Raw genomic sequence first — 57,671 nt, forward strand, 5'->3', positions numbered from 1 at the left:
CCGTAACGCCAAACACGGCATCGGCCGCGGTTGAGGCCGCGGCCGATGATCTCTTCTAGAACGCTTCTTGAGTGGCATATTTCCACACGGCGATCACGTATATGGGGCGTTAAGCCGCTTCATGGAAATACTCCACAGCTGAGCCGATGCGCGTAACAGCCTCCTTGAGGACTTCGGTAGGCTCGTTCAGCGCGAGGCGAATGAACTGGTCGAAGCCGTCACCAAAGGATGATCCTTCAGAGATGAGGACGCCCGCCGCCGCCGCACACTCTTTCAGTATCTTCGTGGAGCCGACCGCAGACGGGACACGGGCCCACACGAACATCCCGCTTTGATTCTCCGTCTCCGTGTCGACTTCGAACCCCAAGTGCCGGAGACCAGGGACGACGGCAACGCGCCGAGCGATGATGTCGGCACGAAAGCCGTCGACGCCCGGCATATCGGACCAAGCACATTCTGCCACCCGCTGGTTTGCGTAAGGCACGCCATTCATCGCAGCGTACCGCGCTTTCAAGGTCGCAACCCAGCTTTTTTCGCCAATCACCGCGCCAGCGCGATATCCGCAGGCCTTGAATGGCTTCGAGATGCTGATGATCTCGATCGCGTTCGGGTCTATCCGGGACGAGTTACCAGAGTCTCGGCTTTCGCAAATGACGTTCCTGCCATGCTCGCAGCGAGGTGATTGAGAAGGACTGCTCGGACAACGATCTGTTGTCGTTTTTGCGCTCGTTAGATCCCGAAACGACATTGAACATATTCCCTCAGCAGAACCCCGATCAAATGTGCTTCCGTGTCGTATTCGCCGAGACCGGTCTCATTTTGGAGGCTGGTTGGGGACAGGCCATGTATGTCTTCGAATCCGAACGTGGCCATCATCCGATCGTCTCGTGCCGCGGCAGTTCGGCGGATGAACTCCGGGTTCCTGAGATAGCTGCTACCGAACGATTGTCGTCTGCTGTCGAAATTTTCGTAAGTAGCCAGCGTCGTCATTTGCAAGGGATCTACGAGACTCTGCCCGCGCTGCTCGGTGCCAAGCATCTGGCGATCGAGGGCTACTTCGATCCCGCGACCAGCAAACTCGTTATTGTCGACATGGATATACCGTTGGATTTGGCGTGGAACAGAGGATCTGCAAATTGACCTTACCCCGCCATTTCGCTTGATATGTGGGTCATCGCGTGACCCGCTTCGATGAGTAACCAAATTGACTTAGCTAACTTCTTGCCGATCCAACAGGTGTAACCCACGGCTCCGCTACCGACCGAAGAGCAATCGTCATCCTGGCGCGCATAGTCGGTTGGCCAAGTCAGGCGCCGCCCCAAGTGCCTCGATATCCGCCGGCTCTATGTCCTGAAATTTTGGCGACTTTCCTCGAAGCACTCTGATTGCGTCTGGCGAGGCTTTCAACAGGGATCGAACGTCAGCAAGATACTGCTTGCGAACGAAATCAAGTCTATCCTCTTCCCCCGCCGGGGCGTGGTCTAAACCAAAAAGCGTAGCCACCCCCTCTTCCAGACGAGTGATCTTGAAATTGTGCGCCAAGCAGTGAACCGCCTCGTGGGCGAGTTGATACTGAAGCGTGGGTTCATCGGTCAAGAGCGCCTCGCCGACCGCGACCATCAAAATAACAGCTCCGTGCTCTTGTTTTGAGAAGAGCGTAATCGGATTGCCGACTCGAGCAAACCCAACGGCAGTTAGCGCAACGGGCTGTCGCGGTCCGAACTTCGCTTCGGCCTGAGCAATTAGGCTTTCAAGTCTTGCGAGCGGGTCCGTAATCGACATGAGCCTTCTCCAGGAAAGTGGCCGTGGTCGGCTTCCTTCTTCGTTGCTCAAAAGATAACCACATAATTTTATTTCCTAGCAAACCAAACTAACGGGAGACGCCTGAGAGTGGCAACCATGAACAGCGCGAACCGGCTCGTCCTATATCCGAAACAGCGATAATGCCGAGTTGACAGCTAGTGCGCGTTCGATTGGGTACCTAATGCTTGTTTGAGCGTCAGTTCACCGCGTGGGGAACGTCAGGACGTTAGGTGCGCATTCGGTCACCCCATCCGGTGCCACACCGAGGCCCTTCTGTGCGACCACGACCACGCCGCGTAATAAGACTTTGCGTTGCGTGTCGTCCTTCAGTTCGGCCGATGCTTCCACGAGCGTGAGAATGTGCTGCAGTGCTTCACTAGGTGTCACTGTTGCGACCTCCTATTGATTGTCCGGCAAACGATACGCCAGCCCTGCCGGATGCGCGAGGTTCTCTTTGGGGCACCTCGGAGATGGTTCGGAAGTCGCACTCTTCCGACATGCTAGAGCAGATGTGGCTGTCGGGTAGTCAAAACGACGCGAATGACCCACTTCGGAAGTCGGGGGTCCAAGTTTGCTGAGACGCACGCACGACAGGCCTGCTCTCAACGTGATAGGACTGCCTCTGGGAGTGCGGCGGTCTGGCCGCTCGTGGTGAAAGCGTGGACGAAATGAGAGCGATTATCTGTTCTACATTGATGATTCTGATAATCACGACGGCAGGCGCGCAAGCACAAGGATGCACGCCAAATCATGAGTTGTATCGGATCGTCCCAGAATATCGGGCAATTATGTTGGACGGCGGCGAGATCAAACGTGTGATGTTCGTCGATTCGAAAGATGAGAGGTTAAAGCTGTGGAAGCCGGGTCATAACATTACGTATTGCCCCGACGAGAACAAGACGATCAATACAACGATCAATTCCGTTGCAACGCTGCTTTCTGAGTTCGCGGCTACATCATGCAAACCGCTCCCGATCAGCGATGCGATTGACCGCTGGCTACAGAAAGCTTGGGATTACACTAACGCCCCCAACGGCGATCCGAGCGCGTTCGTTAATGAAGCAAAATCCAACCTTGGATGGTACTATTTAGTTTGCACCGACCACGCGGGGGACAACTGGTTCGAGAACAAGGGGTTCAAGGATTTTCTGTATGTCGCGGCATCCCTGACAAGGATCAACATGGCGATTGACGACCCTGCCAACGCAAGCACCTATAAGGCACGGGCAGTCCAATACGAGAAATGGCGGGACACTCTGTATGCGGCCGAGGGCGAGAAGAGTTTCGCTCGGCGAATCTGGGAGCGCTTAACCGCATCCCATTGACCGCGCGCTCGCCGCCGTTGCGTGCTGCCGACGCACAAGGAGTTTCTGCTGCAAGTGCTCGCGGCCGGTTTTGGGCCGTTTCGGACTTGGCGTGATACCCGATTGACGTCCGCAAAGGGGTCCAGAGCGGATATCAAGAGCCGGTGCCCGCGAGCACCTTGGGACCACATAGGCCACCCGCTGGAAAGCGAACACCCCTACTGTTGCCTCGGGGGCTGACGCCTACCGCGCAGGGGACGTCGTGACTTTAGGTGCGCTTTCGACGGAGCCATTGGTTCGACCCATTGCCCTCAGAGTTAAGGAGAAATCGTGCGAGGCTCTGGCGGCTCATCGTGATTGTGATCCCAAGTGCGATAGAGCCAAGGCATAACTTTTTCCAACTCGGTGAACCGCGAATCGGGATGCAGTTCTGCAGCGACGGGCCGTAACGCCGTCATCACCTCGTCGGGGGCAAAAAGCCACGGACGAACTGGCCAATCTGATGGCAATGAAGCGTCTTCTCGCAGAGTCTGTAAGATCACCGGCCAGTGTTCGCGCCACGATCTAAGCCTCGCGATTAGAGCAGGAGCTTTCTTTGCGTATGTCACCTCACAGAGAAATACCTGTTTGAGACGCATGTGAACCGCCAGTACGTCTACGTACCAATGAGGCTTCTGGTATTGCTTGGACTTATCTAAGTTCCCCCGCAGCCAGAACTCCGGGTTAATGAAAACGGATCGGTCAGCCCGTAGATACTCTGCCACCACACCTTGAAAATAATCCATCAACTCCTCTCTAGCCTCTACACGGGTACTACTCGCGCATTATCACTCCGGGTTGTAGCACATTCCTTGCTGAGGATATCAAGGGTCACTGCTAAAATACGAACACCCCCGCCGTGACCTCGGTGGCGGCCGCGACGGCCTGACGGTCCGCATCGAATGAACGATACGCCAGCCCTGCCGGATGCGCGAGGTTCTCTTTGGGGCACCTCGGAGATGGTTCGGAAGTCGCACTTTTCCCGACATACCGGGCCGGTCGCTCTGAACGGACGGACGCGGTTCTAATGCGCGCTAGACTGTGATAATGTTTGTCCATGTGTCGTCAGCGGGTGCACCAATGGGCGCCAATCTGGACCCCTTCGATGTTGAAGCGCTGGAGAAGTCACTCAACGACTCGGCTACGCGCGTCTCATCCATCTGGGTTAGCTTTCTGGTCTTCGGGCTCTATCTGGTCATAACGGCGGGTACGGTGACGCACCGCCAGCTCTTGCTGGAAGATCCGCTCAAGCTCCCTGTACTCAATATCGATCTGCCGTTGGTCGGCTTCTTCTTTCTCGCGCCAATCCTGTTAGTGGTCTTTCATGGCTATGTGCTGATCCAGGTGCTGCTGCTCGCGCGCACCGCGGCCTCCTATAGCGAAGCCCTCAAGTACAACATCAAGATAGCTGCCGATAACGCGCGAGTTCGCCAACGCCTTGCCAATACGCTATTCGCACAGATCTTCGCTGGCTCCCCACGCGAGCGCGATGGATGGCTGGGCTGGTTATTGAAGGTGATGGCCTGGCTCACGCTCGCCGTCGCCCCGACGCTCATACTCCTGCTCTTTCAGTTCAACTTTCTGCCCTACCACAGCCATCTCGTTACTTGGACGCTTCGCTTGTTGACGTTGGTCGAGCTAACGACGGTCTTCCTGTTGTGGCCGCTTGCGCTCGACCCGGAGCGCGACATCGAATGGCGTCGCGTCGTCACAAATCCAATTGCATTGGCCGCCGTCGCATTGTTCGGCTTCATTTCGCTTTCGCTATTCACTTTCCCCGGTGAGCCACACATCAATCGGTTCGCGGGGCAGCCTCTCGATACGGTGGAATGTAAACGTTGGTTCTATGCAGAGGATCGGGGCCAGTTCCTTGCCCAATACTGGGCAAGATGGAATTCGTTTGATCGCCTAGTACTGCCGCTCGACGTCGTTGACGATGAGAAGCTGGCCAAAATTGAGAAAGCAACGGCCGATAGGAAACTACAACCTTATGAAGGCGAACGAACACGGATTTTCCGGGACCGCGACCTCAATTGCAGCGACCTCGCTGATTCCGACCTTCGCCGCGTCGACCTCACGGCAGCGCAGCTTGTTGGTGCGAATTTGAACAGAGCGGACCTTCGAGGAGCATCAATCGATTTCGCCAATCTTCGCCGCGCATCCCTACATAGGGCTGACCTTCGCAACGCGTCCCTCAAGCACGCCAGGCTACATAGCGCCTCACTCATGGGCGCACAGCTCCAGGGCGCGTTCCTCGAAGCAGCTATGGCTTATGGTGCAAACCTCAGCGCTGCCAATCTTGACGGAGCATACCTCCGTCTTGCGATGCTTAGCGGTGCAATCCTCAGTGGGACTCTCAGGGGCGCCAACCTCCAAAGCGCCAAGCTTCAGGGGGCAAATCTGAGCTCCGCCTGGCTTGAGGGCGCTTTACTCGACTACGCGGAGCTTCAAGGCGCATCGCTCTTTGAAGCCCGGCTTGGGGGCGCCTCACTCGTTCGAGCTCAACTTCAGGGCGCCGACCTGCGGAGCATCAGGCTAACAGATGCCAAAATTGGTGCCGCTGTGTGGCGTGCTCAGCTCCCACTCGGTTTCCTTTTTCGCCCAGAGTGTGGAGGCGCTCACGTACAAGAGATTGATTCGGCCTCGATCATTCAGTTTTATTACGACGAAAAACTAATTGATTTGAACGGCGAAGAAGTTCGACCAATTCAGGCAACGCCGGAGGCAATATCCTCTTTTATCGAAGAGTCTGTCTCTTATATTTTGGACTCCGAGGTGAAAGAAACAGTGAAGAACCGGATGCGCTACCGGCTTATCGTTGATCCAATCGACGATGACGTGCTCGCGAAGGAATGGGCGGAGTGCAAGAAAGCCTCGACCCAAATCCCTCAAGTAGAGTTCGACAAGAGGCACGCCGACTTTCTGCGCGACCTTGCTTGCGACGCCAACGTAAGTCGAAACGCGATTGCCAAGGGAATTATATCCAACTGGATCTCGGTTGAGAAGGATCGTCGCGACTTCTCCGCCCAGCTTGCTCGTGGGCTGCTTGGCGAGGGCGGCAAGCATTGCTTCGCAGCCAAGGACTTCGACGAAGATGACAAAGAGAAACTACGTGAGGCGATCACCCTCATAGAGGCGCAGAAGGCTTCTTCTCTCGCTGTGCCTGCGCCGTCTCCTGTGGTGCCTCCACCTGTCGTTACGCTTGAGCCTGATCCAGTTCGCTCGCCTGCCCAGAGATCTGCGGCCCCGAAATGAACCTTTGACGCTATCTCACAGAATTTGCCCGCTGGAAAAATATTGGTCGTAATTGTGCCGCCGAATTATCGTTCGCCCGCCGCTGCAAATCGCATTGAAGGGCCGCAGGCACTATTCTTTGGGACCATCGCCGACGTTTGCAACAGAATTGGTTTCAGAGCGGACATCAAGAGCCTATCCCCGGCGAGAATCTTGGGACCACATAGGTGTCCGTCGTCAGATAATTTGAGACTAATCAGGCTTTTCGAGAAGGGAGGCTCTGGCTCATCTGTTGTTGGAGTTTAAGCGGCCTGCAGTTGGTGCTGCAAGCGGCGGTTTGCGATGGTCTCACGCTTGATGCGCTGTCGTTCGGTTAGGATGGTCTCGGCTCTGCCGAAGTAGACGTCAGCCGGGGTCAGGTTTTTGATGCTCTCATGATAGCGGACGTGGTTGTAATGCTCGACGAAGGCGCCGATCTGCCGTTCGAGGTGGTGAGGTAGATAATAGTTCTCGAGCAGAATGCGGTTCTTCAGGGTCTGATGCCAGCGCTCGATCTTTCCCTGGGTTTGGGGATGATACGGAGCGCCGCGCACGTGCTGCATGCCCTTGTGTTCGAGCCACCTGGCCAGATCGTCCGCGACGTAACTCGAACCATTGTCGCTGAGAAGCCTCGGCCGGTGCGCGACGGTGATGTGGTCAAGGCCGGAGGCCGCGAGTGCCTGGTCGAGTGTGGCCGTGACGTCGGAGGCACACATCGTGGGACCAAGCCTCCAGGCGACGATGTAACGCGAGAAGTCATCGAGCACGGTCGACAGGTAGTACCAGCCCCAGCCGGTGATCTTGAGGTAGGTAAAGTCGGTCTGCCAGAGCTGGTTGATGGCGGTGGTCTTGTCCTTGAACTCGTTCGCCGCCTTGATCACCACATAGGCGGGGCTGGTGATGAGGTCATGCGCCTTCAGCAGCCGATAGACCGATGCCTCGGAGACAAAATACTTCCGTTCGTCGGTGAACCGCACGGCCAGCTCGCGCGGCGACAGCTCGGGCAGCTCCAGCGCCAGGTCGATGATCTGGCCCCGCACATCGTCGGGGATGCGATTCCATATCCGGTCAGGTCGAGACCGGTGGTCAGCCAGCGCCTCGACGCCGCCATCACGATAGCGATCATACCATCTATAAAACGTGGCGCGTGGGATCCCGAGCTTGTCCAGCGTGCGCTTGGCCGGCAGGTGCGACTGCTCGACCAACTGGATGATCTCGGCCTTCTCGGACGCAGGATATCTCATGCCTCGTCCTCCCCATCCCCGTTCATGCTTTTTTTGAGTAGGCGGTTCTCAAGGGTGAGGTCGGCCACGACTTCCTTCAATGCGGCCGTCTCACGACGGAGATCCGTCACCTCGCCGGAGGTCGCCGCACGCGCCGTATCGCCCGCCAGGCGGCGCTTACCGGCTTCGAGGAACTCCTTCGACCAGCCGTAATACATTGAGGCGGCAATGCCCTCACGCCGGCAGAGCTCGGAGATGTTCTCCTCGCCCCGCAGTCCTTCCAGCACGATGCGGATCTTCTCTTCCGCCGAATACTGCCGGCGGGTCTGGCGCCGAATGTCCCTTAGTACCTGTTCTGCCGGCGCTTTGCCCGGTCCGGATTTCTGCTTCATCTTCGCTCCTGGTGGCTACGATGAACCAGAAATCCTCCCTCCGCAAAATCCTTCAATTTGTCTCACACGCCCTGACGGCAAACAAGCCAGGGTTTCGGCCGTCAAACCGACATCACGCTCCAGCCTCTGCATCTGACGAGATAGCCGGTCCAGGCGACGGGTAAAGGCTGCTTCCCGCCTGTCCCCTCCATCCGGTGACAGAAACGAAGCTACTGCCGCTTCCACAATCGCGGACCGGGAAAGCTTCTTGCGATCGGCCAGTTCCGAGATCTGCTTCAGGAGTTCCGGCGGGAAATACACGTTCATCCGGTCGCGCATAATGCCCTAAAGCTCCATACCGTCATTCGGGTCCATAGCGATCTGACGCGCGACGCCACGCATCTGCTGGCGCATGAGTCGAGACTGGCGGACCGCATCCTCGTCGTCGTCAACAACGGCAAATTCCTCTGCCGGCGTCGGTTCGGTCGTCTCCTTGACAATCGCGACGTGATCGGGGAGTTCGGGTTCGCGGCGGAGCCCGCTGTTCGCCTTGTCTTCTTCTCCTTGCCCGCTGTCGGTTGGAAGCGGCGCCGCCTTCAGCGTTCCAAGCGTTGACCATCCGTCCGTGCGCGATGACCGACCGGATGCCGCTGGATCGGGCGGCGGCAACACCCGCTCGGTGAATCGCCGGTCCTCGTAGTAGCGCACCTTCTTCGCCCGGATTGGCGGCGCGCCTGCCACCATGACGATCTCGTCCATCGGCGGAAGCTGCATGACTTCGCCCGGGGTCAGCAGGGGCCTTGCCGTCTCCTGGCGCGAAACCATCAGGTGCCCCAGCCAAGGGTTCAACCTGTGCCCGGCATAGTTCTTCATGGCCCGCATCTCGGTCGCCGTACCCAATGCGTCGGAAACCCGCTTGGCCGTCCGCTCGTCGTTGGTCGCGAAACTCACGCGGACGTGGCAATTGTCGAGAATGGCGTTGTTAGGCCCATAGGCCTTCTCGATCTGATTGAGCGATTGCGCGATCAAGAAACTCTTGATGCCGTACCCCGCCATGAAGGCGAGCGCGGACTCGAAGAAATCAAGCCGGCCCAGCGCCGGGAACTCGTCGAGCATCATCAGGATGCGATGCCGGCGGTCACGGGCGTGCAGTCCTCGGTCAAGCGGCGGCCAATTTGGTTCAGCACCAGGCGTATCAATGGCTTGGTCCGCGAGATATCGGAAGGCGGCACTACCAGGTAAAGCGTCGTCGGACGGCTATCTGCGATCAGATCCGCGATGCGCCAGTCGCAGCGGCAGGTCACCTGGGCCACGACAGGATCGCGGTAAAGACCGAGGAACGACATCGCCGTGGACAGGACGCCTGAACGCTCATTCTCGGATTTATTGAGGAGTTCGCGCGCGGTCGAGGCGACCACGGGATGGGCGCCCTGCTCGCCAAGGTGCGGCGTGGTCATCATCGCCTTTAACGTCGCTTCGATCGGCCGCTTGGGGTCGGACAGGAAGGCGGCCACGCCGGCCAACGTCTTGTCCGCCTCGGCGTAGAGGACATGCAGGATGGCACCGACCAGGAGCGAATGGCTGGTCTTCTCCCAATGGTTCCGCTTGTCGAGCGAGCCTTCGGGGTCGACAAGGACGTCGGCGACATTCTGGACGTCGCGAACCTCCCATTCCCCGCGCCGGACCTCGAGGAGCGGATTGTAGGCTGAGGACTTGGGGTTGGTCGGGTCGAACAACAGGACGCCGCCATGCCGCGAGCGAAAGCCAGCGGTCAGTTGCCAGTTCTCACCCTTGATGTCGTGAACGATGGCCGAGCCGGGCCAAGCCAACAACGAGGGAACGACGAGGCCAACACCTTTGCCCGACCGGGTGGGTGCAAAACACAACACATGTTCCGGCCCATCATGGCGGAGGTAGTCGCGGTCGAGCTTGCCGAGCACCACCCCGTCCGGACCGAGAAGTCCAGCCGCCCTCACCTCCTCCAGACCAGCCCAACGCGCCGAGCCATAGGTCTCGACATTCTTGGCCTCGCGCGCCCGCCAGACCGACATGCCGATTGCCACCGCGATCGAAACGAACGTGCCTGACGCCGCGATGAAGGCTCCCTCGACAAAGACCTGAGGTGCATAGGCATCGTAGACGAACCACCACCAGAAGAAGACCGGTGGGTAATAGACCTTCAAGCCCAACAATTCGAACCAGGGGCGTCCGAGTTCGGGTTGGTAAGAGAGCCGCCAGGCCGTCCACTGGGTTGCTCCCCAAATGGCGAGCAAAACGATCAGGCCGACAACGATCACCTGTCCCCAGAGGATTTTGGTTCCGGACATCCCGAACGCCCTTCCGCGATGGAATTGGAGGGATTGCTAGAGGCCGAGGTCGCGCTTCCGACCAAAGCCCCATTCAATTCCACCGCCGTCCTTTATGACGCCGGTGACGTGTTGGCCGAGCCTCTTTTCGAGTTCGCGCGACCAGGGCACGAACTGGAAGCCGAGCCCGTCATCGATCATGGCGAAACGACCCGAGGCGAGCGTCAGGCGTTGGCGATAGGTGCCCGCCACATGTTCCCGGGAGGCGGCCTTCAGGTGAGGCAGGCCAGTGTCGGCCGAAATCCTTGATCCCACCTCGTCCAGTTCACGTCGGCGCAGCGTGTTCAGGAGGTCGCGCTGCAGGACAGTGCGTTGACCCTGCCGCTTTGCCAGGCCATCCTGAATCAGATGCTCGGTACGGGCTTCCATGGCATCGCGGGTCTCGCGGCCGAATCCGCCCATGGCGAGCGGCATTGGATCGCGTTCGACCAGCCTGTGGTCGAGCCAGGTCGCCCCTTTTGCTGTGACCTGTTCACCAAGATCAAGGTCGGAACGGATCGCGAGTACCAAGGTCGGGCGATGATCGCCCGCTTGACCAAGCCGTCGCACTTCGACAATACCGCCGATCGGCGGTGCATGTTCGAAGGCCTCGACCCCGCGGAAGCGCACGTGGTGCGCGCGTCCGTCTGTTCCGTCGATCAGGGCGTAGGCCTCGCCCGTCAGTTCATCATGCAATCCCCGATCGACCAACCGTCCGACAATCTGGGACGTTGGTTGTCCACCTTCGATGACGAAGTCGGCAACCCCGCGCGCTTCCCCACGCTCGGTAAAGGCGCGGTGCATGGTTTTGATGATGTCCCCGCGCATGCCGAGGTCGCGTAAGCTACGCTCGGCCTCGAGCCCGACCATCCATTCCCCCGGCGCGGCGGATGCAGCAACGCCCATCTTCTCCAGATGCTGAAGACGACCGACCATCAGGCGGCGGATCTCGGGATCTGACTTGGCGGAATGCTCTGGGCGAAGATCGATATATCCGGTCTCATCGGCCACCAACCGGACCTCCCGATCGAGCCGCGTCCATCGCTCTGCCGTGACTTCCCTCTCCAGCGAACTACGGATCTCGTGCTCCGGCCTTGGCCCCAGTTCGATGGCGACCAGATCCTCGGCGCGGGAGCGCAGGCCCTGGCTGATGTAGTCACGGGAGATCACCAGATCGGCTCCCTCCGCATCGACTCCCCGAACGAGAAGATGGAAGTGGGGGTTGTCGGTGTTCCAGTGATCGACGGCCACCCAGTCGAGCCGCGTGCCGAGATCGGTTTCCATCTGCCTGGCGAGATCTCGGGTGAAGGCCTTGAGGTCCGTCATGTCGCCGGCGTCCTCTGGCGAGACGATGAACCTGAAATGATGCCGGTCGTTCTGACACCGTTCAGCGAAAGCCGCGCTATCAGCTTGGTCGCTGCCGGCATCGAACATCTCGGCCCGCTCACCACTCCGAGTCACTCCGTCGCGTTTGAGGTACGAAAGATGAGCTGTCAGGGGTGCTGAGCGGAAGGCACGTCCTTTATGGCGAACAACGCGCGCCTTCACCACCACACGCCGCGTCGGGCTGAACAATCTGGCGCGGCTGAAGGACAGCCGGCCGCGGCCAAACGTCGAGCGTCCATAGGCCGCAGAACGCCTGCCAGCCGCAGCCTGACCGGAAGAGTGTCCGGACTTCTTCGCGGCACGCAGCACCTGGTTGATAAAGCTCTTCTGCTTGGGCGCGCGGGTACTGCCGATGCGTCCGGGCCGAACACGCAGATCGCTGTCGCTTGCGGTCATGGCCGGCTCTCCCAACGCTCAAAAGCGCATACGGTGCCGAGAAGGCCTTTGATTGCATTCGCCAAAATGCAAGGCGCGGCACGCGCCCCGACCGACCGGCACGCCAGAACCCAAGCCATGCCAGTGGCTTGCGGTTCGACCGGCGAGCCCCTTTTATCTCGCCGTCCTGCTGTCGTGTTTCCCCACCGCTCTCCCCATTCCACCCATTCTTCTCCAGAACACGCCAACGCATGCGAGCTTGCGCGTTCCATCATTGCGCGCCTCCCGCATCAGATCTCGCGACGAACAACCCTGTTGCCTGTGGCACAATGGCCGAGATGTCGTGAACGGATGCAGCCGTCGGAGCCCGGTTCGGTGGACGCCCAGGCTGCAGCCGGGCAACGCTCGTTGGGCCTTTAGGCCGCACAACAAGGAGAACTCCCGCGGATGACCGCAGACGAGCGACTGCACTGGAAGTGGTAAGGTCGCTGCCGATGACTGGCGCAAGCTTCTGCAAGTAGGCTTGGGTCTCTGCTGGCAATGGACGGCCGGCAAGACGCTCGTCGTAACGAGCAGGCCCCGCGTTGTAGGCCGCAAGAGAGCCCGGCGCACCGTAGCGGTCACGCAGTTCGCTCAGGTATGCCGTACCTGCAAGAATGTTGTCATGGGGATCGTAGGGATCGTTGCCGAGGTCGTATCGCAGACGTAGCTCCGCCCAGGTTTCTGGCATGATCTGCATCAACCCCATTGCGCCCTTGGGTGACTTGGCGCGCACGTCTCCGGCGCTCTCGACGTCTATGACTGCGAGTATCCAGCGCGCCGGGATGCCGAAGCGACGCGAGGCCGCCTCAACGACCTCCGCAAATGAATTGCCAGTTCGATAACTCGCTGTTGGCTCTGCCGGTCGCGGCTCGGCGATAGCAGCAGCGTTAATCACAGCCAGCGCAGCAAACAACTGTACGACAGCGCCCAGGCTCCTCTCGAAAAAACGCGAGCGTGCCGCTGTGCTCGCGTCTGTCCAGGGTAAAGTCACTTCGCGCCGGCCTTTCGGCCGCCCTGGACCGCCGCTGCGCGCGCCGGCCGTGCTATCGTTTGTCGGGACGGAGGAATGGCCCCGCATTCGATCGAACAGAGGAATGGCTAGTCGAACACATGGAAGACGCACGGTCACTCCTCCGATGTCCACACGGGAAGCGCGCGGCCGATCACGGCCGACGCCGGAAGGAATCCAAAATATCGGCCGTCAAGCGAGTCGTCCGACTGCCAGTTCATGAGAAAGAGTTCACCGTCGCGGACCACGCGACAGCCCTGCCATTTCGGCAGCGGCAGGCCGCGCCCGTCGCGATCTCGCGCCTCGCCCATTTCAATGCCGTCAACCGAAATCGTGAGGTCCATTCTGCAGACCGTCTGCCCGGGCAGGGCCAAGACCCGCTTGAGCATGGGGACGCCGACCGGCAGATAGCCGTTCAGGTCAAGAAAGGTCGCGAGCGGCTCCGGCGGCTCAACCACGACCAGTTCGGTGACATGGAAGCGCTTCGCCGATCGTAAGCTATAGAGACCGATTGGCACGCTCGCCGATGCGTTCCAAATGTAGAGTGGAAGCGGCTCCAGGGCGATTGTGGAGACGAGCGCAGCAGCAACCGCGAACGTCGTTATCAGCATCATCAGGCGGCGTGTCATCGCATCACCCTTTGACGATGGAGCCAGGCCTGATGGCGCGCCTTCGTGTAGGGGCGCGGGCTTTCGTTGACGGACAGACGGTTATGAACGTGATGCCAATGATCAGGAGCGGCATCGGCGGGGTCGATGCCAAGCGCCTCGATGGCATCGATCATCTGCAGCACCCGCTCGACCTTCGGCCAACCGGAGAGACGCAGCAAAATCTCTCCTCCGGGCTTCACCTAAGGGACGGTCGAGTAGCGCTGTCCCGGTGCGACTGCGCGCAAGATGTCGATCCGAGAAATGATCGTCCCAAAGTCGTTGGAGGTCCAACGGACGAAAGCAAAGATGCCGCCTGGCGCGAATGACAGGACACGTCGGTGGCGATCGATCTTCCGTTCCTCGACGATGCGGCCGAACCGAATGCGGTTTTCGATACGCTTCTCGAGCCACAACACTTCCACTTCAGTGAGATCGCTCATGCCGCCGCCCCCGAAGACGGGAATTGGGAGCCGTAAGCGTTGGCGGCGGTGAAGCACCTGTACGGCTTCTGCCGACAAGGAGGATTGACAGCCCGCGGTTGCCAGTCGCCTGCGATGCGGTTTCCGGCTTGGTCCGTTAGAAGAAATCCGAAGGATTTCTGGTTAGTAAAGTTAGAGCGGCGAGAAAGCGCAGGGAAACAAGCTCTTAAGCTCGATTTCAGTCCCCGATAGCACGAGGATTGGGTCCTCGATAGCACGAGGGTTGCGGTCCCCGATAGCACGAGCTGATTCACAGGTTGTCCTCCGAATTTGGAATGAGACCGCGGCGGCGCAGGCGTGCCGCTAAGGGATCAACAGGCGTAGGTGCGAAGTTCAGCCGCTCAGTGCCGTTCGGATCGCGTGTGAGCACGAGCTGATAGCCGGGCAGTGTCTGGCGCTGAACGATCTGCCGTACGTCATAAGCAAAATGCTTGAGCGGCGAGAGGATGCCGGACTTGGCATGGAGGTGCACAAGATCAAAGCTCCAGCCGCCGTCCTGACGACCGCCGTGCTTGCGGACGAGACGGTAGAGCCACCGCTCAAGCCCGCCCGTCAGATCGAAATACGCGCGATCAATTGTCAGCACGAGCGCGTCATCGATGACGCCCGCATAGAACCAATCAGGCAGGATCATCTCGAGTCCAAATGGACGGCCATTTGCGTCGGCCGTCTCCTTCCACTCGTTGATCCAGGAGAAACGATGCCGTCGCCGCTCTTCCGGCTGGCGGATCGAGGTCAGCACTGTCGTTGACTGCAACCTGTCGAGACCCGCTTTCAGCCGGTCATAGTCGCGTGCGCTGGTGCCGCGGCCGACGAACGTCAGAATCTCATAGGGCGTTGCAGCCATCAGGCGCGACGTCTTCAGGCCGGCGTCGCGTGCTTCGACGATCTGGGACGCAGCCCAGATCAGAACGTCTGCATCCCAGATGGTTGCCATGCCGTGTTCCGGCACGGCTTCAACACGAATTGCGATCGCACCTGCACGGAAATCGATCGGCACGATCCGCTTCGTTTTTGCGAGCGAAAAGAACGGATAGGCCATCAGATCCTGTGCGTCGCGTGCCGCAAGATCGCCCGGCAGCGCCCGAAAGAGTTCAAGCTGGTCACGCTCGGAATGGTGTTTGCGCCGCATGGTCACTGCTCTCACGCGGCGATCAGCGACGTTCCTGGCCCGCATACGGGCGCAGCACCGGGTGCTTCTTGGCCGGCAGCACAGTGCCTTTGCCGGGATCCGAGGTTGACGTCTTGGCGCCGAGATCAGCCCATGCTTTCAGGTCATCCAGAGCGTAGACGACGCGCCCGCCGATCTTCCGATAGGTGGGCCCGGTGCCGTACGTGCGGTGCTTCTCGAGCGTGCGACCGGAAAGACCAAGATACCGCGCGGCCTCCGGTGTACGCAGGAAGCGCGGGGGTAGACCGGCGATCGAATCGGGCATTTGAGAACTCCAAGGAGACAGCGCACCGCGCACGGCGGAGCCGGCGCGTATTCGGTCATCATGGAGAAGCGCGATGTCGGAGGGGGATGCCGAATATCAAGGGGTCGATTTTCGGCACCCCCGGGAGGGCGGCGCTACTCGTCCCTGCGCTCGGGCCGCAGAAGTTTGCGATAGCCTCCGCGCACAAACGCGAGGCCGCTCCGTACGAGACGGATGGTTCGGCTGCGCAAATCGTGCGTTTTCCAGGCGCGATCCGGTATGCGCTTTTCGTCGAAAAGTGCCTCTGCGATGCTGCGATAGGTCGCGCCGTCAAAATACGCAGCGACCGCGCGAAGGGCTGCGCATAATCGTTCGCGCCGTTGTTTAGACAAGCGATGAAAGTCAGGTCCCGGCGCGCGTCCATTTAACGCGCGCCACAGCCGCGTGGCAGCGTGCGCGCGCGCTTCGAAATCGCGGTCAAACGGCAACTCGGCTGCATAGCGAGCGCACGCGCTCAGCGGCTGTTTCGACCAGATGCGATGCTCCACCGAGCCAATGTGCAGCACCGCGTGCCAACCGTCGGCGGCGCGGCACACCTGTCCAACTGTAAAGTCGAGCAGCGGCTGAGACGCTGACTCGTGAGAAGCGGCCGGGGCGATTGCCACCGGAACAACGGATGCTAGAACTTCAGGTGTCCAAAAGATCGCCTGTTCTTTGGCGGGCTTTTGTGGATCATGGGCGAAAGCAGATGCCCCATCTCCTCCTGAATTCCTCGGTCACTTGGCCATCTGGACCGTTCACGATCATTGTTTCGTAATCGCGTTGGTAGTCCACGTTCATACGAAGACCTGTCCAGGCGATGTGAGTGATCTCAGCATTCTCTAGGCTCTTAAACGAATCCGGCGATCGCCAGTCGAATTCAGGCATTTCTTCCGCCCCATTGCATGCAGCTAACAAGGATTGCGGCGCAATAGGTATGAACGAGCCGGTTGTAGGAAGCCCCTAGTTTGGCACCGCGTGGTGCACTGGAATGACCACCGGATAACGGAAGAAAATAGTTCTGCGTGCAGGGTCGCCAGTCGGCGATTTTCTTCTATTTTGAGCCGGTGCCGCGTAAGAGACGACCCTGCTCAGTCACCCATTTGGCGCGCGCAAGATGACTCTGATATGCGCTCCGCGCACGGTCCGGCTCTCGCTCTGGGTCCATATGCAAGACCACTCGAGCCACTTCGCGCCAGTCCGCCTCTTCACCCTCCGCCTGCAGAAGACGAATGTACGTGACGACATGCTGTTCGTCATAGGCCGTCAGCGCCGGCTCGTTCGGCGCGACATCCGCGACGTCAGGATCTAGCGGCGGCTTCGACATCAGAAACTACAATATGCGCGGGATTGAAAATCAAATCGCGAGGCGCGCGCCTTGCCGGCTCGAACAGTTCCCTGCTCTAGCATATGGCAAGCCACCTGCTCGGACGAGCATTCAAGAAGCGGCGTTCCCCACATTTTCAGCAATCGAAGCTCCGTCCATGACCTTCAACACCAGCTCCGCGTATTATAACACGTAGCGCCAAAATACGCGATTGCTTCCTATCCTGCGGATGGATATTCGCAAGGTTTTCGGAGCGAACGCGCGTCGATTTCGACTGGCCCTTGGCTTGAGCCAAGAGGCCGTGGCGGAACGCATGGGCGTCGATCGGGCCTTCGTAAGTAGCATGGAGCGAGGGCTGCAAAACGCGACATTGCTAACAATCTGGCAAATTGCCCAAGCTTTAGGGGTCCGGCCTGCAGATTTGCTTGAGGAGAAGGTGTCCAAAGTTCGATCCTGACTTCCGCGAGCCGGGCCGGCGGCCCGGGAGCGCCCGACGGGGACACGCGTCACGGCTGCCGATCCGGCTTGCTGGATCGGCGGCCGTGTATCAGGCCTCCAACAGGCGACCAGAGGGACGCGCCGAGCGCGCCCATCAAGCGAAATTTCTCTCAGATGGGCTTAATGACCTTCAAACAATCGGTCGGTATCATCGACTGAGGTAGGATTTTGAGAAGCCCCGCCCGGCGGACCGGACGGGGCTTGGCGGAGGGTCTACTCGCCGTTCTTGCGGGGCCGCGACCAGAGCAGGGTGTAGCCCTCGCCGCCTTCGTCATCGAACAGGTTTGCGTAGATGGGCGCGTTGAACGAGGGGTCATCGAGCTTGAGCGAGAGGTAATCGCGGCCCTCTTCGGAGCGCTTCGACCAGGCTGCCCCGATCTCCGCCCGCCCCACGTAGATGCGGTGGCTGGGAGCGTTTTCGTTGGATCGGTTGGTCTCGGCGACGATACGGACGCCCTTGGCTTGCAGGCTCAGGGTGACGATCTCGCCCTGGAAGTCGTTGCCGGCCTTCTTGAAAGAACCGATGTTAGCCATGTCACTTCTCCTGTTGTGTTTCGAGCCCGCGACCACCGCGGCCTCGATGGCGATCTAGAGGCCGAGGACGATTGGCGACGCACCCGCTTGCGGGCTGGAGCGCAGCGGAGGACGCCATTGTTGCGACTTTCTTGCCTCGCGAGGAATGGGCGTAAGCCCAGGGGAAGAAAGTCGCATCAACGGCGTTGCGGCTCAGACGATCGAGGCGCAGCCGGTCTTCGGCCAGATCAAGCCATCAAAGAGGCCACGTGCGTCCGCGTGCTAAACCGCAATCTGAAGGAGAAGACTTGGCGAAGTTCGGTTGAACTGCACAAGAGGTTGGTACGGTTCGGCGCAGAAAGAGAAACAATCTGCCGCAACGGGCGGTATCGTCCCGGAAGGAATGATCGAGGCGCGGCGCGTCGCTCCACCGCAACTATTTGGACCAGACCGAGATTGGTACGGCTCGCTTAAAGCGCTCCGAGGAGAAGTGCGGTTACCTCTCGCTCAAGCTCGATGACCCCTCGTTCAACGTAATGCGCCTGCGGTTTTGCTCGATTGATGACGGCGACGAAGCGTCATCGCTCATGCGTGGCGGCTGTGAGAACTGGTTGAGGCATATTCTCCGTCACCCCGGCCGACTCCAACGGGCGGGTCTCCGCGAAAACGGTCAAGCGCGTCCATGCCGTGCCGCCGATGCAAACCGCACCCAGGCAAGCGAAGGCCTCGCGCCAAGTGAGCGAAGGCACCCCGATCTGCGACAGGGCAAACACCACATGATAGCCGGCAATTGCCGCAGGGACGGCGAATGCGGTCGCGATCGCGATACGCAAAGTCCGTGACCGACTGACCGCGACGGCGATCTGACCGACGGCAAGCGTCAGTGCGCCGGAGGCTAATCCGATAAGCAGCGCGCCGACGACGCCGGCGCCGCCATGAAACGCCATTATCCCAAAACTGAGCGCGACGAAAAACGGCAACGCATACACCGCCAGCGCAAAGACCAGCCAGCAGAAGAAACCGATACCAAGTGTGTTGAGGACAAGGCCAAGGGCGAGCATGGCGGTGGCTCCAATGCATAGAAGCACTAGTCGCGCCTTCCACCACCACCGCGGCGCGGCTTCGGACGTAAAATCGAAACGAGGCGAAGTTGCGGCGTGCAACTCCGCCTTGGCGTCTTCGAGATGACGGCGCTTACGCGCCGCCGAACTTCCAGACGGGAATGCCGAGCCGCTTTGCCTTGTCGGCAAGGTTGTCCTGAATTCCCGTTCCCGGGAAGTGCATGACGCCGATCGGCAGAAGCTCAAGCAGCGCATCGTTGCGCTTGAACGGTGCCGCCTTGGCGTGCTTCGTCCAGTCTGGCTTGAAGGCGATCTGTGGCACCTTGCGATTGGTCGCCCATTTCGAGGCGATCAGTTCGGCGCCTTTCGGGGAGCCGCCATGGAGGAGGACCATGTCGGGGTGCTTGGCATGAACCTTGTCGAGGCGATCCCAGATGAGGTCGTGGTCGTTGAAGTCGAGCCCACCGGTGAGTGCGATTTTGGGCCCTGACGGCAGCATGACCTCGGTCTCGGCGCGGCGTTTTGCTGCGATGAAGTCGCGGGAGTCGATCATCGCCGCGGTGAGCGTGCGGTGATTGACCAATGATCCCGACCGCGGGCGCCAGGACGCGCCGGTGTGGACCTCAAATCGTTCGATGGCCTGGTCGCGGAACAGTTCCAGGCAATTGCGACGCTCGATCAGCGAGATGCCTTCAGCCGTCAGGCGCTCGAGTTCGACCGATCGCACTTCAGAGCCATTCTGCTCGCGCTGGCTTTTGTGCTGAGCCTGCTCGTTGTCGTCGAGTTGGCGTTCGATGCGATCGACAGCACGATGGAACAGATTGACGGTCGACCAGAGCAGATCGTCAAGGTCCCGCTCCAGCCGCGTGTCGCTCAGGGTCGCAACCAGGGCGTCGAAGATATCGGCGACCGCGCCGGCGATCATCTTGCCCTCGGGGAGCGGTCTTGGATCGGGCTGGTCGTCGAAGGGACGATAGCCGAAGAGCTGTAGTTCAGTGAGGACGTGATCCGTTGGAGACGAGGCATGCGGCGGTTCGATGTCGTCATGGTCGGTCATGGGAAGAGGTCCTTTGCCGGATCGGCCGCGACCATCGCGGCCTTCGTGGCGATCCTCTGACGGCGGGCGGAACGGGCCAGAACCCGACAGGGCCGAAGCGACAGCGGAGGATGGCGGAGGCCGGCTATTTTGCTTCGCGATGCAAAGCGCGCTGGCCAAACGTACGATGTGTCTTCACATCGCCGGCGCGCGGCGGAAAATAGCCGGACGCAGCCATTGCCGGCCCGGGCCGCTTGCCGTCCGATCGCCCTTTAGAAGGCCGAGGTCGCGTCCTCTTCCGGTATTGGCCTCGCCCATGACCGACCTGTCGCTGTGGATCGAACAGTCGTGACCTACTCGGCGGGCACCGTCGACGAATGCAGGAAGCGGACGACATCCTCAGGTACGAGTTGACTCCGCAAGGCCGCGCGGAGATCGTCAAGACCGAAGACGTGCAGATCTTCGTTGAAATCGCCCAACCGGGGCGACAGCGCGGTCGCTTCAATGCCGGCGTCTGCTGCGCGCTGGGTCAGAACGGCGAGCACCGTATCACCGGCGGCATCGGCATCGCGAGCGATATAGAGCCGACGCAGGCCAGACGGCAGCAACATGGCCGAGAGGTGATTGGCCGAAAGCGCAGCGGCCATCGGCATCGTCGGCAGCACGTAGCGCAGCGACAACATGGTCTCGATGCCCTCGCCGGCGGCGAGTACGTCGTCTACGGCGCCGAAACGAACCGCGTTGCCGAGAAGGTCGCCCATCGCGCGTCGTGGCGTATCGATCGGAGCCTTGCCCAGTCGAACGCGATCAAAGCCGTCCGGGTCGAGCCAGGTGCGGTGTACGCCGGTGATCCTGCCATCGAGGTCCGTGACAGAAGCGATCATCGCCGGCCAGGTCTCCGTCGGCAGGTGCTCGTCCGGCCGATAGTAGCAGCGTGGGTGGAAACGTAAGCTGCCACCATGATGCATGCGGGCGATCCCGCGACGCTTCAGATATGTCTCAACCACGGTCCCGTGGATCGGGCTGGATATCGCAAAGAGCCGGCGGGCGGCCTCTTGGGATCCGGCTGGCACGGCTGGACGATCGGCTTCCGAGACCAATTCAGGCTTGATACGAGGCAACTTCAGAAAGCGCTCTGCCTCCTGGGCGACTTCGCGGAAGTCGCGCAAACCCAGGCTTTTGCGAATGATGTCGAGGAGATCACCGTGTTCGCCAGTTGCGGCATCGGTCCATTTGCCCGCAGGGCCCTTCGGCGATTCCTGAAGCCGCACGAACAGTGAGCGGCCTGGCGTGTTGTGGACGTCGCCGACCACCCAGTACCGCCCCGCCCGCTTGCCGTTGGAGAGATAATGTCGGCACACCGCCTCCGCCTCGCGCGCGAGGCGGCGTGCCAGTTCGCTGGCATCGCGGGGCATCAGGCGGCCTCCCGCTCACTGGCACGCTTGACCGGATAACGGTCGAGCACCTTCGAGAGGATCTCGACACCGCTCGCATCCGCAGGCACAAACATGCGTAGCTTCCAGGAAATGATCTCTCCAAAGAGGCCATAGGCCCGCAAGCGATCGCGCATGGTGTCGTTGAAGCCGACGAGTTCGATGCGGTGTGCGCCCATCACCCGGACACGGCGAAGTTGGAGTCCCTCCGCAAGCTCGAGGACGGCCTGTCCCTCTACCAGCGCGGCAAAGGCGGCGTCCGGCGTCAACGCCGGCACATCGGACGCAAGGACGTTCGCGACCCAGGTGGCCGAGACCTTGCGGCCGATGATCCGCTCGCCCGCGTCGGTCTGCAGCCGATAGATGCGGGTCGACTCATTCGGCAGCCGCTTCCAGATGGGCAGCAGCAAGCCGGCCACGACGTGGATCGTGCTTTCCGTGAACGCTGGGATCTCGGCAAGCTCCGCCAGCCAGGCCGCGGTGAAGCGTTTACGGTCTGCCTCGACCCAATGGCTTTCCGCCATCATCTTCAGGGGAACGCTATGCTGTTCCATCGGCCGGATCAGGCGGACGCGCTGCTCGATCTCGCCGTCATCAAGCATGAAGCTCGGAGCGGGGACCTGCACAGCGGCTCGTCCCGAGCGCTCATTGACCAACAGGATGGCGCGTGGATCGGAAAGACGACCAAGGGCGTCATCCAGGCTCACTGGATGATTGCGCTGGCGCTGGGTGATCGTGAGCAGCCGGGTCTCGGCGCCAGTGCCGGGATGGACGTAGATCGTCCGCCGGTCGGTGACCACAAAGCTCTCGGCGCGGAGCGTTTCCAGGCCGACGTCATAGGTGCCCGAGGCGACCGCGCCTTCGATCCGAGCCGTCAATAGCCGTTCGAAGACGGTGAACAGGACGTTCTGAAGATCGATCGTGAGCGCCAGCAACCTGTTCAGGAACGTCGTGATCGGCGGCAGGTCATCCCTGAGCCCGTTGGCATCCGTCAGCTTCAGGCCGGTCGCATCCTCGAACCGCTCGAGCGAGCAGCCCTCGACCTTGCCGCGCACCACGAGGGTGTAGAGTTGGCGCAAGGCGTCGCGGCCGTACTGGCTTTCGAGATTGTCCTCGGGCCGGAACAGGCCCTGCCCTCCGGTCTGGCGCTGGCCGCGCGTAATCGCGCCCAACGTATCGAGCCGGCGGGCAATGGTGCTGAGGAAGCGTTTTTCAGCCTTCACGTCGGTTGCGATGGGACGAAACAGCGGCGGCTGCGCCTGGTTGGTCCGGTTCGTTCGGCCGAGCCCCTGGATTGCGGCGTCCGCCTTCCAGCCGGGCTCTAGCAGGTAATGGACCCGCAGGCGGCGATTCCGCGCCGAGAGTTCTGCATGGTAGCTCCTCCCCGTGCCGCCTGCGTCGGAGAACACAAGGATCCGCTTGACGTCGTCCATGAAGGCCGACGTCTCGGCGAGGTTGGCCGAACCGGCGCGGTTTTCGACCACCAGCCGGTCGCCCTTGCGAACGATGCGTCGCGAGCGGCCCGTCACCTCCGCGACCAGATCGGTTCCGAAGCGCTGGATCACCTGGTCCAGCGCGCCCGGGACCGGCGGCAGCGAGGCGAACTTCTCGATGAGGCGGTCGCGCCGGGCGACGGCGTCCCGGCTCTCGACCGGTTGGCCGTCACGATAGACAGGCCGGGAGCGGAGATTGCCCTCCTGGTCGGTGAACGGTTCGTAGAGCTGGACCGGAAAGGAATGGGCGAGATAATCGAGGACATACTCGCGTGGGGTGATGTCAACCTGGACGTCGCCCCAGTCCTCAGTCGGAATCTCGGCCAGCCGGCGCTCCATCAGCGCTTCACCGGTCGATACGATCTGGATAACGGCGGCATGGCCAGCGTCCAGATCGCGTTCGATCGAGCGGATCAAGGATGGCGTCTTCATCGAAGTCAGGAGGTGGCCAAAGAAGCGCTGCTTCGCGCCTTCAAAGGCAGATCGCGCCGCTGATTTCGCCTGCCCGTTCAGCGTTCCGGTTTCGCCGGTGATGTTGGCGGCTCGCATCGCCGCGTCGAGGTTGTTGTGGATGATGCTGAACGCACCTGCATAGGCGTCGTAGATGCGAACCTGTTCGGGCGCAAGCTGGTGCTCGATGAACTCGTACGCGACGCCCTCGTAAGAGAGCGAGCGGGCCGCGTAGAGGCCGAGCGCCTTGATGTCGCGTGCGAGCACCTCCATGGCCGCAACGCCGCCCTCCTCGATCGCCTCGACGAACTCGGCCCGCGTAGCAAACGGGAAATCGTCGCCACCCCACAATCCCAGCCGCTGGGCGTAAGCTAGATTGTGTACGGTCGTGGCGCCCGTCGCGGAGACATAGACGACGCGGGCATTCGGCAAGGCGTGCTGGAGCCTGAGCCCCGCACGGCCCTGCTGGGAGGCCGCCTGGTCACCGCGCTCGCCCTTCTGGCCTGCCGCGTTCTGCATCGCGTGGCTCTCGTCGAAGACGATCACTCCGTCGAAGTCGGAGCCCAACCATTCAACGATCTGCCGCACGCGCGAAAGCTTTTCGCCGCGCTCGTCGGTGCGCAGCGTAGCGTAGGTGGTGAAAAGGACGCCTCGCTCCAGACGGATCGGTGTGCCCTGCCGGAAACGAGACAGCGGCGTCACGAGCAGCCGCTCCATGCCGAGCGACGACCAGTCGCGCTGCGCATCCTCGATCAGCTTGTCGGATTTGCTGATCCAGACCGCGCGGCGGCGGCCCTTGAGCCAGTTGTCGAGCAGGATGCCGGCCACTTGCCGTCCCTTGCCTGCACCGGTGCCGTCGCCCAAGAACCAGCCGCGCCGAAAGCGGACAGCATTTTCTGCATCGTTGCGTGCGGCCGCCACAACATCAAAGGTCGCATCCACCGTCCAGGAGCCCGCAAGAAACTCGGAGTGCGCCTCTCCGGCATAGATGACGCTCTCAAGCTGGGCGTCGGACAGGATGCCATCCGCCACGACATTGGCCGGCAGATGTGGCCGGTAAGATGGCTTCGGCGGCGCGACCGAGGCCATCGCGGCGGACTGCACGAGTTTGGTCGGATGCGCATGCGCGTCCCGAATACGGATCGCCTGCAGCGTGTATTCCTCATACAGCGCGTCGGTGAGCCCAGCGCCTTCCGGAGGCGTCCACCCGACCGTCTCGTAGTTGAGTTCGACGCCCTCTGGTGCGCCGTCTCCCGAAGTGGACGATGGGCGTGGTGCAAAGGCGCCCGCCGGCCGGGACTTCGCGGGGCGTCTGATAACGTCGACCACGACAGGAGTGGCGACGGGCAGCCTTGGAGGCACATACTGGATCACCCAGTCGAGCAAGGTGGCGACATCGCCCGCCATGCCCAGCGAGGCCTCAAAGATCTTCGGATCTGCGGCAGGCTGCTTGTCGATGACAAGCAGCCTTGTGTCGGTTTGCGTTCCGTGTTTCGCGTAGACCGCACCGTCGATGGCGGCAGAAAGCACAACCCGCCCGCGGTGCTGGAGGCGAACGAAGGCATCTCGCCATGCCGGATTGTCGGGCGTAAGACTTGCGCCGGTAATGGCAACCAGACGCCCACCGTCGCACAGACGCGCCAAGCACGAGGCGATGTGCCGGAGGGCCGCGTCCGCCATCCGTCGATCGACGTTTGCTAATGCCGAGAACGGCGGGTTCATCAGAACGACGCTCGGCACGACACTGGGATCGAGGTGATCATCGATCTGGGCGGCGTCGAACCGCGTGACTTTAACATTGGCGAAGAGTTGGTCGAGCAATGCGGCGCGGGCGTCGGCCAGCTCGTTCAATATCAAGGCGCCGCCGGCGAGCTCGGCAAAGATGGCGAGCAAGCCGGTCCCGGCGGAGGGCTCCAGAACCCGGTCGGACGGTGTGATGCCGGCCGCGGTGCATGCGGCGAGCCCAAGCGGGATCGGCGTCGAGAATTGTTGAAGGACCTGGCTGTCCTCGGAGCGCCGCGTGTGGGTAGGCAGGCGACTGGCGAATCTCGCGAGCATTGGCAGCATCGCGGCCATTGAGCCGGCCTTGCTCCGGATGGCCGGGCCGAACTTGCGGAGGAACAGAACTGTTGCCACCTCACAGACATCGTAGGCGGTCTTCCAGTTCCAGACACCAGTGGCGTCGGAAGCGCCGAAGGCAGCTTCCATGGCGCTGCGCAGGACAACGGCATCGATGCGACGGCCGCGCTCGAGATCAGTGGCGAGCTGTTGTGCCGCCCTGACGGCGGCGGAGGTGAGAGTTGCAGCGGCGCGCATCGAGAGCGGCGCGGCGGCAGCGCCGCCAGCGAGAGATTCGGTCATGACAGGGTTTCTTTCGGAGAGCAGGAACGGGCCGAACCGCCAGGCGCTCTCCTCAAGACCACGGCGATTCAAACCCTTGCCGGCCCTGCTCTCCCTCTCAGCCCTCGCCCAAAAGAATGGGGACCGGCGCTACACACCGGTCCCAAGCAATTGCTGGACGGCCGGAGCCGTCCCTTCTACGATGTCATTCAGCCGCATCGAGCTGTTGCGGATCATCTTCGCCCGCGCTCTCCCGATCCTTGTCGTCGGCGAGGAATTCGGGCAGCGGACCCGCTTCGCTCTCCTGCTCCCCTGATGCCGCATCGGGATCGACGAGCCGCAGCGGCTCCGGTAACCAGCCCGAGCCATCGAGAAGACGCTCAGCCTCCTTGGCCATGTCGGCCTTCTTCAGGTGGTCGATCAGTTGCGCGGAAGACTCGCCTCTTGCTTCCCGCACCGCCTCCAGGATGCGCGGCTTGGTGACCCGCCCGAGATAGTTGTCGACAGACGGGCTTCCAGCCCGCTCGAACCATGTCGAGGTCGACAGCGCGGGCTAGCACATCAGCCTGGTCAAGGCGGGTGCGGACGCCATGGGCGGAGACGCGGCCCTGATTGTAGCGGTTGGACGGCTCATAGACAGCGTTGACCGCAAATGACGCGCAGTGAGCAAACAGGGATGCCTGTGCGTCGCCATCGAGGGCCGAAAGAACATCCCAGAGCTCGTTCTCGCCCTTCGGCAAACGTGCCTTCCAGGACTCATGCCGCGCCTCAACGGCCTTCGCTAAGGCACTTTCCCTTAGGCCGGGAGCTTGAGCCGGAAAGGTCGGCGTGCGAAGTCCGATCTCGAGGCAGCTCCCGGACGATGCGAACCGGTAAAAGGCCGTCAGCACGAAATTGTGCAGCACCGCCTGAAACGCGACTGCAGGATTTTCTGCCAGCGCATCACGCAACGCCAGTGTGCGATGCGCAGTCAGCTCGGTGATCAGCCGATCAGGCAGAGGTCTTGTCCCGTCTTCGTCAACTTCTGCGTCGGCGCCGGCGGCGCCGCCGGCCACCGCGATGACCGCACGCTGGACGGAAGTACCAGCCGCTTTCCCCTCGATCGCCTGTATATCGCGGCCCTGCCCGACATCAGGACCGTCTGCCGACACGTCGTCTTCCGGACGGACGTAACCCCGGTCCACCGAGAGGCGGCCTTCGGAGTCGATGCTGACGAAGACGCCGGCGCGGACAATCTCGACCGGATCGTAAATCATCGGCCGCTCTTCGAACGCCACCAGAGCCGCCTCGATTTCGCCGAGACGCTGATCGACCTCATCAGGCAATTCGTCGGCATCCCGATAGTCGGATTCAAGCTTGGTTTGTTCCGCATTAAGAGCGTCGATGGTGGCCTGCTCCTCTGGGGAAAGATCGGCAAGTTTTCCCTCGACAGGCCATCCGCATGGCCGTAGGGGATATCGACGGCGACTGAAATCCACTTCCAACCCTCGGCTGCGATCGTCTCAGCCTCAGCCTTGAGCTTGTCCGTCACGAGACGGTCGAGTAAAGCAACGTCCTGGAACCAGCCGCCAGCTCGAACAGATCCCGCAAAACGCCGCCACCAGCCTGCTCGTAAGCATCCAGCCCAATGAACTGAACGCGGCGATCGGACGCACGCACGGTATTTTCTGTGAGCATTCGCCGGATCTGATAGGGCTCATCATAGCCGGATCGGCTGACATTCTCCCAGACCTGCTCCTGGCGCGTGTGATCCGCCGTGACCGAGAAGGCCATGAGCTGCTCGAGGGTCATGCCGTCTTCGGCATAGACATCGTGCAGCTTTGGCGACACCGATGCCAGACGCAGGCGCTGCTTGACGATCGCTGGCGAGACGAAGTGCCGCGCGGCGATATCCTCTTCACTCATGCCACCGTCATGCAACACTTTGAACGCGCGGAACTGATCCAGCGGGTGCAGGCCGACCCGCTCGTCATTCTCCGCGAGGGAATCGTCCTCGGCGATGCCGCCATCCCTGATAACGCAGGGGACGGGTTCCGCCCTCGCCATACGCTTCTGCTTGATCAGCAGTTCGAGCGCGCGGTAGCGGCGTCCACCAGCCGGCACCTCGAACATGCCAGTCTCCTGACCGTCGGCATCGACGACAGCACGAACGCTCAGGCTTTGTAACAACGTGCGCTGAGCGATGCTCTCCGCCAATTGCTCGATCGAGACGCCAGCCTTCACGCGGCGGACGTTGGACTGACTCAAGACCAGCTTGTTGAAGGGAATATCGCGGGAGGGACTGAGTTTGATTTTCTGAACAGCGCTTGCCATGTCGGTTTCTCCACGACGGGCGGCCGAAAGACTCTCTCTCGACCTCCTACCCGTCACAGACAAGCTGGCGCGCCTCTCACTCTCTGACGCACAGCACCAGCTCGGGACTGCCCCTGGCACAGCGTGCTGATGCATCACGCAGCGTCCTCTTTGCCCTCGATGACGGACTCGATCGCGGGCGCCAGAAAGGCGAGCAGGAAATCGGCGGCTTTCGATGCCGCACTCGCGGCGCGCACAACGGCGCGATTATCCTCGCGCAGAACCTCGAGCCAGGAACCGATGTAGTCGGCGTGGCGCACGGTCGGCACGATGCCAAGCGAGGCACAAACGAAGGCACCCGCCATTTCGGCGACCAGTTCTTCTCGCGCGTACGATTTTGAGCCGAACGAACCGGAGTGGTCTCGGTTGAGGCGGGACGCCTGGCCGGTCCAATGACCAAGCTCATGAAATGCGGTCCGGTGCCAATTGATCGGCTCGAAATAGACAGCCGGCGGTGGGACCTGCACGAAATCGCCGACCGTGTTGTAGTAGGCGCGCGCACCGCCGATGCGAAAATCCGCGCCGCTGACGGCGATCAACGCCTCGGCTCGGGGCTCAATCTGATCTGGTGGCGCCGGGACGACCGAGGCAGCGACCCCCTCGGGCAAGCCATCGCACTGGTCCGCGTTGAAGACGGTAAAACGCTTGAGAAACGGGATGGCGCCCGGCTCTTCACCGGCCTCCGCGGCGCGCCGGCGTTCGTCGTCCGGGGTGAAGCGATCGGCATAGACGACGGTTGTTCCACGTTCGCCCTTCCTGACGTGGCCGCCAAGCGCGAGCGCCTGGCGAAAAGTGAGCCAGCTCTGTCCGGAAAAGCCGTGCTCGATAACGGCACCCCACAGGATCAGCACATTGATCCCGGAATAACCGCGCTGTGTCGACGCGTTGCGCGGCATGGCGAGCGGCGCCTTGATCGCCGCCGTCCCCCATGGCTGCACCCACGGGATACGGCCGGCCTCCAGCTCGGCGATGATCTTGTCGGTGATTTCGGTGTAAAGGCTCGCGCGGTCTTTGCCGGCGCGAACTCGGGCGGCATGTCCAGGCATCGCGGTTCTCCGCGACGGGCACCGGAAGCCTCTCCTCCGATCCTCAACCCGTCGCGGCAAACCCGGCCCGCACTCTCACTCTCAGTGACGGTGACGCCACGCGCTCTTTGAGAAGCGGATTCGCGGTCGCGGGGCGTCTTGCCGTTAGGGATGAAAGGCCGGCTCAAGAGCGATCTCACCACTCGTTGGTATCAATTTTGCATTTGTGATATCGTCTCAATGTTGTGCATGTCGATTCACGGCGTGCGCATGTTCACTGAGCCAGTTTTCTACAGAGGACGACATGGCCAAGAAAGCGAAGAAGGCAAAGAAGACCGCCAAGGCAGCCACCAAGAAGGTGGCAAAGAAGACTTCAAAGAAAAAGAAGTAGTCGTATCCGCGACTGAGAGATTTCCGCCTGCGGGTCGCCGCAACCCGGACGCAAAGCGAACCTGTCCAAAGGATCTGAAATGTCCTTTGCATCCGTTTCTCTAGCGCGGCAAGGCAACATAAGGCCGGCCCTTTGTGCAGCTAGCTACTGCATAAAGGTCCGGTTTTTCGTTTCTGCCCGGCGAGGGCATGATCTGCTCTTGCGCGAAGCATCAATACGGCCACTTCCTGCGACGGTGACGCCACGATTCTCTGAGAGAATGGTTTTCGCGGCAGCGCAGCCTTCTTTCGCAAAAGTGATGGAAGCCCGAAGAGCGCGGAGCGAAGGGAAGGCAAAGCCACCCGGCGCGGGGCAGTGATAGCGACGCCGGCATCAAATGACGGCGGGAGCCGCGACCGAGTGCAGTCGCGAAGACCGGTTAACAAGGCACCCGCGTTCGGGGCAGTGATAGTGGCGCTGGCATGAAATGACGGCGGCCCCTAACGCGAGTGCCTCCGGCGAGCGACTCATGATCGCGCGAGGGATCGAAGCCGGATGGCGTGCGCCGTTGTGGCGTGAAGAAGAAGGGAGTGTTCGAAAGAATGGAGCCTACTGGTTTGGCTCTTACTTGCCCGACTTACCGGTGTCGGAAACGACTGAGACCTCGAAAGAGGAACGGGACCAGAGCATGTCGGGAAACGTCTCGAAATCGGGCGCCGCAGCCCGGTGGAGAGCACAGAGTAAGGTGTGCATGGTGAAAGCTGTATTGCCTGAATCCAAGTTTCCAGTTGCTAAAGGGTTGGCGGTAGCGAACGCGGCTGACACGCTACGCCACGCGGGGCAAATCGCACCGGCCAGTGCGATCTGCCACCAGTCCGCGTGGGACGACCTCCATCGGAGGGTCAAGGAAGCGAATGGGACACCTAAACACACCGCAACTCCCCACACACGTAACTACGGGATCGCCTGCAGCAGGTTCGTTCGCGAACCTGTATGGCGACGGAGCCGTCGTAGTACCCAAATGCCCAGCGTAATGGCCGGGACAGCCGCCGCAAGGCGGATGATCATGCGTATAAGGCCGGGTGACCGGATTGAAAGCGCCTCCGATCGGGGGAAGGACGATGCCGCCAATAACGGCATTTGCAGTATGCGTAGAGAAGATTCTTCGACGGAAAGGTTCTGCTGATGCAGGCCGTCATCATCCAGAGGAGAATTGAATCACTGCCGACTTTGTCGCGGTCGGGTAAGCGCATAAATGGCCTTCACCGCTTGATGAGATCTCCGTATCTCTTCGAGCGGGCCTACGAAAAGGTCTCCCTCAACAAGGGAGCACTGACGCCAGGTGTTGACGGCAAGACCTTCGACGGCATGTCGCTGACGAAGCTCGCCGACATTGCCAGGCGCGTAGCAGATGGCACTTATCGTTTCCGGCCAGTCCGCCGGGTTCACATCCCGAAGGGCAACGGCAAGACACGACCGCTGGGAATTCCCACGGTGGAAGACCGGCTCGTTCAGGAGGCGGTCAGGATCATCCTCGAAGCGATCTATGAACCTGTGTTCCTCGATGAGTCGCATGGGTTCCGCCCGAGGAGGTCCTGTCACACCGCTCTAAACCTCATCAAGAAGACTTGGACGGGTTGCAAGTGGCTGATCGAAGTGGACGTGCGTGGGTTCTTTGACAACATCGACCATGACGTTCTGCTCACGCTTCTCAAGAAGCGGATCGATGATGATAGATTCATCGGTCTGATCGAAGGAATGCTGAAAGCAGGCTACATGGAAGATTGGGTCCTTGGACGCACGTACAGCGGCACGCCGCAGGGCGGAGTAGTATCGCCCTTGCTCGCCAACATCTATCTGCACGAGCTGGACCAGCACATGCAGAAAATGAAGGCGGGATTCGATAAAGGTCGCGACCGACGCGCATTCCCGCCGTACGCGGCGCTGCAAAGGCGCGTCCTTGGTCTCCGCCGGAAGATTGAGCGGCTGCGCACCGATGGCGCGGAGCTGGCCGAGATCAATGCCGCAATGGCAGAGATCAAAGCCATCAACAAGGAGAGACGGAAAGTGCCTTCCGTCGATCCAATGGACCCCAACTTCAAAAGGCTCCGCTACTGTCGATACGCCGACGACTTCCTGATCGGCATTATCGGCAGCAAGGCGGAGGCTCGTGAAGCCATGGCCTCTGTCGAACGATTCTTGACGGAGACGCTGAAGCTCGCGATCTCGCCCGAGAAGAGTGGGATTCAGGCCGCTTCAAAGGGAGTGACCTTCCTCGGTTACCGTATCGCAGCGTACACGTCCTACGGGGGTGGGCGAAGGTCCAACCGCAAGGGACCGGCAGCACGGACATGGCGTATCACGCGCCGGCCGACTACCGGTAATATTAGCCTACGTGTGCCGCGAAAGCGGATAACCGAGTTCTGCAAACGGAACGGCTATGGCGACCTCGCCAGGAAGACCGGCCGTGCTCGTGAGCAGTTCCTGGTCACCAGCGACTCTGCGACCGTGCTCGCCTACAACTCAGAGTTCCGTGGTTTTGCGAACTATTACTCGTTTGCCGATGACAACAAACGCGCCTTGGGAGTGTTGGAGCTTGTTGTGTTCCGCAGCCTCATCAAGACGCTGGCGTTGCGACATCGAACGACGAGGGCGCGGATCATGGCCCGTCTGTGGAAAGGCACGGACTACGAGGTTAGTTCTGTAGTCCGGGGCAAGCTTCGCACAATCAAACTGTGGAGACTGAAGCACCTCACGCGAACCTTCTGGATAAGTCCAGTAATTGACGATGTCACAAGGGGTGCGTGGTGGGTCAGAAACTCGAATGACCTAATCGACCGGTTGAATGCTCGCCGATGCGAAGCATGCAGCGGCACGACAGGGCCGTTCGAGATGCATCACCTCCGCCGTGTTCGAGACCTGCGAAGTGGGTCGCTGATAGTCTGGAAACGATCTGGCTGGCGGCGCAAGACCATCGTCTTGTGCCCGTCGTGCCGGGCGACCGTTTCCGGTCGAGAGCACTCGCACATGGAAAGCCGTGTGCATCGCAAAGGTGCCCGCACGGTTTGGGGGGAGGCGTAGGAACATCCTCCGCGGAGGTGTTCCACGCCTACCCTACGGCCGAGACGCAAAGCGGCTCGGTTCATATGTGGACGGCCCCCGACTTACAAGGACTGGATCGGTCAGCACGTTCGGATCGCTTGCGCTCATATGTCCGGCCTATTTTCGGATCTTACGACCCTTGGCCAAGATGGGCTTCGCGGACAGTGAGTTCCAAACACGAGAGCGGCATTTGCTGCCGGTAAACCGAGCGGAGTGTCTCACATGACCGGCTCGCGCCGAATGTACCACCTCTTCCTTTCCTGCAAGTTCCGGCCTCAGCGTCAGATCTAGCCGTCCGACGCAAAGCTCTACTTGTCGTTCGAAATCTATGTCGGCGTTGGGATCGGCACCGCGCTCGCAGCCCGGTACCGTTCGCCGGTAACCATCAGTTTCCAGGCTATCCGCGCCAGCTTGTTTGCTAACGCTATCGCCACTAGCTTCGGCGGCTTGCGCGTAATGATGTCTGTCAGCCAGGGCCAAGAGCGGCTCCCGCGTCGTCGCACATCCGCGATCACGGCTGTCGCGCCAGCTACCAAGACGGTTCGCAACATGCCGTCACCGGCGCGCGTGATGACACCGAGCCGATTCTTGCCGGCCGTGGAATGATTTTTTGGCGTCAGGCCAAGCCACGCGGCAAAGTTTCTTGCCGATTTGAACCCGCGCGCATCCACGACCTTGATTGACAGCAGCGTCGCACCGATTGGCCCAATTCCTGGAATGGTTGCCAGTCTTCGGCTCATCTCGTTGCTCCGATGGATTTGCGTGAGCTTCTTATCGAGCGTAACGACCTGATCATCGACGCGCGCCAGTTCTGCAGCCAACGCCTCTATCAACTCTATCGCCAGGTCCGGGACTGTCGCATCAGCCTTGATATCGATCAGCAATTGCGGAAGCCGCGAAAGCCCCTTGGGCACGGTAAAGCCGAACTCAGCGGCGTAGCCGCGGATCGAATTGGCGAGCTGGGTGCGCCTACTGATGAACTGAGCCCGCACGCGCGTCAGCATCTGCGCGCCCTGCTGCTCGGGACTTTTGACCGGCACGAAGTTCTTGCGCAGTTTTGGCCGGCTTGCCGCCTCGCAAATCGCCTCGGCGTCCGCAGCGTCGGACTTCCCTCGCTGCACATACGGCTTGACATATTGTGGCGGGATCATCGCGACCTCATGTCCGAGCGATCGTAGCTCCCGCGCCCAATAATGCGACGCGCCACAAGCTTCCATCGCGACAAACGCTGGCGGCAAACGACGGAAGAACTCCAGAACCTGGCCGCGCCTCAACTTGCGCCGCAAGACTGGTTGCTCCATCCCGTCAACGCCATGTAGCTGAAATACGCTTTTTGACGTGTCCAAACCGATTCGAACAATTGCCACGGACGGCTCCTTCGTTTGAGGTCATCGACGACCCCCATCCTGCTACGCACACCGGCGGAAGGGGGCCGTCCACCCCAACACGAGAGCCCGGTGCGGCGAAAGCCGCACGCGCGCAAGCGAAGGAATTCGGCCGTCGAGATCTAGATGTCCTCGCGTGTATTCGTCCGCGCGTCATAGATCCTGATCTGAAGCATGGGAAAACGTTTCTTTAGTTCTTCTCCGCCCGCCCTGGCGCCGTCTCTGGTTGCAAACTCGGCTTTGAGTCGGCCGTCCACTTCAAGTGCGTAACCAGAGGCCGGCGGTTCACGATTGGCTGCAACCATTTCATTCCCATTGTGCAGTAAGGTGGCTCGGAATGATGGGTAGCGTGAGTCGCCCAAACGGCGCTAGACCCACCCGCCCCAGTGTGGTGATCAACCATCGCACCTTGTGGATTGACGCCTCGCAATGGATCGCATCAAGGATGGGAATTTGCATCGTCCGAACAGGCGGACGGCTTTCCGCTGGCGCGGATGCATGCACGATAGAGCCACGGCTCGACGTAGCTGCCCTTCCACAATCCTTGGCCGGCACGCTCAGCATCGCGCTGACTTTCGTCATATCTGCCCTTTGAATATTGAGGCCAATCCAGTGCGAGACCGTTGCGCACAAGCCATTCCCCAAGATCCCTACCTGCTACTGAACAGGTCGCGACCGTGTGGCCATACCGGTCGAGGCTGAGCGGGACACAGTTGACTGGGCGCCGGGCAATGTAAGCGTCTAGGTCGTTCGCGGCCTTCGAACCGCAGCGGTACACCTTCGAGCAACTGCTGAATGCGCGCATGATAGAATGAGAGAACAGCTTGGCTCTCGCCGGCAGAACGAGCCCGATTATAGTCTTGAATGGCGGGCTGAAGCGCCGTGCGGTCGAATCGCGGATCGGTCTTCTCCGCCATTGGCTGTGCCTCCGCGGTCGCGACGGCAGCAAAGATATCGCGCCCTGCGGGCGGCTCGATCCACGTCAACAGCGAGCCGAGATGCTCGTCCTCGCCTTCTTGCTGGCCACTCGCAAAATGCGCGCAAAGCGCCTTGGTAGCAGCGATTAGGGCCTGCTGCCCGGCCACAGGCGAGCGCTCGCCGGCATAAGTCCACAAAGTTCCGAGCCGTTTGATATCGCCTTCATCAGTGAAGCGCAGACGATCGGCAAGTGTGTCGAGATGCCCGAGGGCGCCGGAGGAAGACACCCAAATCTGCGGAAAGGTCCCGGCTGCGCGGCACTCGGCATAATAGGCCTCGAACAAAGGCAACAGCCAGCGTAGCAGACCATATTGATCGTCACGACGACGAGGATCGGCGACGACGTTAATCTCGGGCGAATAGCCGAAACGGCCGAGCGCTGCGGCATGCACGGAGGTATCCTCGCCAGCCATGGCAAGCAGCGTCAGGATGCGCGCATGAGGTTGGATTACCAGTTGGCGCTGCGCGACAATCGGCACGGCCTGGCCTCGCTGGAGTGCCCGCAAGCGGGCTGCTACATGGACAAGGTCAGCCATTCGCAGTCCGATCAAGTAAGAGGGCCGCGGCACGAAGCTCGGCTGCAAGAGCAGCCTCTGCGTAATTTTCGGGCGGCCGGCCACGCCCATCCAGCAAGTCGAGCGCGCGCGTGATTGAGCCCGCCGCGGCGAGCTGCTCGGCAGCAGCGTCGCCCAGGATGATCGGTTGCCCGGCAGCGAGCGCTTGAGCGCGGCAGTGCTCCCACAAGGCGCAATGCTCCTTGCAGTTAGACCGATAGTTATTCGGAATCTGGTCGATGACGTCGCGGCTCGCAAAATTGGCGCCCGCCGGCACCAGGCGTTCGACCTCATCGAGGTCGGCGGGGGGCGGCCGAGAGCGCTCGCACAAGCGAAGCCATTTCGGACTCGGCTCGCATGGAGGTAAACAGCCGCGGCACGAACGAGCCGGGAGCTCGAAGCACCATGTCGATACGATCACCGGCTCGATCCGGATCGTCGTTGCGGCTTTCAAGGTGCTGACGCAAGGCCAGCGTCCCAACCGACGCTTCCCGGCACGCCGATCGTATGTGGGCCTTGTCAGTCTTGCCGCCTCGATCTGCGTAGGACTTGATGACGCCGACCAGCGCGAGCGGCAGCCGAGGGTTCAGAATAAGATTCGGGGCAAGTGGATTCCCCGAATGCTTCAATAGGAGACGCTGGGTTTCGAGTTCACGCCGCTGGCGGGCAAGCACCGTGTCTCCAGGCGCATGATCGGCCACCGATGAGACCTTGACCTCAGTCGGCCCCAGGTGCCCCTTGTCACGATAGGCCGTCAGGAGCGAGGTCCCGCCGTTCTCCAGCAGGCGGCGTTCATAGGCTTGGCTGAGCGTCATCGCGAACGGCGACATGATGTCGGGCTCAGCGCGCAATACGTGTTTGACAATCTCGGTGGGCGTGAGCCCCGCAATGATGATCGCGCGCAGCCGGGTACAGCCGGCGTTGCGAGCCACGCTCTCAATGCCGCGCGCTCCAACCTCCACGGCCGGGATACCACCACGCAGTCGAGCAAGGCGCGCGTTAGCCGGAGTCACCTAATCGCCCTTTCGGCTGCCTTTGTGTCGACCATGACAGGACGACCCCAAAGTTTGAAAGAGGCGGCACTCGACGAGAGCCGAGCAGCAGCGGACTGTCGCTCGGCGAAATCGGCATCTTCGAGCATCTTCAGTTCGGCCTGCGCAGCGTCGGTCACACGCTTTGGATCGATCGGCTGCCCCGTATCACTCGCGCCCGGAATTGATCGCGCGAATGAGAACAGCAGCCGCTCAACGGCCTTTGCCTCGGCCGCCCCGACGTCGCGAAGATGAGCCAATCGACGCGCGAGGTTGCTTGCGATTCGCAGATTGTCAGTGCGCATGCTACGCGAGCCGATAATTCGGCGTTCCAGGGCCCAGGTGGAACTCGTGAGCAGCCTGGGAATGGCGGTAAGCTCGACGGCGCTGATTGCGGGCAGGATCCAGGCGGGGCGCGCAGCAAGGTTTCGCCGCGCGGCATTTTCCTCATCACGCCGAAGGCTGGCGAAGCGCGAAGGCGAAGGTCGATTGCCGGTGAGCGCCGCTGTCAAATCTGCAACGAGCGCTGGCGCGGCCGGAACACCCAAATCGTCGAGCGCATCAAGGGCAAGCTCGCGAAGAGGTTTGGCAGGTTTGCTCGATCGGGGCGTTGCGATATCGCGCGCTTCGAGTTCGCTAAAGCGCAGAGCGTCTGAGAGACGTTGATATTCCGCAGACAGCTCAGTGATTTTCGCTTGGGCACGCTCCCGGCCGGCTGCATCTCGCACGCCCAAAGCCTTGGTCAGCTCGGCATACGCCTCCTGCTGCCGATTGTTCTTGGCGCAGGAGAGCTGGTCAATCGACTTAACATCTCGCGTGGGACGCTCGATAACTGGCGAAAAGCGAACAAGATAATTGCTTTGCGGAAGGGGCTTCGCAACTTCCTGTACCCACTTCGGCAGTTTGAGCGGCGAAGGCCCGTTGAAGGTCTCGACGTGATCGCACCATTCTTCACGTCACCCGAAGAGACATGGGAATGGCTGGTTTCCCCCAACCGGATGACCAGCGGCAAGCCGCCGATCGACAAGCTACGTGATGGTGATCTCCCGCTTGTCGCCATCGCGCGAAAGCCCCCTTAGGTTCCTCCTGATCAGTTGCTCCCGGCTGAGGTACTGCTGACCTCGGCATGTTGATGGCCGGGACTGTGATATCCCATTCAAGGCCTTGAGAACCGAGTGCTGCATTCAGCGCCCCCGGCGCGCACGCGCTCAAGACCACCGTCAGTACATCAACAGTCATGCCAAAAGCATCGACCAATTGATCGGCATGATCTATGAATGTCTCGATGTTGATTGAGCTATACCAGATATCGCCGTTGACAAATTGTAGTTCGTCGATGGCCTGTTGCCGCCTAAATTCGGTCGCTAAATCGCCGTTCCTGAGCGGATGGCAGGTGTTCGCCGAGCCGTTCGTCTCGTCGGCCCATGCACAGACCGTCGACTGGCAGAAGGTCGATGACACGCTGGGCCGAAAGCCCGCCGTGTCGGGCGACGTGCATCGCTACGGCTTTCCGATCACTCAATCGAAACTCGCCGACGCGCTTGGACTGAGCGTCGTGCATGTCAACCGCGTCCTTCAAGCGTTCCGAGCCCAAGGCATCCTTGATTTAAAGCGCCAAATCGTCACGCTTGGCGACTTCGAAAAAATCGTCCAACTCGGGGGATTTGACAGCCTTGAGGACAATATTAGCGCTGAGTAGCGCATGCTGCGGTTACATGTTGAACAGGATTAGAAGGCCGAACATCGCCAGCAAACCGACGCGTATCCGGCGATGGCAATCCAGTCGTAGCGCATGGTCGCACGCTAAGTCCTGCATCATCCGGACGACCTTGATCTAGATCAAGAATACATGGGTCCTATGGGAAGTTATGGGTCCAGAGGCGCTCTCTGGAGGCTATTTTCTCGGAGCACACGCACAGTTATTCGGGCAAGCCCGCCTCTCGAAAGGCGACTAAGCCAAGCCACAAGGGTGCCTCAGCGCTTCCCTGGCTTCTTCAGGTAAAGAAGCCAGGGTTGCTTCCACTCGGCGCCGCCCACGCGGAATAGGCGGCATCGTCAGGTTGCATCAAACCGCGGCTTCCCGCCACTAGCCATTGGGGTTAGCGACTTTTGTCGGCATGCCGCTGGATCTCCCCGCCAGCCCAGCCAAAGCCCCTCCCGGGGCGGGTTTCGCGCGCCCTTGGGTTGCATTAAGCTTGAAAGCCGATGTTTGAAGCAGTGTGGAAAATATCATGGAAGACGCGCTAGAACGGGCCTGCCGATGAAACCGCTAATCGGACTTATCGCGCTGCTCTTTACGACCGGCGCATTTGCACAAGCCGCTCCCCCGAAGGCGGCTAAAAGGCCGCCCGTTCAGGTCAGGCCGCAAGCGCCAATGGGTTGCAAACTGGTCGGCACGGTCAGGGGCACCAAGATCTGGGCGGGCGACTGCATTGCTGCGGCACCCGCCGCGGAAACTCCACCACCGCCATCACCCCCGCCTGCACCGCCTAGCGGCCTCAGCGCCCCTGCAGAGAAGCAGTGATTAGGCGACGTTCCGCCGGCCGGTTGAGAATCGGTTGAGGCAAGAAATGACAGTCGTCGACCTGGAGGAGCTAGCAGAAATGGCGGTGCAGCTAGAATCCACCGCGCGCAAACTTGCTCCGAGCCCGGAGCGCTATGAACTACTTCGAGACGTCGCCCGATTTCGCGCGCAGTTAGCCACGAGACTGTCGGAGCTGAAGGCGAAGAAAAAATGAACGATCTCGACTACCTTGGAGCGCGTCAGGTTCGCCCGCATTCCATTCAGAGTTCCGTTCACCACACCAACGCCGCGTAACGAACAAGGCAGAACCGCGATTTCATCGCAAACATGGCGGAGTATCTTGGCGTCTGGTTTGATGCAGAACAGCGGAGTTCAGCAATGGTGACGACCCACAAGGATAAGCCGCGCGGTAAGCCACGCCAGCGCAGCCGGAAGGCGGACCAGCGAAACCAGAAACCTGATGATCAACAGCAGAGCCCGAAGCTCGCCCAGCGGGATGAGGATCGAATCGGCGCAATGGTCGCGTCAATTGACACCGTCACGAACGGCGCAACTGCGCCGGCGGAGCCTCCCTCAAGCGGGGCACCCGCCCCGGCGGATGCGCCCTTGATCGGCGAAGTCGCACCGACGGATGCTCCCCCAATCGGCGCAGTCACACCGGCGGACAACTGGCCAGTCAGTATTCAAACTATCGGGAATGCCTACAGGGACTATACCAAGAGGTCGCTCGAGGAGACCGGGTCCTTTGTCGAGAAGCTCATGGCTGCGCGGTCGTTCGATAAGGCGATTGAGGTTCAGACCGAATTCGCAAGGCAGGCTTATGCAAACTTTGTCGCTGAGTCACAGAAGATTTGTGAACTCTACAGCGAACTTGCCAAGCAGTTCATCTTCAGGCCTTGGGAAGGCTTCGGGGCGAATGTGACCCAAACCCGGCGCTAGGATTTCGCAGTAGCAGTACGAAAAGCAAACCGGCGGCAAAAAGAACCCCCGATCGAGCCTCAGCGTTGAGCTTAGGATCTGCCATCAACAATTATCGACACCAGTTTGCCGACGATCGTTCCGCCTACAAGTGCGATTGAGTCTGCCAAACATCCTTTCTGCGAAAGCACGACGTTCAAAGGACGGCTTGTAAAATACATTTGTTCACTATATGTTCCGCGCCTTGAAGTAGATGTCTCGCGAGCCCGTCGTGGTTGATCAGGTCGTCATCACGGAAAAATCCAGCCAGGCGAAAGACATCCGGGCTGCCGTTGGGTCGCGCTACGGTGATGTTCTCCCGGCCGAGGGTCATTTGTTCGACCTGGTTGAACCGGAAGATGTGGTGCCAGAATGGAAACGCTGGTCGCCGATCCTCCTGCGGCCGGAGGGTCTTTACGGTACTCGCCCGGCAGAGGGCGGCAACAAGGCCGCCAAGCTCAAAGCCATCCGAGAGGCCCTACGCACCGCCCGGCAGGTTTGGCTCGCCACCGACTGCGACCGTGAAGGCCAGCTCATCGGTCAGGAAATTCTCGAGCATTACAATTTCCGCGGCCGGGTGCTCCGGGTGCTATTCACCGCGCAGGACGCGCAGACCATCCGGGACGCGTTCGCGCGGGCAAAATCCAATGCCGAATATGCCAGGCTTTACGCCGCGGCCGTCGCCCGACGGCAGGCGGACCAGATCTACAACCTGTCGCTCACGCGCACCGCGACCGTCATCCTGGGGCAAGGTGCTCGGCGCGTGATTGGGGTTGGTCGCGTGAAGACGCCGACCTTGGCGATTGTCTGCACCCGCGAACTGGAAATCCGAAACTTCGTGCCGCTCTCATATTTTGAGGTTGTCGCGACCGCGAAGGTTGCCGGAGGGCAATTCCAGATGCGCCACGCTCCGCAGGAGCGGATTGTCCGGCGCGAGGTCGCCCATGATATCGTCAATGCAGCTCGGGGCTTCGAGGGCGCGCTTGCCGTGCGCGTCGAAGAAAAGCGGCATGGGCCACCCAAGCTGCACGATTTGCCGTCACTACAGAAACTGTGCGGCTCTCGCTTTGGCTGGCCGGCCAGCAAGACGCTCGAGGTGGCGCAGGAACTCTATGACGGCCAGGACAAGAAGATCATCACCTATCCGCGCGCGGAGGTACGCTACCTGCCGCAGAGCTTGATAGCGGACGTTCCGAAGATCGTGATCGGACTGCAGGTAGGCCAAGCGTTCAGCGCAATCCCCCTGCCAGAGCCACCGATGATCCGCAAAGGTGCAAGCGGCAGTTTCTACGATAAGGGACTGGAGGGCGCGAGCCATCACGCCGTCATTCCCAATGTCAACACGATCGATAAGCTGCGCGAGATCTGGCCTCGTCTGTCGTCCGATGAGAAGAAACTGTTCGACGTCGTCGCGCGGGCCTATCAGGCAGCGCTGATGCCCGACTTCCGCTATCGGCAGACAACCGCAACTCTCGACGTGCATGGCTTCGAGTTCCGCGCCTCCGGCCGCCAGCCCATCGATCTCGGCTGGCGCGCAGCATTCCCGGACTGGCGGCCCGTCGACGAAAAGGGCGATGAAGCACAATTGCTTCCGGCGCTGCGCAACGGTGAGACCGCACAACTGCAGGATTCCAAAATTGAAGACAAGGAAACTCGGCCGCCGCCGCGCTACAACGAAGGCACTCTCATCGATGCGATGCAAAATGCTTGGCGCTTCGTCGACGACGAAGCCCTTCGGCAACGCCTGAAGGAAGCCAAGGGTATCGGCACACCGGCGACCCGAGCCGAGATCATCAGTGGGCTCAAGAAGCAGAGCTTTCTGATGACCCAGGGGAAGCACATCCTGCCGACGGAGACCGGCCTCTCGCTATTCGGCGTTCTCAAACAGGCTGACCCTGCGCTGGTCGACCCTGGCGTAACTGCACAATTGGAATGCTTGCTCGACGATGTTGTTGTCGGCAAGCAGGAGATGCTCGGCGCGATCGACGCCGTGTGCGATGTAGCTCAACGCATCATCGGCAAGCTGAAGGAGGGCGCTGCGAACGGAGGGCTACCCTCGTTAGGTGCTGCAGTTGGCAACAACTCCGCAACCTATCCGCCCACACCTGCGATGAAACGTTTTGCCGACAGCATCAGCCGGCAGAAGGGCATCAAGCCCCCGCCCGGCTACACGACGTCAATATCGGTCTGCCGCAGATTTCTTAGTGAACACGCGCCCAAGACAGCAACTAGTGAAACGTCTGGAGAGCACAAGCCTGTCAGTCCGGCCCAGTTATCGTATGCGAAGAAAATCGCGCGGGGGAAAGGCGTCGTCATTCCCGACGAGGCCAAAGCTAACTCCGCCGCTATGTCCGCTTGGATTGCCTCGAACCGTTCAACGAACCAGCACAAGCCCAGTCGGAAGACCGCACACACGCCCGCACGATCGGCTGCCCGCCAATCGATAGCTCCGAAGAAACCCTCCCGGAAGCGCAAAGCTAAGGCAGCTGCCGCTGCATCGACGATTGCTCAGGCAAATTCCGCAACCGGCACGCCACTGCGGATTCCTTATGGCAACAAGGACATAGCGCTGAAGCTGGGGGCCCGCTATCGCTCGGGCGGATGGTATGCCCCGCCGGGAGTTGATCTTACTGCATTCGGCGAACGCGGATGGCTATAACGATAGACAGCGAGCCCCTAAGGAATTAGGTGTTGCCAACCCAAGTGCTTAGCGACTTCCAGCATTCATTACAAAAAATTAACTCGCCATTCGACGATCCGCCACCACCCTTTGTCACCTAGCAGGGGCGCCGCACTACCCAAGGAGGTCACCAATGAACTCCAATGCACTATTTGTGGGTCTCGCGCTTACGACATTTATCGCGACTGCTTCGCCGGTATTTTCTCAGCAAGGTCCGCCTCCGTCAGAAAGGGCAAAACAAGTCGTAGCGCTGGTCACCAAAGCTGCGGCACTCATTGATAATAACGGTAAGGCAGCTTTCGAGGATTTCAGAAGGAAAGACGGCGACTGGTTCCACGGTGACACGTATCTCTTTGTCTACGATATGAATGCGAACGTATTGCTCAATCCGGCTTTTCCGAAGCGTGAAGGAACTAACGTGAGTGGTCAAAAGGATGCAAAGGGCAAGCTATTTCATAATGAAATTATGAGCGCAGCTGAAACAAAAGGATCAGGGTGGGTCGACTACATGTTTCCGAAGCCGGGACAGACAGAGCCTTCGCAGAAGTGGACCTTCGTGAAAAAGGTAACAATCGATGGCACTCCGGGCCTGGTCGCTTCAGGCTTCTATCCGGAATAGTCATTGAACTACGCGAAGTAAGAAGGGCACCTGAAAAACTTGGCTCAAGCACGCCGGAGACATCATGGTCGCTGCAGTGCTTGGCGTGCGAACTTGCGTTATCGTACTGGTCTTGTTCCTAACCACGGTCTCGGTCGCTTTAGCCGCGAATCAAACGATCACTCTGAGGCTGGGCACTCCGACGGTACTTGCGCTTGAAAGTCCTTACAAAACGGTGCTGATCGGCGATCCGAATATCGTCGATGTTCATGCGTTCAACGATCGCCGTGTCACACTAAAACACCTGAACCTCGGAGCAACAAATCTTATTTTCGTGGACAACAGAAACATTGTGATCATCAACGTAAGAATCGTAGTCTTGGGTCCAAGCGAAATCTGAAATGGTATTCATCGTTCAACACCATTGCGAGCGCGTTCACGAAAAGGGTGGCTCCCAAGGGAGTACGTTCGTCGTATCGTTTCCGTGGATCGTCGGCAAAAGCTCGCATGCGCAAGCGCTAGCTAGGAGGTCGCCAAGGGGCCCTTCGGGCTGACAGCGAGAGCTTAGGGAAGCTCTCAATTCGTAATAATGTCTGTGTTGGTCAAACTCGGAAGCCGGTACGCGCAATCGTGACGTCCGCTTCACCCCCGGCACCGGACTATCGATAGCCAACGCGGCACTTCCGAGTTTGCCCGATTCTGTTGAAAAAAGGCGACTGTTGCGACGCAGAGGGATCAATGATTCAGCACGGGCCACCCTCAACCGAATGTTGCGGTAGCGGTGGTGATGTTTTCGATCGCCGCTTTATCTCTAGCCGTCCTGAGGCGCGCGGTAATTCAGCTTAGATCGGGCTCGCTGCGGCTGGATGAAACTGGCTTTGAGTTCGCGGGTTACCGTCGTGAGCGATATCTTTGGAGCGATGTGGGCGACTTTCGTGTTGAGCGAGGCGGTAAGTTTGAAAATGTCGGCTTTCGAGTAAGGCCACCAAAAGATGATCCCGATGCGCTGTTTGCTGGTATTTTTGCTGGTATCGAGGGGGCAAACGTTGACGACGAATTTCGCTATTCCCGAACGAGGGAATTGAGCAGAATGGCTCGCAAGAACGATCGCGCGAGCGCCAACCTGAGCACGTCGACGGCCGCGATAGCGTCGACCAAAGCCATTTGTCTCATGCAGAGTTGGTCCTGGCGTACGCGTAGCTGAAATGGCACCCGTGCCGCGTGAGCATAACGACGGCGAAGCCAGCATGCGATTGACGACAACACTGCCATCGATTTGCGGGCATTCACGAGCAGTTCGTGTTCAATACCCAGGCGCTGCATCCGAGCTTTGTCGAAGAGCCGCAGGCGCCTGAACTGCATTTGGCCCACTCGCAGGACGCCTTCTATCTGGTTTAGTGGGCCATCGGATTTCCCATCGGACACCCGGCTCACAACGTTCTCTATGCGCGCTTGCGACGAGCACGTTGACTGGCAATCAGAGCCCTCAGCTCCTTGAGGGTTAGCGGGATTTCGCGCCGATGAACCATGCGGTGGCAATTGGCGCAGAGAACGTCAACGTCATGGACCGTCGAAACGCGGACCTCGCCGCCGGCGATCGGGCGTTTGTGATGGACCTCGACGTAGTCCTCGCCGATATCTCCGTAGACATCTGCGAAATTGAAACCGCATCCTTGGCAGGTGGTTCCGTGATGATGCTTTGCCGCCTTCACCAACCCTGCATTGCGGGCGAAGTACGACGCTTCACGCGATGCACGCTGGCCCTCCTGGAACGCCGTCTGATCCGTCTCGCCGGTCCCGTTGGGCTGTGCGCCCCTTCGGACTAGATCGAAGTTCTGTAGAAACCGTTCATAGTTCGGATTGCCTGCCGGATAGAAGATGTTGCGCTGACCGATGAACCCTCGATCGATCCGCCGGGTCTTTCTCGGTACCTCGAGATCGCGCTCCGTGGCCGGAACGAGATGAGCATCGACGGACGAGGCCTGAAAGTAGTATTCCCAATCGCCGCGAATTGAGCCCTTCTTCGCTGGTTGCAGCTCGCGAAAGACGATCGCGTTCTCGTACCAGCCAACGACTCTCAGATTCATACTGAGCTTATCCACGGCGCAGAATACGATGGTGACTCCATCTATGGATTCATCAGCCGGGTTGGCTCCCAGATTTTCAAGCTTGACGTTTTGGCCTCGGTTCTCGACGAAGCCGAACACCGAGCCTTTCTCATCGGCAAAATTGAGCTGCTCAACGGCGAACTCGTGCGTCGCCGGGTAGCTCATATTGCCCGCGAAGATCTTCTCCTTTTTCGATTTGTATTCTTCGGCCCAAACAAGCCGGCACAGCATTATCTTTTGAGGCATATCCACAAATATCCGGCAATCAACAGACTCGAGAAGGACCTCACGAGATCGCAACTACAACGTTTGATGGACTTTACCTACACGAAGCGCGCCGGTATGTCACCCCGCGCGCCGCATCGTGGCAGCCGATGCTACGTGGTTTGATACGGCGCGGGGCGAAGCCATCTATGTTGGCAATGCATTTTGCGAGAGGGTAAGCGCGTGGCCGACGGTCAACGAACTCATGCAGCTCACACGAGATGAACTTTGCGATCTCGCCGGCAGGATTGAGGGCACTCTCTCAAGCTTCGAACGCGGCACGGCCGAGCGCGTGAACGCCCTGACCAGCCTCGACAACATCCGGCGCGTGATGGTGAGCAGGGGTTTGCACCATTAGTTGCACATCCCTGCAATCCACCTGATGTTGTCCCCAGCAAACAGGATGCGCGCAGATCGTCGAGCGGCCAGAATTGGCATATCTTAGAGTGATTCACTGACATTCGGAACGATTTCACGCCTCGATGGACGGAGTGGGTTATGGCCGAAAGTGCAGAGGCCGTTTACGCATTGGCTAACGTCTTGGAGCACCTCGGCGCCCCTTGGGGCTTGCCGGAAGACTGGATCATCCTCTGCGACAACGATGATCTGCGCCATGTGCCACGGGCAGCAGCAAAAAGACTGCTCGCGAAGGCAAAGAAGGAAACAGCGCGCCGATGGCTATTCGGTCGCTTTGATCCAAGCGAAATGGACCTGGAGCTTTCGGAACAATCCGAAGGCGGTGACGGCACCGAGATATTTGACGATAGACTCTTGAAGCAGCGGGCCATCGACTCGATCGATGATGTCGTATCAACGGTCAAGTCACTGCGAGAGCTGTACACAAATCGTGCGATCGATCCGGGCCAGGCGACGGCTCACCAGGCTACGGTGGCGGCGCGCGTGGAGTTTGGGTACCCGAAGGAGCCGCCATCTCGAACGGATTGCTTCGATGAGGATGTGCCTCGCCAATGTCGCCGTATCATCAACGAAATTTACAGCCCCAAGGTGAGATCCTCCGAACCGTTGGTCTATTTGATCAGCACCGACAATCTTGAATTCGTAAAGATAGGATTTACGACCCGCCTTGAGCACCGATTGAAATCCCTGCGGACGGCTTCACATGTCGAGCCTACGGTTCATTTGACGATCCCAGGCACACGGACACTTGAAGGCGAGCTTCACACGCGGTTCGAGGCGGCGCGCTACAATCGCGAATGGTTTCGCATGACGGATGAAATCAAGACATTCATCGCCTCAGAAAGAGACGTCTGAAGCTCGAGGCACGACACGTCCTCACCGAGCAGGATGTGCGGACCAATTCTGGTCGCCTTGAAGTCGTGGATCACGGGCGATACAGGTCGAAGAGATGCCTTGCGGGGCTGCCTTGTGCCTGGTGCGCCCATACTTCAATAGCCGGGAGTTCTGCGACTTCGGCCGCCAGCCGATTGATCCGTTGGAAGAACCGATCGAGACTTCCGTGACCGTAAATCAGGTAAATGGCCCGCTCGTAACCCACCCTTCGGCGAAACAGGGAAAGGGTCCGAATATCCTTTGCGACCCCCTCCGCGTCGGCCATCCGCGACTTGACCTCAATGATCGCATGGTTGCGTCCCATGTCGCCTGGACCATGAACCACCAGGTCCGGCTTGGCATAGCTTGCATCCAGTCTGGACAGGACGGGATGCGCCGCCTTGTCGACCTCACCGTTCAGGCGAAAGGGCCCATCGTCAGGCCATCGCCGCCGCATCTGGTGGTAAAGCTCGTAACAGTAAACGCGCTCGCGATAGACGGGGCCGCCGCCGTGTATCGGCAATTGGAAATATTCGTGGCCAATGTCGGCCGTCGCCGAAGCCAGCAAATCGCCTAGATTGTTCATCACCGGCCCCAAAGTTCGTTTCGCTATGAGCCGAAGCTAGGCGCAGCTCAGGAATTTGCATAGGCCAATAGGCTAAACCAGGCTATCGAGACGCGGGGTCTTCAGGATCGTTTCGCAGCACTCTCGGGACAAATTGGTTCGAATGCATGCCGGTTGACCAGGCGACGATCGAGGCCGAAAGGGCCATTGACGAGGCTTTTGCATCTTCGTCGCTGCTTGCTCTTCCATCCAATCAGGCCATGTGGACGATTCTCGCCGTAAACGAGGACATCTTCCTCAAGATGCATACCGAGCGCCCGCATGAGGAGATGCATATGGTCTCCGACCGGCTGCTCAATTCCTTGACGCATCCCTTGCGGGCTTGCATGCGGCGGTGGAAGGACAGCCGCCGCCCCGTTCGTCGCTCCTACGTTTCGGACGACTACGGCCATGCGTGGCAGTGGTTAAAGCAGGCCGAAAATTACGATCAATTCTGTACGATCTTTCCTCTCTGGCACCGCAAGAAGTTGAAGCTGTCGGTCGAGGGCAAGCGCCTTCTGATCGAGCCCGCGCACGAAGACGACAAGACTTACGAAGCCTACAATCGCCTGATCCGCAAGGAAGGACGGGACGATCCGGTTCTCGAACAGCCACCTGCCGAGCTCTTCAAGCTTTTGCGGGATCGGACGAAACTGAAGGAAACCTGGTTTCGGCTCAAGTTCGATCGGGAGGTTGTGTCGCGCCTGGTCGATTTCCACCGCGAACCCACATCGCGCCGTTTCACCCTCCCCGACCATTGGCGCTTCTTGAACTTCTCACTCAAGGAATTCCGGACCGTCATGGTGACGCTGCAATCCATGATGCACGGCTGGTACTTGGTTCGTACCATGGTGGCGAACGGCCGCATGAAGGGCTTGGGCTATCCATCTTCAGTCTGGCTTCTGGAAAGAGATGACCTGACCAGCCAGCTTGCCGAATACACCGGCGTTTCGCACAAGTCCCTGAATGCTATTCTCGATCTCGTCACTTTCGGATCGAGCGGCATACTCAATCCCGATATTGCGACGCAACCGCTTATCGATCTCGGCAACAACCAGATCGCGCTCGCGCCGTTCGTTTTTCTCAATCTGAATGTCGAGCGCAACCTTTGCACGCTCCTCAATCAGATCAAGGAGGAACGTGATCACTACTCGCGCCTGGTCGATATGAAGGAAGATGCGCTTGTTGGCGAGATCCGAGATTTTCTGACCGACACAGGGTTCGAGGTTATCAGCGGAAGGCTTCAGAGCACCGACGTCGACTGCGCCATTATTGATCGACGGAACCGCTGCTGTCTCTGCCTTGAGCTGAAATGGTTCATTGAGCCGGCCGAGATCAGGGAGATTGGCGATCGTACGAAGGACCTCAAGAAGGGTGTTGAGCAGGCAAAGCATCTCAACGACCTCTTTCGAACACACGATCCGCGCCTGGAACAACTCTTCCGCATCGATGCAAGTTATGACTTTCTGAGCGCTGTCGGCTCGGTGAACTGGATTGGCATGGGGGATGTCCAGGACCCGGCCATTCCTATTGTGAAGGTCTGGCACCTGATGGGCGAGCTGAAGGAGAAAGGCTTGCCGTTCATCATGGACTGGCTGCGCCAACGCGACTATCTGCCGAAAGTCGGCCAAGACTTCAGTGTTGCGTCGCTTCCCATCAAAGTCGGCGATTGGAGTGCCGACTGGTACGGCATTATGGCACCGGATCCGGAGTCCTAACGAGGATAAGCGTTGATCAACAAGAAACCCCTGCCGGGGTTTTACCCGACAGGGGCCAATCATCTACTTGTCCTGACAGGCAAGCTTAGCTGCGGGACGCTTCCATGCGTCGCGATCCGCTGCGGCCACGCGCCGGGCGGCGCGCGGTCCTTTTCGGTGCCTTGGCCAGTTCTACCTTCGCGTCGAGGAGTTCGGCGATGACGGTTTCGGCCTCAGTCAGAAGAAGCTTGCTCTGCTCCCCGCCGGTCAGCTCCCGCCATTTGAGCCGTGTCTTGTAGGGCTTCGCTGGGTTGAAGCTCTCGGTCGGCTCGAAGGTCTCGATCCTGAACACGATGGCCCGATTGACGGCAACACTATCCTCGGTGAACAGGTGAAGCTCGTGTTCCGTCGCAAACTCCTGCGGCGTCTGTTCGGTAAGAACGATGTCCCGATTGAGCATGACGATACGTCCCTTGTAGTCCTTCTCGGGCTTGAACTCCGGATTGGCTGATGGATCGAGGGGCTCGACGAACGCGGCCTGCTCGACGGGCACCAGTTTTTTTCCGATGGTGATGACTTTCATGTGGATCTCCTGTGTGTGGGTGAAGGAGATTCAGGTGTAGCGAAAACGGACGCGATCCCGGATCGAAAGGATTGGGAATCGGGGCGAAACGGTTGGGAATGTTTGGCAACCTGTCGCGGACAGGGCTCTCCGTTGCCGTGACCGGCTCCCGCGTGTCTTCCTTGCATCAATCCGAAGGGTCGTCCTCGTCGGCCAGCGTCGCGGTGAGCGGGTCGTATTTCCAGAGAGGCAAGCCTTCCTCGACCAGCAAGTCGGCGCCATGGCTGTCGCACGGAGCCTCTTCATCAGTTCGTTTGTCACGCGTAGGGCGAAGCGCCGATCATCCCGTTCTTTCGCATCTCCAGGACGCTTCGGATCGTAGGGAATGGCTAGCGCGACAATACAAAGAACAGCCTCGCCTATCTCCATAAGACCGCAGAGATAGTGCTCCTCTTCGGACAGCCCCCTCGTGATTGATCGGTTTCGATTCATGCGCATGACCTTGGTCGCGCGCCAGTCGCGACGTGCCAAGCAATAGTCTGCTCGCGCGGCGCGAGGAAGTGGAATGTTTGGTACTGGGTGGGAATCTTCGGTAGTGGCCGTCGAACTCGCAATCGTCGAACTCACTTCAGTCGGTTGATTGGCTCAATTGGATCGCTACAATATGGTGCAGGCGGTGTGCAACTTCTCCTAGAATGACCGAATGCCAAGGCCCGCCCAAAACCGAGGGGCGAACGCAATGAGCGACCCGTGAACAGCCCACCGTTCGCCGCCAGCTTCATTTTCGCAGACGACGCCAGGCTTGCGGCGCAGCTCTCTTCGTTGCTCGCTATGCCGGGCCATTATGTGGCAGTTTGCGATGGTCCTCGCATGCAACGTCCGGATCGCAAGCTTGAAGTGCAGCGGCGGCACAATGCCATGGGGCGAACGCGCACGAAGACCGCGTTCATGGCGGGTTTGCCAGAAAGCGCCGTCCAGGCGCTCAGCCAATCGTTGACTGCGCGCAGGCAGGTTCCCTGCATTCGTATTTCATCCTCGGATGATATCGCTTCGGCAATTCCAAGAACGGGTGGTCGCGACATTCTGACCTGGGTCGCGACCGTATTGGTATCGGCCTGCTGAAAGCCCTCCGCGGCGGGCAGGAAATCGTGTTCGAAGACAAACAGTTACCTTACGAGTGGATACCGTCTAAAAGCGGTCACATCGTTGTATGCGAGCAGGGCGAGGAGATCTCCGAAGTCATCGGCGAACTACGCTTACGCCCTGGACGCCGGATTATTCCTGATCCCGGAAGTGGACAGAGACCGGGCCCATGAAATTCTCGAGGCCTTCTACTCACTCAATGATCGGCCCGGCCTTACGCCCCAGGAAGCCCAAGCAGGCCTGACGCAGGAGCTCCTCAATCTTTGTGGCTCGATACCAGTGCCCGAATACGGTTCAATAACCTTCGTCGGCAGCCTGCCGTACGGCTTCGCTTATCCTGAATACCCCTCGACGCATCTGTTCAAGTATCCGGATTTGGGCTCTGCCGTTGTCAACGGGTTCGCGGCGGAGCAGCAGTTACAGCCGGGCACTGGCGTCGTGATGCTGGTCGATCCCGGCACGACGCCGGCGCCGGAGATTAAGTCCGCCGTCGATCTCCTGGAGCCCCGACGTGCCTTCATCCGCGTTTACGAAGACCGCGGCGCCAATGTGCGGCACGTCTCCGAAATGGTGGAGCACTTCCCCTATGATCTTCTGATTTTCGCGACGCATTGTGGCGATAGCTCGGGCTATCGGCAGACTTACGAGTATACGGATTCCGAGGGACTAAACCGCACAGTGGTGGACCTGGCCGTCGGCTTTCAGCGAACGGACGATCCCGAAATACTGAAGGTCGGCCACTTTTTCCGCTTTGTCTCTCTCGACAGTGTTGATTGGACCGATCGAACCGCGAAGGCCAAGTTGTATGTCGGCGAAGCCGTGCACGATTTCAATCGCCTGATGGATAGCGGTCCCAGCACATTCAAATACACCAAGAGAGAAACGATCGACCGTGTTGTTGGCTCGTCGGCGATGATGATGTCTGACAGCAACTTCATCTTCGCCCAGCATTCGATAGCTGGCATGGGGACACCGGTCATCATCAACAACGCTTGTGTCTCGTGGCACAGGCTGGCCGGGGACATGAACTTCGCTGGTGCACGCGCTTACATTGGAACGTTGTTTCCGGTGACTCCGATAGAGGCTTCGGAGGTGGTCACGCGAATACTGGATACACATTGGGGCAACGCGCTGGCGATCGCGCTTTGGGCAGCTCAACGCGACGTCTACGAGAGAAGCCAAAGGCGGCCCTATGTCGTGTCGGGCGTCTATCCTCACGCCTTCGCGTGGAGCGGCTTGATTACCCGGCGCGTATCCGAAAGCGCCTCGGCGGCAATCTTGCGGGCTGGAAGGATATGCTTGCAGGACTCAGCAAGAGTGATGCGAAACGGATCGAGGCCGTCGAGGAGATCATCCGGATGCACGAGCGTGAGCTACAACATTTCGAAGATGTACGGAACCGGAATGGCACGCAGTTATAAAGCAGTTGTAATAAAGAAGCGTTTGCGTCGTGCGGATGATCGCATGACATCACGCAATTTCCTGAATGGGATCGCTTGTCTATGCTAGATGCAATGAAGGAATACGGCAGGGCGGACTTCATTCAGCAACAACTCGGCCTAAGTGCGTCGATCGGCCCGAAGCTCGCCGCCATCATCACCTTTGCTGGCAGCATCGAGTATTATTTGGAGCGCGCGCTGTGGCGGCTCCGGCGTATCGATCCGAAGGGCGTCAAACCCGAGACAGATGCACGGGTGATCACCGATTTGATTTCAATGCTTGAACGTTTTGCAGCCGACCTTGCACCGGGGGATGAAAAGACACTGCTTGAAGGGTGGTGCAAGTCAGCACGTGACGGCTTCACGATCAGACACAACATCGCGCACGGCGTGGCCCTGCCGCGCGGTGGTACGCTGGTGTATGCGAGGAACCCCAGATGGCATGGCGAGACACGCAAGCGCGAGTTTGGTGACTTCTGGGCCGACGGACCCACGCTTGACCTTGTTCGCGAGGCGATGGCTGTTCTTCTGCGTCTCGCCATTCAACTCTCTCGAGAAGAGATTTTGCTGAAGGAGATAGCGAACCCACTAGCCCTTAAGGCGCTGCGCACGGCTCGCTCGGTGCTTGGGGAATTTGCCAGCCAAGTTTGAGAAGTATTGAATATGATGTCGCATGGCGCCGAAAATGTTCATTTGCGACGCTCCCCGAACCGCCAAGCATCGGCAAGATTTGAAGTCTCAATGTCTTCGAAGGTTACCGGCTTGCCCACGTCGAACAGGGCCTTGGCTTTCTGCATCGCCTCCTCGGAGAGTGGCCAGTAGCCAAAGTCGGTCACCAGCCGCGGGACGCGAACCCGCGTCACCAGCGACATCAGCTCCTTGTGGGCGATGGCCGACAAGGCTTCCTCAGAAGTCACCGGCTCCAGGGTAAGCGGCCCCTTGATCTCGTCGAACTTCGCCGCAATGTGCAGGCGCTCGACTTGCCCGGCCTCCACATTTCGCAGAACGCTCTGACTGAACGTGCCCGGTATGGACGCAATCAAACCGGTCACGGTTGTCGTGGCCATGACATGCCACATCGCTTCCTCCCGCTCCGGCTTCAGACTGATGATGTGCTCGCCAATGATCGAGGGAATTGCGCCTTTCATCCAAAGCCAGGCCATGCACGAAAGCAATTGCAGGCCGGAAGGCTCATCCGTCAGGTCCAAGGCTGCATTGATGAACTGCGGATTGTCGTCGAATCCCCCTTCGACGTAGGGGAACACGCTGAGCGAGGTTTGCGTTATCAGCAAGAAGACCATGGACTGCATCGCCGCGCTGATCTCTTGCTTGAGACGGTCCGCACTGAGACCTTCGAAGACAAGCGTCCTGATGCCGCGCGACTTCGCTGCATCTTGCGCGTCGGTCGTATATCCGTTGGCGCTGACAAGTATCCCTTGCTGCACGGGGATGCCGACTTCCTCAAGAATGCGAATCAAGCCATCTACAGCCGCAGTGCCGAGCGCTTTGGCCTCGTTCTTACAGCCGAAACCGAAGCGCACCGGATACCCCGCCACATTGGCTGTGATCAGAACATCGATTTCGCGGCGACGTTTTGTTTTGCTGTTCAAGACAGGCAGCTTCTTCCGCTTCTCGACGACAACTCCCGGCATCTCGTGCATCATCGCGACGAGATCTTCCAGTATGTCTCCCTTGCGCTTAGCAGTCATTCCTTTCCCTGCCGCATCGCGATTCTCGTCTCCGCTTTAGCGTCTCACAGCATGCCGTTGCGGGCAAGACGAAGGACGGCGTTAAAATGGGATTTGACTTGCTCATGAACTCGCACGGATTGTTGTTTCATGTATTGACCGAGCTTGCGCTTTAGGTCGGCTGCGCCGGTCCATACATAAGCGTAAGGTAGGAGCTCTGTAAGCCGTCGGGCACATACAGTGTCGCCTGCGGCAGCCAGTCGCCGCCACTCCGGGCCACCTGCGATGCATGCGCATAGGGCTGGAGTTCGGACAGCAGACGATAATATTCATGAACGATGTCTGAAATGCCTTCGTGCCATTGATCTTCAAGAACGGAGATCCGCTGAAATATCGACGTAGCCGCCTGATCCCGCGCATCCTGGGTCATGCATTCCAATACATACCCGACGACCGCATAGTCGAGATCCGACCGCTGTATCGCGGTGCGCGAGCCATTGTCGCTGAACCGCCAAGCACGCCAACGCTCAAATGCGATTGTCCAGAGAACAGATCGCCGCTCGAGCGAGGCTCCGGCACAAAACGCTCTGAGGCAATTGGTGATGGACTGGCGCATCGGATTCGGCTGCACCGATCTGCTCCACAAACGAATTGCGTCGACATACGCTTTGAGGGCGGCATCCGGCACGTGGATCAAAGCTCTGCCGAGAGCCTCCTGTAATTCAGGCTGCTGCGCCAGCGCGAGCATCCATCCGTCCCAACACGACGGGTCCTTCGATACCTCGATGAGGAGGTCTGTGAGCAGGGCGGTTTCGCTAGAGGTTGGCGTCCGGTGCGATCGCCATTGATCCGTGAAAGAGCGGTAGACGGCAGCAAACTGAAAACGTCGACTTTCGCTTTCCAAAGCCAACTGAAGGCACTGCTCGGGTGTAAAGACCTGCGCGAGGATAAACGTGAGTGGCGTCTTCTGGATTTTGTTGAGGCACGCGAGAAGCTGTGGCCTCGCATAGCGAAGCAAGAAGCGCATCGTCTGCGTTTGGAGGGCGCTTGGAAATATCGGAGGGAATCTACGCCAGCCACCGATGATGTTGGCCCAGTCGCCTTCGGCGTCGGCTTTCAAGAAAGCTTCGACGATTTCGGTCTCCCGGATCGGCGGCGGTTGTCCGCCGGCACTGACGATCGTGAGATCGATCGATGCGGCAACGCGGCTCAATTGATTGACGAGGTTGCTGTTCGCACCGATGTCATCGGGCAGCAAGTTCCACAGCGCGTTCCCGGAATCGCAGGTTTGAGCGACAACGATCATGGCTGTCAGCCGTGCAAGCTTCGAATCCGACGCTGCATCCCATATGCGCATCCCGTCGATTAACCAGCGCAGTAGGGACGCATATCGGGTCAGATCGACAGCACCGTCAACCGACTGTTCCGGCGGCCAAGGCGGTCGAAAACTCAACCGGATAAAGTTGAACTGTTCATGAAAGGCGTGGAACAGCTGAGCCGCTTGATCAGCGTCCTCAAGGAGGCGCAGCGGCTGTTCGAAACCATCGATGAACGTTGCGAGCTTGTCGGGTGTCAGCTCTTCTCCGTCCTTCGCGGCGAGGCCGAGCGCTTGGGCAAGAAGCTCATTGCCGGAATTGTTCACGGCTTTTTCCATACGAGATGTTCGGGCTGATCAAGCTGACGCCAGAGATCTTCGAACGCATCGCAGATCAACTGGCCATCTTCGACTCTCTGGAGGATGTGATGTTGCTTACCGAGCCCGTTAACGGACGTTCCAAGGGACCATACCTGGGCTCCGGTGCGGGTCACCGGGAACAAGAGAAACCGATCATGAAAAGACCAACCCGCCATACCAATCCGCGCGCGGAATTCCAGGCGAAGGCTGCTCCAGTTTGACTTTATTCCGGTGAAGAAAGCGCGTTGCTGCTCAATGAACCTTGTCTTTGACGTCGACGTTGAGGACTGCTCAGCCTCGAATCCCTGTGCATCGGAGAGCGCGCGCAAATCTGCGTCGGCGTAGGGACAGTGGAACAGAGTCCTGATGATATCGTCGGCGCTGAGGTAAGGGTCCCAAAGCCACGTAGCGTCCTGTCCATTTTGGCGAATAAGAAATCTCACATCCTCGATGGCCTCTTCGTGCAACGCCTGTTGCTGACCTGACTGCGGAAGATACTGCTTGAAAGCGCGGCTTTGCCGCAATCGGCTTGCCTCCTCGCGATATATGCGGGACTGTCGCCACTCGCGAACGGGATTGGAAGACGCATCGCCCACGATGTTCTTGACCGGTCGCGGACTCACGCCAACGCGATAGTTGTCAAAGCCGCCCGTAGCGTTCGGGACAGAAAAGACGCGCGGCTCGCCTCCCACGATCTGCATGGCAAGTTCGATAGAGCGGATGAAACTCATTTCTCCGCTTGCCGCCAGCAAAAGGCCGTTTGGTTCGTCCCACAAAACCGCGCGGCGGAGTCCCTCTCCGTCTTGCATAGGCAACAGTATTTGCGGCTGATCAAGATTTCGGGAATTGAAGCCTGATATCGCGCCGTCATCCTCCGTCTCGCAAAGCACGCGCAGCGTCCGCGGTGGCGCCTTTGGATGCCAGGCGATATCGACGGTCAATTCGCCCGTCTCGCGCATCTCTCCAAACTTCGATTTGAGGACGGTAACTGGCAATTGCACCAAGATGTTGCCGACGCGATCCGACAGGCCAGCCAGTCCAATGGGCACATATTTGCGCACTGCCTCGGATAGCTCCTGTAGGGCGGGCGGATCGTCGAACAATGCCTTTAGTCTGGTTTTGGTCGTGTCGACCCATTCGAAGATATGCGAACCGGACCAGAAATTGTTCTTGAGGACTCGATTGATAGGGACACTGCCGGCGTTTTCGGCCGGAACGAATTGCGCTGGAATAGAGACCAGCTTGGCGACGCTTAGTGAATGTCCGGAAGCGTGCCAGATGCCGCTCGAGCAAAGATCGTCAAGGGAAGGGACCAGCTCGGCAATCGGTTTCAGATAACGCTTAATTCCAAATGACCATCCCTTGAGCGATCGCAGTACAATGCGTTCAGGATTCAGATATCTAGGCTGCTCCTGAGCATCCGTTAGTCTCTCTTCAGCGACCAGGATCGTGAAGATGTTGATGGGCTGAGCATGGTCAGGCAGCGAGGCGAAAACCTCGGTTACTTCAAAATGCGTGTAGAACCCAAGAAGGCCGGCTCGATGCACCGGGCTATTTCATTTTTGGCGATGGCGGGATTCCAACTTCGCGGGAGCATGGGCGGATGTCAGATGTGAGCCGATGACCGGCAGCAAGCCAAAATAGAACATTAAGGGAACACTCTCAACCCTTGGATGCAGCAATCCGCTTTGCCAAGACTCAATCCCTGCCGACCAAGACTGAATAATTTCAATAAGATATT

General features: G+C 59.7%; 50 protein-coding genes and 5 pseudogenes. 20 read left to right on the forward strand and 35 right to left on the reverse strand.

From position 1 onward, the window contains the following. Positions 1 to 109: 109 nt before the first annotated feature. On the reverse strand, positions 110 to 748 hold the full coding sequence (locus tag WDM24_RS35930) for an aminotransferase class I/II-fold pyridoxal phosphate-dependent enzyme (protein ID WP_338829108.1): 639 nt from the start codon (positions 746 to 748) through the stop codon (positions 110 to 112). Between the two features lie 95 nt (positions 749 to 843). Between WDM24_RS35930 and WDM24_RS35935 the strand changes: the two genes are divergently transcribed. Next, entirely contained in the window at positions 844 to 1,140 is a 297-nt protein-coding gene (locus WDM24_RS35935; RefSeq protein WP_338829109.1) for a hypothetical protein, read from the forward strand. Positions 1,141 to 1,275: 135 nt separating this feature from the next. On the opposite strand, the gene WDM24_RS35940 is transcribed toward WDM24_RS35935, so the two are convergent. Continuing rightward, positions 1,276 to 1,782: a hypothetical protein gene (locus WDM24_RS35940; RefSeq protein WP_338829110.1), complete on the reverse strand. Its 507-nt coding sequence runs from the start codon at positions 1,780 to 1,782 to the stop codon at positions 1,276 to 1,278. A gap of 689 nt (positions 1,783 to 2,471) precedes the next feature. Between WDM24_RS35940 and WDM24_RS35945 the strand changes: the two genes are divergently transcribed. Continuing rightward, positions 2,472 to 3,128 (forward strand): hypothetical protein, encoded by a 657-nt coding sequence (locus WDM24_RS35945; protein WP_338829111.1) that lies wholly within the window; start codon positions 2,472 to 2,474, stop codon positions 3,126 to 3,128. 296 nt (positions 3,129 to 3,424) lie between these two features. On the opposite strand, the gene WDM24_RS35950 is transcribed toward WDM24_RS35945, so the two are convergent. Continuing rightward, positions 3,425 to 3,892: a hypothetical protein gene (locus WDM24_RS35950; protein WP_338829112.1), complete on the reverse strand. Its 468-nt coding sequence runs from the start codon at positions 3,890 to 3,892 to the stop codon at positions 3,425 to 3,427. A gap of 334 nt (positions 3,893 to 4,226) precedes the next feature. On the opposite strand from WDM24_RS35950, the gene WDM24_RS35955 reads away from it, so the two are divergent. Then, positions 4,227 to 6,401: a pentapeptide repeat-containing protein gene (locus tag WDM24_RS35955; RefSeq protein WP_338829113.1), complete on the forward strand. Its 2,175-nt coding sequence runs from the start codon at positions 4,227 to 4,229 to the stop codon at positions 6,399 to 6,401. A 281-nt stretch (positions 6,402 to 6,682) separates the two neighbouring features. Here WDM24_RS35955 and WDM24_RS35960 read toward each other — a convergent pair. The 12 genes and pseudogenes from WDM24_RS35960 to WDM24_RS36015 all read right to left on the reverse strand — a co-directional run bounded on the left by WDM24_RS35960 (position 6,683) and on the right by WDM24_RS36015 (position 17,080). Continuing rightward, positions 6,683 to 8,034, reverse strand: a protein-coding gene (locus tag WDM24_RS35960) for an IS3 family transposase (RefSeq protein ID WP_166208706.1) whose coding sequence is annotated in 2 segments (ribosomal slippage) — positions 6,683 to 7,698 and positions 7,698 to 8,034 — 1,353 coding nt in all. Because the reading frame shifts where the segments join, the coding sequence is not laid out codon by codon here. An 84-nt stretch (positions 8,035 to 8,118) separates the two neighbouring features. Then, a pseudogene (locus WDM24_RS35965) lies at positions 8,119 to 8,352 on the reverse strand (CopG family transcriptional regulator); the annotation flags it as partial. 6 nt (positions 8,353 to 8,358) lie between these two features. Continuing rightward, positions 8,359 to 10,340: pseudogene (locus tag WDM24_RS35970) on the reverse strand (conjugal transfer protein TraG). A 36-nt stretch (positions 10,341 to 10,376) separates the two neighbouring features. Further along, positions 10,377 to 12,140: a relaxase/mobilization nuclease domain-containing protein gene (locus tag WDM24_RS35975; protein WP_338829115.1), complete on the reverse strand. Its 1,764-nt coding sequence runs from the start codon at positions 12,138 to 12,140 to the stop codon at positions 10,377 to 10,379. A gap of 250 nt (positions 12,141 to 12,390) precedes the next feature. Next, on the reverse strand, positions 12,391 to 13,074 hold the full coding sequence (locus WDM24_RS35980) for a lytic transglycosylase domain-containing protein (protein ID WP_338829116.1): 684 nt from the start codon (positions 13,072 to 13,074) through the stop codon (positions 12,391 to 12,393). A gap of 212 nt (positions 13,075 to 13,286) precedes the next feature. Further along, positions 13,287 to 13,799 carry a S26 family signal peptidase gene (locus WDM24_RS35985; protein WP_338829117.1) on the reverse strand — a complete coding sequence of 171 codons (513 nt, stop codon included), beginning with the start codon at positions 13,797 to 13,799 and terminating at the stop codon, positions 13,287 to 13,289. Continuing rightward, positions 13,796 to 14,260: pseudogene (locus WDM24_RS35990) on the reverse strand (DUF2840 domain-containing protein). The gene WDM24_RS35985 and the pseudogene WDM24_RS35990 overlap by 4 nt, the downstream one beginning before the upstream one ends. 289 nt (positions 14,261 to 14,549) lie before the next feature. After that, the gene (locus tag WDM24_RS35995) at positions 14,550 to 15,431 is read right to left on the reverse strand and encodes a replication initiator protein A (protein ID WP_338829118.1); all 882 of its coding nucleotides are present in this window, start codon (positions 15,429 to 15,431) and stop codon (positions 14,550 to 14,552) included. 22 nt (positions 15,432 to 15,453) lie between these two features. Further along, positions 15,454 to 15,735: a helix-turn-helix domain-containing protein gene (locus WDM24_RS36000; RefSeq protein WP_338829119.1), complete on the reverse strand. Its 282-nt coding sequence runs from the start codon at positions 15,733 to 15,735 to the stop codon at positions 15,454 to 15,456. A 134-nt stretch (positions 15,736 to 15,869) separates the two neighbouring features. After that, entirely contained in the window at positions 15,870 to 16,379 is a 510-nt protein-coding gene (locus WDM24_RS36005; RefSeq protein ID WP_338829120.1) for a DUF2285 domain-containing protein, read from the reverse strand. A gap of 67 nt (positions 16,380 to 16,446) precedes the next feature. After that, positions 16,447 to 16,641 carry a transcriptional regulator domain-containing protein gene (locus WDM24_RS36010; protein ID WP_338829121.1) on the reverse strand — a complete coding sequence of 65 codons (195 nt, stop codon included), beginning with the start codon at positions 16,639 to 16,641 and terminating at the stop codon, positions 16,447 to 16,449. A 166-nt stretch (positions 16,642 to 16,807) separates the two neighbouring features. Continuing rightward, complete coding sequence (locus WDM24_RS36015; protein WP_338829122.1) at positions 16,808 to 17,080, reverse strand: DUF2285 domain-containing protein; 273 nt, start codon at positions 17,078 to 17,080, stop codon at positions 16,808 to 16,810. 229 nt (positions 17,081 to 17,309) lie between these two features. Between WDM24_RS36015 and WDM24_RS36020 the strand changes: the two genes are divergently transcribed. Beyond that, entirely contained in the window at positions 17,310 to 17,537 is a 228-nt protein-coding gene (locus tag WDM24_RS36020) for a helix-turn-helix domain-containing protein (protein WP_007594546.1), read from the forward strand. 254 nt (positions 17,538 to 17,791) lie between these two features. Here WDM24_RS36020 and WDM24_RS36025 read toward each other — a convergent pair whose 3' ends face one another. From WDM24_RS36025 to WDM24_RS36065, 8 genes and pseudogenes are all read right to left on the reverse strand, one after another. Continuing rightward, on the reverse strand, positions 17,792 to 18,112 hold the full coding sequence (locus WDM24_RS36025) for a DUF736 domain-containing protein (protein WP_338829123.1): 321 nt from the start codon (positions 18,110 to 18,112) through the stop codon (positions 17,792 to 17,794). Positions 18,113 to 18,669: 557 nt separating this feature from the next. Further along, complete coding sequence (locus tag WDM24_RS36035) at positions 18,670 to 19,152, reverse strand: hypothetical protein (RefSeq protein WP_338829124.1); 483 nt, start codon at positions 19,150 to 19,152, stop codon at positions 18,670 to 18,672. 133 nt (positions 19,153 to 19,285) lie between these two features. Further along, a complete protein-coding gene (locus tag WDM24_RS36040; RefSeq protein WP_338829125.1) occupies positions 19,286 to 20,209 on the reverse strand; it encodes a DUF2493 domain-containing protein in 924 nt (307 codons plus the stop codon). Between the two features lie 332 nt (positions 20,210 to 20,541). Next, entirely contained in the window at positions 20,542 to 21,603 is a 1,062-nt protein-coding gene (locus tag WDM24_RS36045; RefSeq protein ID WP_338829126.1) for a DUF7146 domain-containing protein, read from the reverse strand. Next, a complete protein-coding gene (locus tag WDM24_RS36050) occupies positions 21,603 to 25,925 on the reverse strand; it encodes a strawberry notch-like NTP hydrolase domain-containing protein (RefSeq protein WP_338829127.1) in 4,323 nt (1,440 codons plus the stop codon). Before WDM24_RS36050 ends, WDM24_RS36045 begins: the two co-directional genes overlap by 1 nt. Positions 25,926 to 26,109: 184 nt before the next feature. Next, a pseudogene (locus WDM24_RS36055) lies at positions 26,110 to 28,217 on the reverse strand (ParB/RepB/Spo0J family partition protein). A gap of 134 nt (positions 28,218 to 28,351) precedes the next feature. Next, positions 28,352 to 29,302 carry an ArdC family protein gene (locus WDM24_RS36060; RefSeq protein ID WP_338822060.1) on the reverse strand — a complete coding sequence of 317 codons (951 nt, stop codon included), beginning with the start codon at positions 29,300 to 29,302 and terminating at the stop codon, positions 28,352 to 28,354. A gap of 216 nt (positions 29,303 to 29,518) precedes the next feature. Beyond that, entirely contained in the window at positions 29,519 to 29,764 is a 246-nt protein-coding gene (locus WDM24_RS36065) for a hypothetical protein (protein WP_338829128.1), read from the reverse strand. Positions 29,765 to 30,836: 1,072 nt separating this feature from the next. Between WDM24_RS36065 and WDM24_RS36070 the strand changes: the two genes are divergently transcribed. Continuing rightward, the gene (locus WDM24_RS36070) at positions 30,837 to 32,732 is read left to right on the forward strand and encodes a reverse transcriptase domain-containing protein (protein WP_338696614.1); all 1,896 of its coding nucleotides are present in this window, start codon (positions 30,837 to 30,839) and stop codon (positions 32,730 to 32,732) included. Positions 32,733 to 33,079: 347 nt separating this feature from the next. Here WDM24_RS36070 and WDM24_RS36075 read toward each other — a convergent pair whose 3' ends face one another. The 6 genes from WDM24_RS36075 to WDM24_RS36100 all read right to left on the reverse strand — a co-directional run bounded on the left by WDM24_RS36075 (position 33,080) and on the right by WDM24_RS36100 (position 37,429). Continuing rightward, the gene (locus WDM24_RS36075) at positions 33,080 to 34,120 is read right to left on the reverse strand and encodes an IS110 family transposase (protein WP_338822064.1); all 1,041 of its coding nucleotides are present in this window, start codon (positions 34,118 to 34,120) and stop codon (positions 33,080 to 33,082) included. 457 nt (positions 34,121 to 34,577) lie between these two features. Continuing rightward, positions 34,578 to 34,871 carry a thermonuclease family protein gene (locus tag WDM24_RS36080; RefSeq protein WP_338825153.1) on the reverse strand — a complete coding sequence of 98 codons (294 nt, stop codon included), beginning with the start codon at positions 34,869 to 34,871 and terminating at the stop codon, positions 34,578 to 34,580. Next, a complete protein-coding gene (locus WDM24_RS36085) occupies positions 34,789 to 35,652 on the reverse strand; it encodes a hypothetical protein (RefSeq protein ID WP_338832587.1) in 864 nt (287 codons plus the stop codon). The genes WDM24_RS36080 and WDM24_RS36085 overlap by 83 nt, the downstream gene beginning before the upstream one ends. Then, positions 35,645 to 35,947: a hypothetical protein gene (locus WDM24_RS36090; protein ID WP_338692194.1), complete on the reverse strand. Its 303-nt coding sequence runs from the start codon at positions 35,945 to 35,947 to the stop codon at positions 35,645 to 35,647. Before WDM24_RS36090 ends, WDM24_RS36085 begins: the two co-directional genes overlap by 8 nt. A 13-nt stretch (positions 35,948 to 35,960) precedes the next feature. Then, positions 35,961 to 36,602: a hypothetical protein gene (locus WDM24_RS36095; RefSeq protein WP_338692195.1), complete on the reverse strand. Its 642-nt coding sequence runs from the start codon at positions 36,600 to 36,602 to the stop codon at positions 35,961 to 35,963. A gap of 77 nt (positions 36,603 to 36,679) precedes the next feature. After that, positions 36,680 to 37,429: a hypothetical protein gene (locus WDM24_RS36100; protein WP_338692196.1), complete on the reverse strand. Its 750-nt coding sequence runs from the start codon at positions 37,427 to 37,429 to the stop codon at positions 36,680 to 36,682. Between WDM24_RS36100 and WDM24_RS36105 the strand changes: the two genes are divergently transcribed. The 9 genes and pseudogenes from WDM24_RS36105 to WDM24_RS36145 all read left to right on the forward strand — a co-directional run bounded on the left by WDM24_RS36105 (position 37,397) and on the right by WDM24_RS36145 (position 44,664). After that, positions 37,397 to 37,780, forward strand: coding sequence for a hypothetical protein (locus tag WDM24_RS36105; protein ID WP_338692197.1), 384 nt, complete (start codon positions 37,397 to 37,399; stop codon positions 37,778 to 37,780). The two genes, WDM24_RS36100 and WDM24_RS36105, sit on opposite strands and share 33 nt — an antisense overlap. A gap of 257 nt (positions 37,781 to 38,037) precedes the next feature. Continuing rightward, positions 38,038 to 38,220, forward strand: a pseudogene (locus WDM24_RS36110) (peptidase M23); the annotation flags it as partial. Positions 38,221 to 38,256: 36 nt separating this feature from the next. Further along, complete coding sequence (locus tag WDM24_RS36115) at positions 38,257 to 38,400, forward strand: hypothetical protein (RefSeq protein ID WP_338701629.1); 144 nt, start codon at positions 38,257 to 38,259, stop codon at positions 38,398 to 38,400. Positions 38,401 to 39,271: 871 nt separating this feature from the next. Beyond that, positions 39,272 to 39,439: a hypothetical protein gene (locus tag WDM24_RS36120; protein ID WP_338692198.1), complete on the forward strand. Its 168-nt coding sequence runs from the start codon at positions 39,272 to 39,274 to the stop codon at positions 39,437 to 39,439. A gap of 164 nt (positions 39,440 to 39,603) precedes the next feature. Beyond that, positions 39,604 to 40,164, forward strand: a complete 561-nt coding sequence (locus WDM24_RS44565) for a phasin family protein (protein WP_414645650.1) — start codon at positions 39,604 to 39,606, stop codon at positions 40,162 to 40,164. A 250-nt stretch (positions 40,165 to 40,414) separates the two neighbouring features. Next, positions 40,415 to 42,841 (forward strand): type IA DNA topoisomerase, encoded by a 2,427-nt coding sequence (locus WDM24_RS36130; RefSeq protein WP_338822066.1) that lies wholly within the window; start codon positions 40,415 to 40,417, stop codon positions 42,839 to 42,841. A 154-nt stretch (positions 42,842 to 42,995) separates the two neighbouring features. Continuing rightward, positions 42,996 to 43,481 carry a cache domain-containing protein gene (locus WDM24_RS36135; protein WP_338692200.1) on the forward strand — a complete coding sequence of 162 codons (486 nt, stop codon included), beginning with the start codon at positions 42,996 to 42,998 and terminating at the stop codon, positions 43,479 to 43,481. Between the two features lie 64 nt (positions 43,482 to 43,545). Then, complete coding sequence (locus tag WDM24_RS36140; protein WP_338829129.1) at positions 43,546 to 43,860, forward strand: pilus assembly protein N-terminal domain-containing protein; 315 nt, start codon at positions 43,546 to 43,548, stop codon at positions 43,858 to 43,860. 387 nt (positions 43,861 to 44,247) lie between these two features. Then, the gene (locus WDM24_RS36145) at positions 44,248 to 44,664 is read left to right on the forward strand and encodes a hypothetical protein (protein ID WP_338692202.1); all 417 of its coding nucleotides are present in this window, start codon (positions 44,248 to 44,250) and stop codon (positions 44,662 to 44,664) included. Positions 44,665 to 44,902: 238 nt separating this feature from the next. Here WDM24_RS36145 and WDM24_RS36150 read toward each other — a convergent pair whose 3' ends face one another. Continuing rightward, positions 44,903 to 45,814, reverse strand: coding sequence for an HNH endonuclease (locus WDM24_RS36150; RefSeq protein WP_338692203.1), 912 nt, complete (start codon positions 45,812 to 45,814; stop codon positions 44,903 to 44,905). Between the two features lie 118 nt (positions 45,815 to 45,932). Between WDM24_RS36150 and WDM24_RS36155 the strand changes: the two genes are divergently transcribed. After that, a complete protein-coding gene (locus tag WDM24_RS36155) occupies positions 45,933 to 46,190 on the forward strand; it encodes a hypothetical protein (protein ID WP_338692204.1) in 258 nt (85 codons plus the stop codon). 140 nt (positions 46,191 to 46,330) lie between these two features. Further along, positions 46,331 to 47,104 (forward strand): GIY-YIG nuclease family protein, encoded by a 774-nt coding sequence (locus tag WDM24_RS36160; protein ID WP_232674512.1) that lies wholly within the window; start codon positions 46,331 to 46,333, stop codon positions 47,102 to 47,104. Between the two features lie 70 nt (positions 47,105 to 47,174). On the opposite strand, the gene WDM24_RS36165 is transcribed toward WDM24_RS36160, so the two are convergent. After that, positions 47,175 to 47,708, reverse strand: a complete 534-nt coding sequence (locus tag WDM24_RS36165) for a methionyl-tRNA formyltransferase-like protein (RefSeq protein ID WP_338692205.1) — start codon at positions 47,706 to 47,708, stop codon at positions 47,175 to 47,177. A 146-nt stretch (positions 47,709 to 47,854) separates the two neighbouring features. On the opposite strand from WDM24_RS36165, the gene WDM24_RS36170 reads away from it, so the two are divergent. Next, positions 47,855 to 49,444, forward strand: a complete 1,590-nt coding sequence (locus WDM24_RS36170; RefSeq protein ID WP_338692206.1) for a hypothetical protein — start codon at positions 47,855 to 47,857, stop codon at positions 49,442 to 49,444. Between the two features lie 85 nt (positions 49,445 to 49,529). Here WDM24_RS36170 and WDM24_RS36175 read toward each other — a convergent pair whose 3' ends face one another. After that, the gene (locus WDM24_RS36175) at positions 49,530 to 50,006 is read right to left on the reverse strand and encodes a hypothetical protein (protein ID WP_338692207.1); all 477 of its coding nucleotides are present in this window, start codon (positions 50,004 to 50,006) and stop codon (positions 49,530 to 49,532) included. 729 nt (positions 50,007 to 50,735) lie between these two features. Here WDM24_RS36175 and WDM24_RS36180 point away from each other — a divergent pair. From WDM24_RS36180 to WDM24_RS36190, 3 genes are all read left to right on the forward strand, one after another. Next, positions 50,736 to 51,107, forward strand: coding sequence for a hypothetical protein (locus WDM24_RS36180; protein WP_338829130.1), 372 nt, complete (start codon positions 50,736 to 50,738; stop codon positions 51,105 to 51,107). 171 nt (positions 51,108 to 51,278) lie between these two features. Beyond that, on the forward strand, positions 51,279 to 52,637 hold the full coding sequence (locus WDM24_RS36185) for a hypothetical protein (RefSeq protein ID WP_338829131.1): 1,359 nt from the start codon (positions 51,279 to 51,281) through the stop codon (positions 52,635 to 52,637). Positions 52,638 to 52,642: 5 nt separating this feature from the next. Further along, a complete protein-coding gene (locus WDM24_RS36190; protein ID WP_338692210.1) occupies positions 52,643 to 53,218 on the forward strand; it encodes a hypothetical protein in 576 nt (191 codons plus the stop codon). Between the two features lie 38 nt (positions 53,219 to 53,256). On the opposite strand, the gene WDM24_RS36195 is transcribed toward WDM24_RS36190, so the two are convergent. The 3 genes from WDM24_RS36195 to WDM24_RS36205 form a co-directional block, all read right to left on the reverse strand. Beyond that, complete coding sequence (locus WDM24_RS36195) at positions 53,257 to 54,276, reverse strand: restriction endonuclease (RefSeq protein ID WP_338692211.1); 1,020 nt, start codon at positions 54,274 to 54,276, stop codon at positions 53,257 to 53,259. Positions 54,277 to 54,427: 151 nt separating this feature from the next. Continuing rightward, positions 54,428 to 55,909, reverse strand: coding sequence for a hypothetical protein (locus tag WDM24_RS36200; protein ID WP_338692212.1), 1,482 nt, complete (start codon positions 55,907 to 55,909; stop codon positions 54,428 to 54,430). Then, positions 55,894 to 57,477, reverse strand: a complete 1,584-nt coding sequence (locus tag WDM24_RS36205) for a VPA1262 family N-terminal domain-containing protein (RefSeq protein ID WP_338829132.1) — start codon at positions 57,475 to 57,477, stop codon at positions 55,894 to 55,896. The genes WDM24_RS36200 and WDM24_RS36205 overlap by 16 nt, the downstream gene beginning before the upstream one ends. Positions 57,478 to 57,671 lie beyond the last annotated feature (194 nt).

This window comes from Bradyrhizobium sp. 27S5 (assembly GCF_037217225.1).
Taxonomy (GTDB): domain Bacteria; phylum Pseudomonadota; class Alphaproteobacteria; order Rhizobiales; family Xanthobacteraceae; genus Bradyrhizobium; species Bradyrhizobium septentrionale.

Excerpts from the sequence above, each read along its gene's own strand:
- WDM24_RS35930 (WP_338829108.1), bottom strand. The coding sequence starts at position 748 with ATGTCGTTTCGGGATCTAACGAGCGCAAAAACGACAACAGATCGTTGT.
- WDM24_RS35935 (WP_338829109.1), top strand. The coding sequence starts at position 844 with ATGTATGTCTTCGAATCCGAACGTGGCCATCATCCGATCGTCTCGTGC.
- WDM24_RS35940 (WP_338829110.1), bottom strand. The coding sequence starts at position 1,782 with ATGTCGATTACGGACCCGCTCGCAAGACTTGAAAGCCTAATTGCTCAG.
- WDM24_RS35945 (WP_338829111.1), top strand. The coding sequence starts at position 2,472 with ATGAGAGCGATTATCTGTTCTACATTGATGATTCTGATAATCACGACG.
- WDM24_RS35950 (WP_338829112.1), bottom strand. The coding sequence starts at position 3,892 with ATGGATTATTTTCAAGGTGTGGTGGCAGAGTATCTACGGGCTGACCGA.
- WDM24_RS35955 (WP_338829113.1), top strand. The coding sequence starts at position 4,227 with ATGGGCGCCAATCTGGACCCCTTCGATGTTGAAGCGCTGGAGAAGTCA.
- WDM24_RS35975 (WP_338829115.1), bottom strand. The coding sequence starts at position 12,140 with ATGACCGCAAGCGACAGCGATCTGCGTGTTCGGCCCGGACGCATCGGC.
- WDM24_RS35985 (WP_338829117.1), bottom strand. The coding sequence starts at position 13,799 with ATGACACGCCGCCTGATGATGCTGATAACGACGTTCGCGGTTGCTGCT.
- WDM24_RS35995 (WP_338829118.1), bottom strand. The coding sequence starts at position 15,431 with ATGCGGCGCAAACACCATTCCGAGCGTGACCAGCTTGAACTCTTTCGG.
- WDM24_RS36000 (WP_338829119.1), bottom strand. The coding sequence starts at position 15,735 with ATGCCCGATTCGATCGCCGGTCTACCCCCGCGCTTCCTGCGTACACCG.
- WDM24_RS36010 (WP_338829121.1), bottom strand. The coding sequence starts at position 16,641 with ATGCCTGAATTCGACTGGCGATCGCCGGATTCGTTTAAGAGCCTAGAG.
- WDM24_RS36015 (WP_338829122.1), bottom strand. The coding sequence starts at position 17,080 with ATGTCGAAGCCGCCGCTAGATCCTGACGTCGCGGATGTCGCGCCGAAC.
- WDM24_RS36020 (WP_007594546.1), top strand. The coding sequence starts at position 17,310 with ATGGATATTCGCAAGGTTTTCGGAGCGAACGCGCGTCGATTTCGACTG.
- WDM24_RS36025 (WP_338829123.1), bottom strand. The coding sequence starts at position 18,112 with ATGGCTAACATCGGTTCTTTCAAGAAGGCCGGCAACGACTTCCAGGGC.
- WDM24_RS36035 (WP_338829124.1), bottom strand. The coding sequence starts at position 19,152 with ATGCTCGCCCTTGGCCTTGTCCTCAACACACTTGGTATCGGTTTCTTC.
- WDM24_RS36040 (WP_338829125.1), bottom strand. The coding sequence starts at position 20,209 with ATGACCGACCATGACGACATCGAACCGCCGCATGCCTCGTCTCCAACG.
- WDM24_RS36045 (WP_338829126.1), bottom strand. The coding sequence starts at position 21,603 with ATGCCCCGCGATGCCAGCGAACTGGCACGCCGCCTCGCGCGCGAGGCG.
- WDM24_RS36050 (WP_338829127.1), bottom strand. The coding sequence starts at position 25,925 with ATGACCGAATCTCTCGCTGGCGGCGCTGCCGCCGCGCCGCTCTCGATG.
- WDM24_RS36060 (WP_338822060.1), bottom strand. The coding sequence starts at position 29,302 with ATGCCTGGACATGCCGCCCGAGTTCGCGCCGGCAAAGACCGCGCGAGC.
- WDM24_RS36065 (WP_338829128.1), bottom strand. The coding sequence starts at position 29,764 with ATGCAAAGGACATTTCAGATCCTTTGGACAGGTTCGCTTTGCGTCCGG.
- WDM24_RS36070 (WP_338696614.1), top strand. The coding sequence starts at position 30,837 with ATGCAGGCCGTCATCATCCAGAGGAGAATTGAATCACTGCCGACTTTG.
- WDM24_RS36085 (WP_338832587.1), bottom strand. The coding sequence starts at position 35,652 with ATGGCTGACCTTGTCCATGTAGCAGCCCGCTTGCGGGCACTCCAGCGA.
- WDM24_RS36120 (WP_338692198.1), top strand. The coding sequence starts at position 39,272 with ATGACAGTCGTCGACCTGGAGGAGCTAGCAGAAATGGCGGTGCAGCTA.
- WDM24_RS44565 (WP_414645650.1), top strand. The coding sequence starts at position 39,604 with ATGGTGACGACCCACAAGGATAAGCCGCGCGGTAAGCCACGCCAGCGC.
- WDM24_RS36135 (WP_338692200.1), top strand. The coding sequence starts at position 42,996 with ATGAACTCCAATGCACTATTTGTGGGTCTCGCGCTTACGACATTTATC.
- WDM24_RS36140 (WP_338829129.1), top strand. The coding sequence starts at position 43,546 with ATGGTCGCTGCAGTGCTTGGCGTGCGAACTTGCGTTATCGTACTGGTC.
- WDM24_RS36145 (WP_338692202.1), top strand. The coding sequence starts at position 44,248 with ATGTTTTCGATCGCCGCTTTATCTCTAGCCGTCCTGAGGCGCGCGGTA.
- WDM24_RS36150 (WP_338692203.1), bottom strand. The coding sequence starts at position 45,814 with ATGCCTCAAAAGATAATGCTGTGCCGGCTTGTTTGGGCCGAAGAATAC.
- WDM24_RS36160 (WP_232674512.1), top strand. The coding sequence starts at position 46,331 with ATGGCCGAAAGTGCAGAGGCCGTTTACGCATTGGCTAACGTCTTGGAG.
- WDM24_RS36165 (WP_338692205.1), bottom strand. The coding sequence starts at position 47,708 with ATGAACAATCTAGGCGATTTGCTGGCTTCGGCGACGGCCGACATTGGC.
- WDM24_RS36170 (WP_338692206.1), top strand. The coding sequence starts at position 47,855 with ATGCCGGTTGACCAGGCGACGATCGAGGCCGAAAGGGCCATTGACGAG.
- WDM24_RS36175 (WP_338692207.1), bottom strand. The coding sequence starts at position 50,006 with ATGAAAGTCATCACCATCGGAAAAAAACTGGTGCCCGTCGAGCAGGCC.
- WDM24_RS36190 (WP_338692210.1), top strand. The coding sequence starts at position 52,643 with ATGAAGGAATACGGCAGGGCGGACTTCATTCAGCAACAACTCGGCCTA.
- WDM24_RS36195 (WP_338692211.1), bottom strand. The coding sequence starts at position 54,276 with ATGACTGCTAAGCGCAAGGGAGACATACTGGAAGATCTCGTCGCGATG.
- WDM24_RS36200 (WP_338692212.1), bottom strand. The coding sequence starts at position 55,909 with ATGGAAAAAGCCGTGAACAATTCCGGCAATGAGCTTCTTGCCCAAGCG.